The sequence below is a fragment of the Roseomonas populi genome, from assembly GCF_024594815.1.
GTDB lineage: Bacteria > Pseudomonadota > Alphaproteobacteria > Acetobacterales > Acetobacteraceae > Roseomonas > Roseomonas populi.
The window spans coordinates 1-55,449 of record NZ_JANJOU010000038.1; the positions used below are offsets into that span (position 1 = coordinate 1).

Annotated in this window: 46 protein-coding genes and 1 pseudogene; 21 read left to right on the plus strand and 26 right to left on the minus strand. The window is 70.9% G+C overall.

The features are described from left to right. The 8 genes from NRP21_RS26550 to NRP21_RS26585 all read right to left on the minus strand — a co-directional run. A partial coding sequence (locus NRP21_RS26550; RefSeq protein ID WP_456300253.1) for a hypothetical protein occupies window positions 1-181 on the minus strand: 181 nt, incomplete at its 3' end. A gap of 65 nt (window positions 182-246) precedes the next feature. Next, window positions 247-2,208, minus strand: coding sequence for an alpha/beta hydrolase domain-containing protein (locus NRP21_RS26555; RefSeq protein ID WP_257719265.1), 1,962 nt, complete (start codon window positions 2,206-2,208; stop codon window positions 247-249). 93 nt (window positions 2,209-2,301) lie between these two features. Beyond that, window positions 2,302-3,282: a Bug family tripartite tricarboxylate transporter substrate binding protein gene (locus NRP21_RS26560; RefSeq protein WP_257719266.1), complete on the minus strand. Its 981-nt coding sequence runs from the start codon at window positions 3,280-3,282 to the stop codon at window positions 2,302-2,304. Then, a complete protein-coding gene (locus NRP21_RS26565; RefSeq protein WP_257719267.1) occupies window positions 3,279-4,934 on the minus strand; it encodes an FAD-dependent monooxygenase in 1,656 nt (551 codons plus the stop codon). The genes NRP21_RS26560 and NRP21_RS26565 overlap by 4 nt, the downstream gene beginning before the upstream one ends. Further along, entirely contained in the window at window positions 4,931-5,893 is a 963-nt protein-coding gene (locus NRP21_RS26570; RefSeq protein ID WP_257719268.1) for a VOC family protein, read from the minus strand. Before NRP21_RS26570 ends, NRP21_RS26565 begins: the two co-directional genes overlap by 4 nt. Before the next feature lie 34 nt (window positions 5,894-5,927). Then, window positions 5,928-6,917: an amidohydrolase family protein gene (locus tag NRP21_RS26575; RefSeq protein ID WP_257719269.1), complete on the minus strand. Its 990-nt coding sequence runs from the start codon at window positions 6,915-6,917 to the stop codon at window positions 5,928-5,930. Then, entirely contained in the window at window positions 6,914-7,876 is a 963-nt protein-coding gene (locus NRP21_RS26580) for a tripartite tricarboxylate transporter substrate binding protein (RefSeq protein ID WP_257719270.1), read from the minus strand. Before NRP21_RS26580 ends, NRP21_RS26575 begins: the two co-directional genes overlap by 4 nt. 114 nt (window positions 7,877-7,990) lie before the next feature. Continuing rightward, complete coding sequence (locus NRP21_RS26585; RefSeq protein ID WP_257719271.1) at window positions 7,991-8,872, minus strand: fumarylacetoacetate hydrolase family protein; 882 nt, start codon at window positions 8,870-8,872, stop codon at window positions 7,991-7,993. A 117-nt stretch (window positions 8,873-8,989) separates the two neighbouring features. Here NRP21_RS26585 and NRP21_RS26590 point away from each other — a divergent pair, with 117 nt between their 5' ends. Continuing rightward, entirely contained in the window at window positions 8,990-9,673 is a 684-nt protein-coding gene (locus NRP21_RS26590) for a GntR family transcriptional regulator (RefSeq protein WP_257719272.1), read from the plus strand. Window positions 9,674-9,697: 24 nt separating this feature from the next. Here NRP21_RS26590 and NRP21_RS26595 read toward each other — a convergent pair whose 3' ends face one another. The 8 genes from NRP21_RS26595 to NRP21_RS26630 form a co-directional block, all read right to left on the minus strand. Next, a complete protein-coding gene (locus NRP21_RS26595; protein ID WP_257719273.1) occupies window positions 9,698-11,203 on the minus strand; it encodes a GH3 auxin-responsive promoter family protein in 1,506 nt (501 codons plus the stop codon). Next, the gene (locus NRP21_RS26600) at window positions 11,203-13,467 is read right to left on the minus strand and encodes a penicillin acylase family protein (protein WP_257719274.1); all 2,265 of its coding nucleotides are present in this window, start codon (window positions 13,465-13,467) and stop codon (window positions 11,203-11,205) included. Before NRP21_RS26600 ends, NRP21_RS26595 begins: the two co-directional genes overlap by 1 nt. A gap of 178 nt (window positions 13,468-13,645) precedes the next feature. Continuing rightward, the gene (gene hpxZ / locus NRP21_RS26605) at window positions 13,646-14,026 is read right to left on the minus strand and encodes an oxalurate catabolism protein HpxZ (protein WP_257719275.1); all 381 of its coding nucleotides are present in this window, start codon (window positions 14,024-14,026) and stop codon (window positions 13,646-13,648) included. Window positions 14,027-14,156: 130 nt separating this feature from the next. Further along, the gene (locus NRP21_RS26610; RefSeq protein WP_257719276.1) at window positions 14,157-15,119 is read right to left on the minus strand and encodes an SDR family oxidoreductase; all 963 of its coding nucleotides are present in this window, start codon (window positions 15,117-15,119) and stop codon (window positions 14,157-14,159) included. 346 nt (window positions 15,120-15,465) lie between these two features. Next, on the minus strand, window positions 15,466-16,431 hold the full coding sequence (gene gnd, locus NRP21_RS26615) for a phosphogluconate dehydrogenase (NAD(+)-dependent, decarboxylating) (protein WP_257719307.1): 966 nt from the start codon (window positions 16,429-16,431) through the stop codon (window positions 15,466-15,468). A 51-nt stretch (window positions 16,432-16,482) separates the two neighbouring features. Beyond that, window positions 16,483-17,799 (minus strand): NtaA/DmoA family FMN-dependent monooxygenase, encoded by a 1,317-nt coding sequence (locus NRP21_RS26620; protein ID WP_257719277.1) that lies wholly within the window; start codon window positions 17,797-17,799, stop codon window positions 16,483-16,485. A gap of 97 nt (window positions 17,800-17,896) precedes the next feature. Then, window positions 17,897-19,471 (minus strand): hydantoinase B/oxoprolinase family protein, encoded by a 1,575-nt coding sequence (locus tag NRP21_RS26625; protein WP_257719278.1) that lies wholly within the window; start codon window positions 19,469-19,471, stop codon window positions 17,897-17,899. Continuing rightward, window positions 19,468-21,468 carry a hydantoinase/oxoprolinase family protein gene (locus NRP21_RS26630; protein WP_257719279.1) on the minus strand — a complete coding sequence of 667 codons (2,001 nt, stop codon included), beginning with the start codon at window positions 21,466-21,468 and terminating at the stop codon, window positions 19,468-19,470. Before NRP21_RS26630 ends, NRP21_RS26625 begins: the two co-directional genes overlap by 4 nt. A gap of 90 nt (window positions 21,469-21,558) precedes the next feature. Here NRP21_RS26630 and NRP21_RS26635 point away from each other — a divergent pair, with 90 nt between their 5' ends. Continuing rightward, window positions 21,559-22,893, plus strand: coding sequence for an NAD(P)/FAD-dependent oxidoreductase (locus NRP21_RS26635; protein ID WP_257719280.1), 1,335 nt, complete (start codon window positions 21,559-21,561; stop codon window positions 22,891-22,893). A 278-nt stretch (window positions 22,894-23,171) separates the two neighbouring features. On the opposite strand, the gene NRP21_RS26640 is transcribed toward NRP21_RS26635, so the two are convergent. Continuing rightward, the gene (locus NRP21_RS26640) at window positions 23,172-23,639 is read right to left on the minus strand and encodes an Lrp/AsnC family transcriptional regulator (protein WP_257719281.1); all 468 of its coding nucleotides are present in this window, start codon (window positions 23,637-23,639) and stop codon (window positions 23,172-23,174) included. A 125-nt stretch (window positions 23,640-23,764) separates the two neighbouring features. Between NRP21_RS26640 and NRP21_RS26645 the strand changes: the two genes are divergently transcribed. Further along, window positions 23,765-24,004, plus strand: a complete 240-nt coding sequence (locus NRP21_RS26645; RefSeq protein ID WP_257719282.1) for a DUF6356 family protein — start codon at window positions 23,765-23,767, stop codon at window positions 24,002-24,004. A gap of 9 nt (window positions 24,005-24,013) precedes the next feature. Here NRP21_RS26645 and NRP21_RS26650 read toward each other — a convergent pair whose 3' ends face one another. After that, a complete protein-coding gene (locus NRP21_RS26650) occupies window positions 24,014-24,580 on the minus strand; it encodes a DinB family protein (protein ID WP_257719283.1) in 567 nt (188 codons plus the stop codon). 22 nt (window positions 24,581-24,602) lie between these two features. Continuing rightward, window positions 24,603-26,486, minus strand: a complete 1,884-nt coding sequence (locus tag NRP21_RS26655) for an ABC-F family ATP-binding cassette domain-containing protein (protein WP_257719284.1) — start codon at window positions 26,484-26,486, stop codon at window positions 24,603-24,605. A 137-nt stretch (window positions 26,487-26,623) separates the two neighbouring features. Between NRP21_RS26655 and nhaA the strand changes: the two genes are divergently transcribed. Both nhaA and ndk read left to right on the plus strand, forming a co-directional pair. Beyond that, entirely contained in the window at window positions 26,624-27,817 is a 1,194-nt protein-coding gene (gene nhaA, locus NRP21_RS26660; RefSeq protein WP_257719285.1) for a Na+/H+ antiporter NhaA, read from the plus strand. Between the two features lie 112 nt (window positions 27,818-27,929). Then, window positions 27,930-28,352 (plus strand): nucleoside-diphosphate kinase, encoded by a 423-nt coding sequence (ndk, locus tag NRP21_RS26665; RefSeq protein ID WP_257719286.1) that lies wholly within the window; start codon window positions 27,930-27,932, stop codon window positions 28,350-28,352. 253 nt (window positions 28,353-28,605) lie between these two features. Here ndk and NRP21_RS26670 read toward each other — a convergent pair whose 3' ends face one another. The 4 genes from NRP21_RS26670 to NRP21_RS26685 all read right to left on the minus strand — a co-directional run bounded on the left by NRP21_RS26670 (window position 28,606) and on the right by NRP21_RS26685 (window position 35,553). Further along, window positions 28,606-32,052: a hybrid sensor histidine kinase/response regulator gene (locus NRP21_RS26670; RefSeq protein WP_257719287.1), complete on the minus strand. Its 3,447-nt coding sequence runs from the start codon at window positions 32,050-32,052 to the stop codon at window positions 28,606-28,608. A gap of 142 nt (window positions 32,053-32,194) precedes the next feature. Continuing rightward, window positions 32,195-33,694: a tripartite tricarboxylate transporter permease gene (locus NRP21_RS26675; protein ID WP_257719288.1), complete on the minus strand. Its 1,500-nt coding sequence runs from the start codon at window positions 33,692-33,694 to the stop codon at window positions 32,195-32,197. After that, window positions 33,694-34,191, minus strand: a complete 498-nt coding sequence (locus tag NRP21_RS26680; protein WP_257719289.1) for a tripartite tricarboxylate transporter TctB family protein — start codon at window positions 34,189-34,191, stop codon at window positions 33,694-33,696. The genes NRP21_RS26675 and NRP21_RS26680 overlap by 1 nt, the downstream gene beginning before the upstream one ends. 375 nt (window positions 34,192-34,566) lie before the next feature. Continuing rightward, window positions 34,567-35,553 (minus strand): Bug family tripartite tricarboxylate transporter substrate binding protein, encoded by a 987-nt coding sequence (locus NRP21_RS26685; protein WP_257719290.1) that lies wholly within the window; start codon window positions 35,551-35,553, stop codon window positions 34,567-34,569. Between the two features lie 284 nt (window positions 35,554-35,837). On the opposite strand from NRP21_RS26685, the gene NRP21_RS26690 reads away from it, so the two are divergent. From NRP21_RS26690 to NRP21_RS26700, 3 genes are all read left to right on the plus strand, one after another. Next, window positions 35,838-37,334, plus strand: coding sequence for a hypothetical protein (locus NRP21_RS26690; protein ID WP_257719291.1), 1,497 nt, complete (start codon window positions 35,838-35,840; stop codon window positions 37,332-37,334). After that, the gene (locus tag NRP21_RS26695; RefSeq protein WP_257719292.1) at window positions 37,331-38,200 is read left to right on the plus strand and encodes an EF-hand domain-containing protein; all 870 of its coding nucleotides are present in this window, start codon (window positions 37,331-37,333) and stop codon (window positions 38,198-38,200) included. The genes NRP21_RS26690 and NRP21_RS26695 overlap by 4 nt, the downstream gene beginning before the upstream one ends. 181 nt (window positions 38,201-38,381) lie before the next feature. Continuing rightward, window positions 38,382-39,311, plus strand: a complete 930-nt coding sequence (locus NRP21_RS26700; protein WP_257719293.1) for a glycosyltransferase — start codon at window positions 38,382-38,384, stop codon at window positions 39,309-39,311. Between the two features lie 219 nt (window positions 39,312-39,530). Here NRP21_RS26700 and NRP21_RS26705 read toward each other — a convergent pair whose 3' ends face one another. Continuing rightward, on the minus strand, window positions 39,531-41,213 hold the full coding sequence (locus NRP21_RS26705) for a glycosyltransferase family protein (RefSeq protein WP_257719294.1): 1,683 nt from the start codon (window positions 41,211-41,213) through the stop codon (window positions 39,531-39,533). A gap of 320 nt (window positions 41,214-41,533) precedes the next feature. Continuing rightward, window positions 41,534-42,991 (minus strand): hypothetical protein, encoded by a 1,458-nt coding sequence (locus NRP21_RS26710; RefSeq protein ID WP_257719295.1) that lies wholly within the window; start codon window positions 42,989-42,991, stop codon window positions 41,534-41,536. 434 nt (window positions 42,992-43,425) lie between these two features. Here NRP21_RS26710 and NRP21_RS26715 point away from each other — a divergent pair, with 434 nt between their 5' ends. From NRP21_RS26715 to NRP21_RS26725, 3 genes are all read left to right on the plus strand, one after another. Further along, the gene (locus NRP21_RS26715; protein WP_257719296.1) at window positions 43,426-43,830 is read left to right on the plus strand and encodes a PRC-barrel domain-containing protein; all 405 of its coding nucleotides are present in this window, start codon (window positions 43,426-43,428) and stop codon (window positions 43,828-43,830) included. A 94-nt stretch (window positions 43,831-43,924) separates the two neighbouring features. Then, window positions 43,925-44,677, plus strand: coding sequence for a 4-hydroxy-tetrahydrodipicolinate reductase (gene dapB / locus NRP21_RS26720; protein WP_257719297.1), 753 nt, complete (start codon window positions 43,925-43,927; stop codon window positions 44,675-44,677). A gap of 8 nt (window positions 44,678-44,685) precedes the next feature. After that, complete coding sequence (locus NRP21_RS26725; protein ID WP_257719298.1) at window positions 44,686-45,315, plus strand: DUF7002 family protein; 630 nt, start codon at window positions 44,686-44,688, stop codon at window positions 45,313-45,315. A 40-nt stretch (window positions 45,316-45,355) separates the two neighbouring features. Here the strand turns inward: NRP21_RS26725 and NRP21_RS26730 are convergent, their stop codons facing one another. Further along, complete coding sequence (locus NRP21_RS26730; protein WP_257719299.1) at window positions 45,356-45,523, minus strand: DUF3309 family protein; 168 nt, start codon at window positions 45,521-45,523, stop codon at window positions 45,356-45,358. Between the two features lie 181 nt (window positions 45,524-45,704). Here NRP21_RS26730 and NRP21_RS26735 point away from each other — a divergent pair, with 181 nt between their 5' ends. The 10 genes and pseudogenes from NRP21_RS26735 to NRP21_RS26780 all read left to right on the plus strand — a co-directional run. After that, window positions 45,705-46,280 carry a lipid-binding SYLF domain-containing protein gene (locus NRP21_RS26735; RefSeq protein WP_257719300.1) on the plus strand — a complete coding sequence of 192 codons (576 nt, stop codon included), beginning with the start codon at window positions 45,705-45,707 and terminating at the stop codon, window positions 46,278-46,280. Window positions 46,281-46,371: 91 nt separating this feature from the next. Then, the gene (locus NRP21_RS26740; RefSeq protein ID WP_257719301.1) at window positions 46,372-47,424 is read left to right on the plus strand and encodes an Ldh family oxidoreductase; all 1,053 of its coding nucleotides are present in this window, start codon (window positions 46,372-46,374) and stop codon (window positions 47,422-47,424) included. A 126-nt stretch (window positions 47,425-47,550) separates the two neighbouring features. Then, complete coding sequence (locus NRP21_RS26745; protein ID WP_257719302.1) at window positions 47,551-48,663, plus strand: serine/threonine protein kinase; 1,113 nt, start codon at window positions 47,551-47,553, stop codon at window positions 48,661-48,663. A 49-nt stretch (window positions 48,664-48,712) separates the two neighbouring features. Further along, complete coding sequence (locus NRP21_RS26750) at window positions 48,713-49,270, plus strand: transposase (RefSeq protein WP_257719303.1); 558 nt, start codon at window positions 48,713-48,715, stop codon at window positions 49,268-49,270. A gap of 101 nt (window positions 49,271-49,371) precedes the next feature. Next, entirely contained in the window at window positions 49,372-50,559 is a 1,188-nt protein-coding gene (metK, locus tag NRP21_RS26755) for a methionine adenosyltransferase (protein ID WP_257719304.1), read from the plus strand. Window positions 50,560-50,941: 382 nt separating this feature from the next. Continuing rightward, window positions 50,942-51,616 (plus strand): annotated as a pseudogene (gene trmB, locus NRP21_RS26760) (tRNA (guanine(46)-N(7))-methyltransferase TrmB); the annotation flags it as partial. Window positions 51,617-51,720: 104 nt separating this feature from the next. Then, complete coding sequence (gene rimP / locus NRP21_RS26765) at window positions 51,721-52,302, plus strand: ribosome maturation factor RimP (protein ID WP_408639673.1); 582 nt, start codon at window positions 51,721-51,723, stop codon at window positions 52,300-52,302. Window positions 52,303-52,307: 5 nt separating this feature from the next. Further along, window positions 52,308-54,029: a transcription termination factor NusA gene (gene nusA / locus NRP21_RS26770; RefSeq protein ID WP_257719306.1), complete on the plus strand. Its 1,722-nt coding sequence runs from the start codon at window positions 52,308-52,310 to the stop codon at window positions 54,027-54,029. Between the two features lie 64 nt (window positions 54,030-54,093). Then, window positions 54,094-54,942, plus strand: a complete 849-nt coding sequence (locus tag NRP21_RS26775; protein ID WP_408639674.1) for an RNA-binding protein — start codon at window positions 54,094-54,096, stop codon at window positions 54,940-54,942. Between the two features lie 236 nt (window positions 54,943-55,178). Continuing rightward, window positions 55,179-55,449, plus strand: a 271-nt coding sequence (locus NRP21_RS26780) for an IF-2-associated domain-containing protein (RefSeq protein ID WP_257719308.1), incomplete at its 3' end; no start/stop codon positions are given.

Genomic DNA, 55,449 nt, shown 5'->3' on the forward strand with positions numbered 1-55,449 from the left:
TCGCCAGGGCGGGGCTGGGCGCAAGCGTGTTCCCGACGACCGCGCCCGTGGCGAAGACGACCGTCGCGTTCGCGCCCGCGAGCGCCTGCGCAACCGCGAGCCGAAGAATGTTGCCCCGCTCATGGCTTGGCACGGCCACGGCCCCAGCGGTTGGGGTGGCGGTGGCATCGGCTTGTGACATGGATTCCCCCTCAGGCCGTGATCAGGCCGTGCCGGCCCTTGCCCGGCCGGCCCGCATTCCCCCTCTCAGGGCGAGAGCCCCGACAGCCTGCCGCTCCTCGCCGCCGCCTTGGCCGCCTCGGCATCCGCGGGCAGCAGCAGCCGCTCCGCCACCATCCCGGCCGTCGCGGCACCTACCGCCGCCTCGTAGGAGCCGGCCTCGGGGTAGAGCTCCTCGATGCTCGGCCGCGGGTCGCGCCGCGCCTCCCTCTCCGCCCTCGTTGCGGCGAAGGGCAGCACGCCGCCGACCTGGGTGCAGAGCTCCTGCGGCCCCTCCCCATCCTTCTGCGGGTTCCAGCCGATATAGGTGGCGCGCGGCACCTCGATGATCGGCAGGCGGATGCCGGCGATCGCGTTGCCATCCAGCCCCGCGCGCGGAAGGAAGACCGGGTAGCCCCCGCGCACCACGGGCAGGGGCGCCACCTGCTCGGCCGCGTCCGCGCGCACGTACTGGCCGCGATAGGACAGGCCGGGAATGGCTGGGTAAACCAGCTCCGCCCGCACGAGGGTGCCGTGGGCGAGCATCGGGTAGCGGCTCGAAGGCGGCTCGACACCGTCGCGCACCCAGCGCTCCATCGCCACGAGAAGCGCGCGCAGGGCCGGCCCCTGGTAGACCGGGTTCAGCGGCAGGGTGCAGGCGGGCGTGTCCCGCATGACGGCATCGGCCGCGTTCCCGTGCGGGGCGCCGGCAACCATGTAGGCCCGCACATTCGGCGGCAGGTCGATGTGCCGGCCCAGCGGATCGGTCACGAGCAGGCTGGCCTGTGAGCCCCAGAACTCGAACTCGGAATCCATCTGCATGACCATCGGGCAGGTGTTGGTCAGGCGGCAGCGCAGCAGCAGGCCGTCGCGCCGCCCGGTCACCGGGTCATCCAGCACCTCGTAGGTGAAGGGGAACTGCAGCACGGGGAACAGCCGGTCGGATTGCGGGCCGGGGTTGCGCCCGGGCTGGGCGAAGCGGGCATTGGTGAAGCTGCGGCGGGCACCGGGGATGATCGGCATCATTCCCTCGAAGACGATCCGCCCCGCCTCGTCCTCGTTCATGCCGAAGTAGAGCACGTCGCGCAGCACGCGGCCGGACTGCGAGACGCCGAAGCCGATGGCACGGTCCAGACCGGACCGCTCCTCGGCGGCAAGGGGGTTCGCCGGGCCGCCCTCGCGCCGCAGGAAGCTCGTCACGTCGCGGATGGCCGCCAAGCCCATCCCCATCACCCGGGGATCCCGGGCCGTGTAGGTCAGCTCGTAGATCTCCCCGGCCGGCATCCCGTCGGGGCGGGCGATCTCCACGGTGCTGTCGTCGATGAAGCGCAGGCCCAGGCCAGGGGGCGTCGCCCGCTCCTCATCCGTCCTCGCCCGCACGGTCAGGCGTGCCGACTCGCGATCCGCCGCGGGGTAGCTGAGGCTCACGCGCTTCGGGCCGGCCGTGTCGGTGAAGCTCCACTCCTCGCGCGAAGGGCCGGTGATCCCGGGCACGACGGGAACGGTGATGCGCATGGCACCCGCCTCGCCCGGCGCATCGGCCTGCCAGGCGGCCCAGACCAGGGTGAAGCCCTGATCCAGCAGGAAGCCGTTGCCCCCGTCCTCCGCCCGATCCAGCCGGCTCGATGCCGCCGTATCCGTGTCCAGCGTCCGGCCGGTCAGCAGCTTGCGGCCGCGGTTCAGCACATCGAAGACCAGCGTCCCGTTCGGCCGGGCCGGGCGGAGGATGACCACGTCCGTCGTGGCCTCGACCCGCCCCTCCGCGTTGCGCGGCGCCCGGTCGAGATCGGCGATGACGGCGTTGCGGGGATTGGCCGGGTCCAGCGCGATGGTGGCGCGCGCCGTGATCTTCTCGGCCTGGCCCCTCGCCCCGAAGCTGCGGCCGCCAAGCGCCGGCGCCTCGCGCGAGAGGACTTCGAAGCGGGTCACCTCGGCGAGGGCTGTCCCGCTCCACAGGACCGCGGCCCCCATGGCCAGGGCACGCGCAAGGGGTAGCCTTCGCAGCAGCATTCTATCCTCCCGTTTCCGGGGACTGTGCTGGCATTGCCGGCGCAGGTCCAGCACGGGGGCGAGCCGGCCCGCGATGGGACAGGGCAGCCCCCTTCACTCCGGGACGATGCCGGCCTCCTTGATGAGCGTGCGATAGCGCGTGCGCTCCGCCCCCAGGAAGCGCGCGAAGGTCTCGGGCGAGCTGGCGATCACCTCCGCGCCGAAGTCCCGCAGCAGGCGCTCCTTGATCTCCGGCGTCTCCAGCACGGCCCGCATGTCATCGGCGATGCGCGCGACGGCCGGCTGCGGCGTGGCCTTCGGCGCGACGAGCCCGAACCACCCCACCGCCGCGAAGCCCGGCACCGTCTCCGCGACCGTCGGGATGTCCTGCAGCGTGGGAAAGCGCGTCTCGCTCGTCACGGCGATGGGCTTCAGCTGCCCGCCCCGCACCTGCGGCGTGATCACCGGCGTGCCGTCGATCACCAGGTCCGTGCGCCCCATGATCGTGTCCTGGATGGCCCCGGGCACGGAGGAGTAGGAGACGTTGTTCATCTCGATCCCCAGCGCGGCCTTCAGCATCTCGCCCGCGAAGCGCGGCAGGTTCGTCGCGCCGCTCGTCGCGAAGGTCATGCGCCCGCCGCGCTCCTTGGCCACCCGCTTCAGCTCGGCCAGGTCCTTCACCGGCAGGTTCGGCCCCGCGGCGATCATCAGTGGCGTGGACATGAGGTGGGAGACCGGCACGAAGTCCCGCTCCGTGTCGTAGGGCACGCTGCGGATCAGGAACTCGTTCAGCACGAGGATGGAGGCCTGCGCCATGAGCAGCATGTGCCCATCGGCCTCCCCGCGCGCCACGGCCTGGGCCGCGACGTTGCCGTTCCCCGCCGGGCGGTTGTCCACCACCACCGGCTGCTTCCAGCGCGCGGCCAGCCCATCCGCCATCAGCCGCGCCGCCACGTCCGGCGCGCCGCCCGGCGGCACCCCCAGCACCAGGCGCACGGGGCGCGAGGGAAAGGCATCCGCGCCGTGCGCGACGGCGGGCAGGGCCAGCGCGGCGGCGCCCGCCAGCACCGCCCGGCGAGAGGGGCTGATCCTCATATCCCTTCCTCCTCATGGGCGGGCATGGGCTCCCGCGCCGCCTTTCCCAACCCGCAGACGATGCGCAGCACGCCCTCCGCATCAGCGATCCCGTCGCCGCGCCACGCCACGTGCCCATCCGGCCGCACCAGCGCGAAACGCGCGCCGTACAGCGCCGCCAGCCGCGCATCCCCCGGCGCCACGACGTCCAGCGGCACGCCCAGCCGTTCCGCCGCGCGCCGCAGCGCCCCGCCATCCCCCGCCGCATCCGTCACCAGCAGCGTGAACCCAGCCCCGAACAGGTCGTAGAGCGAGTGCCCGTCCTCGAGCCAAAGATGCGGCGCCAGGCAACCGGGATGCGCGCTCGGCACGTACTCCGTCACCGCCGCCGGCGGCGGCGCGCTGCCATCCGGCACGGTCAGCGGCGAACCCGAGTAATGGCTTCCCAGCACCACGCCGAGCGTGCGGAACTCCCGCGGCTTGTGCGCGAGGATCAGCGCGCCCACCTCCGCCCGCGCCGCCTCGCCCTCCGCGCCGTCCGCCTCCAACCCCGGCCGCAGCAACTGAGGCGCCAGCACGGCGTAGTTCGCCACAGCCTCCTCGATTACCCGCCGGTGCACCGGCCGCCGCTCCGCCTCGTAGCCCTCGAGCAGCGCCTCCCCGCCCCAGCCCTGCAGCCGCGCCGCCAGCTTCCAGCCGAGATCCACCCCGTCCGCGATGCCGAGGTTCATCCCATACCCCCCGAAAGGCGGGTGCAGGTGGCAGGCATCCCCCGCCAGGAACACGCGCCCGTCGCGGTAGCGGTCCGCGATCAGGCTGTGCGCCGCCCAGGTATCGACCGTCAGCACTTCCGCGCCCACGTCGCGCCCGAAGGCCGCCGTCATGCGCGCCTGCAACTCCGCCTCAGTCAGCGGCGGCGTCCCGTTCGGCACGGGGAACCCGAAATACCAGGTATCCCCCAGGTCCATCGGACCCGCGATCGCCGCGCAATCGGGATTGACGAGCCAGTACATGATGGACCGCCCGCCCGCGAAGGCCTCGCGCAGAGCCGGCGCCCGGATGACGAGGTTGTAGTTCTGCGCGTAGGCGTGCTCCCCCTCCATCCGCGCCCCGATCATCCCGCGCACCGTGCTGCGCGACCCATCGGCGCCGACAAGGTAATCCGCCCGCACCCTCAGCCGCTCGCCCGCCTCGTCCAGCAGCTCCGCTTCCACGCCCTCCGCATCCTGGCGCAGCCCCTCCAGCGCCATCCCGAAGCGCAGCGACACGGAAGGCAGCGTCGCCGCGTGATCCCGCAGCACCCCTTCCACCTTGTACTGCGGGATCCACTGCGCGTGCTCGGAGTACAGCTCGTTCCTGCCCGGAGCCCCGAAGAACGCGTTCCCGATCGTCGCCAGGTCCCGCCCGAACAGCCGCGTGCGGAAGATGATATCCGTCGGAAATCCTTCCGGCAGCGGGGACGCCTCGCGGATGCGCTCCGCGATCCCCCAGCGCCGCATGTGCTCCATGGAGCGCACATTCGTCGTCTTCGCCCGCGGCTGCCGCGCGTGCCGGGAATTGCGCTCCACCAGCAGTGCGGGGATGCCGCGATGCCCCAGTTCCACCGCCAGCGCCAACCCCACCGGCCCGCCGCCGACGATGAGGACGGAGGTGCGCAGAACGCCCCCGCTCACCGCGCATCCCCCTCATAATTGTGCACGAAGTCCGCGGGCGGGTTCGGCCCCCACAGATAGAACCCGTCCTCCGGCGGATGGTCTTTCCCCTCCCAGTCCATGCTGCTGGGCACGTAGTCCATGTCGCTGGAGTACTCGCAGTAGCTGCCCCAGGGATCGCGCACGTAGTGGAAGTAGTTCGACCCCAGCACGTGCCGCCCGAACCCCCATCCCCGGTCATAACCCCGGTCCGCCATCGCCATGACGCCCAGCCCGATGTCGTTCACCGTCGGCACGTCCCAGCTCAGGTGGTGCATCCCCGGCGCGCCCGACTTGGCGAAGGCCACCACGTGGTGATCGCTGCCATGGACCGCGTGCATGAAGGCCACGATGTCCCCGGAGCGGTCCGAGAGCCTCAGACCGAGGATGCGGTGGTAGAAGTCGATCGCCTTCAGCACGTCCGGCGTGAAATGCACCACATGGCTCAGCCGCGTCGGCCCGCTGCGCCCGGCATTGCGGCGGTAAGGTGCATTCCGCGTTCCCGTCGCCGTGGGCGCCAGCTCCATCGGCGTCTTCTCATCCGGCTGCGTCTTCGCGCCCACCCGGATCTCCAGCAGCTTTCCATCCATGTCGCGGAACCAAAGCCCGTTGCTGTCGAAGCCCGGCGGCGGATCCAGCAGGCGGATCCCATTCCCCTCCAGATGCGCCCGGAAGCGCGGCAGGTCCTCCTCCCAGCAGTGGAAGGAAAGGTGGTGCGTCTCTTTCCGCGCGCCCTCCACCACGCGCCCCCACCGATACCCGTCGCCTACGGTATGCAGCGAAAGCTGATTCCCCTGCGCCCGCGCATCCAGCCCGAAGGCTCCGTAGAAGTCCTGCGCCTTCGCGACATCCGGCACGGCGAGCACGAACTCGCCCACCGAGTGGACGCCGAGCAGGCCCGGCCGCCGCGTGGCCGCCATGTATCCGCCGATGGCCGTCATTGCCGTCCTCCTCCGTGCCGCGCCCGGGCGGCGTTCAGGTCCTGAGCTTCAGCAGCCGCTCCGCATTGCCCCGCATCACCGCGTGCCGCTGCGCCGCATCCAGCGGCAGCGCCTCCAGCGCGCGCAGCGTCTCGGGGATCGGTCCCAGCGGCGCGTCGGTCGCAAACACCAGGTGTTCCGCCCCGAAGAAGGCCAGCGAGGCGGGAAGCCCTGTCCCGCTGCCGAACATCGCCGTATCGGCGTAGAACCCGCGGAAGTAGTCGAGATGCGGCCGCCTCAGCCCCGGCAGCACGCCGGAGAGGTCCTCCTCCGGCGTGCGGCTCCCCAGCACCTCCATCCCCGCGCCCACGCGCCCATCGAACTGCGGGATCATCCCCCCGCCGTGATGCGTGATCACCTTCAGCCCGGGATGCCGGTCGAACAGCCCGGAGAAGACCAGCCGCGACATCGCCACCGATGTCTCGTAGGGCCAGCCGAAGCACCACCACATCTCGAACCGGCTCCGCTCCTCGCTCGCGTAATCGGCCATCGCGGATGTCCGGGCGGGATGCAGCCAGATCGGCAGGTCATGGCCTGCCATCGCGGCGAAGAAGGGCTGGTACTCCGGCAGGTCCAGCGGCCTGCCCGCCACATTCGTGAAGATCTGCGCCCCGCGCGCTCCCAGCTCCCGAATGGCCCGGTCCGCCTCCCGCACCGCCTCCTCGGGATCGAGCATGGAAACAGTCGCGACGAATGCCGGGAACCGATCCGGATACCGTGCGCAGAGCTCCGCCAGCCCATCATTCGCCACGCGTGCCAGCGCCGCCGCCTCGGCCGCGGAGGCCACATCCTCCAGCGGCGGATTCGGCAGGGAGATCACCTGCTGGTACCCCGCCACCACGTCCATCTGCCGGAAGCGCACGTCCAGGTCGTGGATCGCCGCCACCCCGCGCAGCCGCTTCCCGATGGCGCCCAGCTTCGGCGAGGCCTTCGCCATCGCCTCCATGAAGGGCGCGGGCAGGATATGCGTGTAGATATCGATCATTCCGGCGTGATTCCCGCGTTGCGGATCACCGCGGCCCAGCGCGGCACCTCTTCCACCAGCACGTCGCGCATCCGCGCGGGCGCGCCGCCCACCGGCGTCATTCCCTGCGCCGCCAGGGCCGCCACCGTCTCCGGCGCGGCGATGATCTCGTTCGCCGTCGCGTTCAGCCGCGCCACGATCTCCGGCGGCGTGCCCGCCGGCGCGAAGATCCCGTACCACCCGCTCATGTCCACGGGCGGGAACCCCGCCTCCGCGAAGGTCGGCACATCCGGCACCGCCGCCTGCCGCTGCGGGCTCGCCACCGCGACCAGCCGCGCCCGCCGATCCCCCGCCAGTCCCTGCGCCGCCCCGATGGAGACGAACATCGCCGCCACCTGCCCCGCCAGCAGGTCCGTCACCGCGCCGGAGAGGCCGCGATACGGCACATGCGCGACCTCGATCCCCGCCTGTTGCCGGAACAGCTCCATCGCCAGGTGGTGCGGCGTGCCGATGCCGGGGGATGCGTAGTTCAGCGCCCCGGGCCGCGCCTTAGCCCGCGCCACGAACTCCTTCACGTCCGCCCCGCCCGCGTCGTTCAGCAGCAGCCCGAAACCGACGGTCGCGATCTGGGAAACGGCGACAAGGCTCGTGACGGGGTCGTAGGGCAGGCTCCGGAACAGGCTGGGATTGATCGCCAGCGTGTTCGTCTGCACCAGCAGCGTCGCCCCGTCCGGCGCCGCCCGCGCCACCGCCGCCGTCCCGATGTTCCCGCTCGCCCCGAAGCGGTTGTCCACCACGTGCGGCTGCCCGGTGCGGCGCGCGAAGCCCTCCGCCATCAGCCGCGCCACGATGTCCGGCGGCGATCCCGGGCTATAGGGCACCACCACCGTCACCGGCCGCGCCTGGGCCAGCGCGGGCCGGCCCACCAGGGCGGCACCCGCGGCGCCCAGCACGGCACGGCGCGAAAGAGACCTCATCATGGACGTCCTCCCCGTTCCTCCAGACCCGGGAGGGCCTTCCTGGCCCCTCTCGCGGGGTGGGCTCCGGCCCATCCCCGCGGCGCCGCATCCCTGGCGGCTCCCGGTCCCCTTGCGTCAGGCCGCCGCGCGCTGCCGCCCCGCCTCGTCCTCAACCGGGTTCCGCAGCAGCCCCACGCGCTCGATCTCCACCTCGCAGACATCGCCCGGCTTCATCCAGAGCGGCGGCTTGCGCGCGAGGCCCACGCCCGAAGGCGTGCCGGTCACGATGATGTCCCCCGGGGAGAGCGTGAACGCCTCGCTCAGCGTGGAGACGAGGGTCGCCACATCGAAGATCAGGTGGTCGATATTGGATTCCTGCACCACCTGCCCGTTCAGCCGCGTCTGGATCCCCAGCCCCTGGCAGCCCGGCGGCAACTCGTCGGCGGTGACGAGAACGGGCCCGAAGGCGCCCGTGCCGTCGAAGTTCTTCCCCACCGTCCACTGCGGGGCCTTCAGCTGGTAGTCGCGCACCGATCCGTCGTTGAACACCGAGTAGGCGACCACGTGATCCAGCGCGGAGGCCTTCGGGATGTGCCGCCCCCCGCGCCCGATCACCGCGACCAGCTCGCCCTCGTAGTCCAGCTGGTCGGAAACGCGCGGCCGCAGGATCGGCGCGCCATGGCCGATGAGGCTGGAGGCGAAGCGCGCGAAGATCGTCGGATAGGTAGGAACCGCGAAGCCGCTCTCCGCCGAATGGTCCGCGTAGTTCAGCCCCACGCAGATGATCTTGCCGGGGTTCGGCAGGGGCGGCAGCAGCTCCACCGCATCCAGATCCACCGGCGCGCCGCCCTCCAGCGCGCGCCCGGCCCCGGCCAGCGCCTCGGCCCCGCCAGTCACCAGCGCGGTCAGGTCGCCGGGATACCCCGCCTCGCCCTGCATCAGCCCGCGATAATCGCCACCCGCTCCCGCCACGGCCAGGCCCATGGCGCCGTCCTTCCGGAATGCCGCGAAGCGCATCCGCCGTCCTCCCTCTCGTTGCCGGGAAGCGTGAGGCCGGAACGATCGATCTGTCAAAGGAAAATATATTATCGTCTGGAAAGTTTATGTCGTGTAGAGAGGCGGCAGGAGGTGCCGATGCCCCGCGACACGCCCGGCCCAAGTCTGACCCAGTCCGCCTACGAGAACCTCCGGGCCGACCTGCTGGCCTGCCGCCTCCGCCCGGGGGAGCGGCTGAAGATCAACGAGCTCTGCGCCGCCCTCTCCGTCAGCCTTGGCGCCGTGCGGGAGGCCCTGTCGCGCCTGACGAGCGAGGGGCTGGTGATCGCGGAGCCGCAACGCGGCTTCCGCGTGGCCCCCATCTCCGCCACCGAGTTGCGCGACCTGACGGAGGTGCGGATCGAGGTGGAAGCCCGCTGCCTGCGCCGCGCGATCGAGGCGGGCAGCGTGGAATGGGAAACCGCCATCGTCGGCGCCCACCACCTGATGACCCGCCTGCCCGAGCGGGAGCCGGACGACCCCGGCCGGGTGAACGAGGACTGGGCCAGCGCCCACACCGCCTTCCACCGCGCCCTGGTGGCGGGCTGCGGCAGCCCCTGGCTGCTCCGGCTGCGCGAAACCCTCTACGCTCAGAGCGAGCGCTACCGCCGCCTCTCCGTGCCGCTCTCCGGCGGCGGGCGGGATGTGGGCGGGGAACACCGCGCGATCATGGAAGCGACCCTGGCGCGCGACGCCGACCGCGCCTGCGCCCTCCTCGCCCGCCACTTCGAGGTGACGACCCTCATCCTGCTCGAAGCCCCCACGCTGGACGGGGAGGACTGACCGCGGCGGCCGGCAATCCCCCGCCTATCCGCCGCCCAGCGCGCGCGACACCTCGGCGAAGCGGCCGGGATCGGCGATCACCCGCGGTACCTTGTGCTGCCCGCCGGCCTTGCCCTGCGCGCGCATCCACCCCGCGAAGGCCCCCGGGGGCAGCACCACGACCTCGGGCGGGTCCAGCTGGGCCCCGCGCCTATGGGCCGCGTAGTCGTCGTTCGCGGCCATCAACGCCGCATCCATCCTTTCCGCCAACCGTGCCGCCGCGCCGGGGGGCAAAGCGCGATCCGGTTCGACGAGGTAGCGGTGGCGCCCGCGCGCGCCCTCCAGCACAGAGCCGCAGACGTACTCCGCGACCCCCGCCCCCTCCTCCGAGAGGGCCGAGAGGAGCGCGCGCTCGATCTCCTCCCCATCCAGGTGTTCCCCGAAGGTGGAGAGGCTGTAGGAGGTGCGCCCGGTGACGAGCAGCCTCGGCGGATCGCGCGACACGAAGCGCACGATGTCGCCCAGCACATAGGACCACAGCCCGGCGCAGGAGGTGACGACGACGGCATAGTCCACCCCCGTCTCGATCGTCGCGGCCCAGTGCCGGGTGGGTGCCGCGGCCTCCAGCTCGCCCACCGGCACGAACTCCGCGAAGACGCCGCCATCCGCAACCAGCCGCATCCCCTCGCCGTCGCCACGGTCGGCCATCGCGAGGAATCCCTCGCTCGCGGCATAGACCTCCCGCGTCGCGCAGCCCGGCGGCAGGAAGGGCCTCAGCCGGTCGCGGTACGGCGCCCAGGCCACCCCCCCGTGGATCAGCAGCTCCAGCGCGGGCAGCGGCGGCCGCCCGTGCCGCTCCGCCAGCCGCTCCAGCAGCACGAGGAGCCAGGACGGCGTGCCGCTGAGGACGCGAACGCGCGCGGCGGGCGTCTCCTCCGCGAGAGTCGTGAGCTTCGCGTCCCAGTCCGCCATCAGCGCGATCCGCTCCGGCGGCCATCCCCAGGGCCGCAGGAGCCGCGGCACCTCCGCCGCCGCGATGCCGGAGAGATCCCCCTGCCGGATCCCCGGCGCCACCTCCACCAGGTCCGTGGAGCCGCCGAGCAGGAAGGATGGCCCGGCGAAGGGGCGGGAGCGCGGGTGCGCCGCCAGGTGCCAGGCCAGCACGTCGAGCGCCGCCGCCCGGTTCGCCGCCACCATCTCCCGCGACACGGGGATGTACTTCGTGCGGCCGGATGTCGTGCCCGAACTCAGCGCGAGATAGGGGACCGGCCCCGGCCAGGTCACGTCCCGCAGGTCCGGGTAGGCGGGCTTCCACCAATCCTCCCAGAACGCCTCGTAGCGGCGCAGCGGAACCCGCGCCTGATACGCCGCGACATCCGGGATCGCCGCGAAGCCGTGCGCGCGGCCGAAGCGCGTCTCCGCGGCGCGCGCGAGCAGCCGGCGCAGCACCGCCTCCTGGGCCGCCACCGCGTCCTGCGCCCGCAGCCGCGCCGCCCGCCGCCCGGTCCACAGCCGGAGCAACGGGGTGGCGTCGAAAGGCGGGGAGCGCATCACCGCCCCGCCTTCAGCACCGTAACGATCGGGAACTCCGCGGCGACGGTGGCGGGCCGCAGCGGCACGCGAAGGTGGCGGCGCTCCCGCCACAGGGGGATCTGGTCCGCGAAGGCCGCCGATCCCAGCCACCCATCCTGCCCGCCGAACAGCACGAAGCGGCTGCTGTCCGGATCCGCCATGTCCGTCACGAAGCGCGCCATGGAGCCGAAGCTGGTGTTGTGGCGCCCCTCGATCAGCCCGTGCGAGGTCTTCATCGGCGTTTCGCGCGAACCGCCGACGGGATAGTCGCCATAGACGAAGCGGTCGCCGACGACGGGCAGGTTGACAAGCCAGTGGGCGGCGCGGAGGCGATGCACCTCCCCCCAGCCACGGACGTCCCGCACGAGGGCCGCCGCCTCCCGCGCCGCATCCCGCAGCGCCGCCTCACGCCGCGCGGGCGGCAGGGCGTCGAGGTCGCGAAGCGTGTGCGCGGTGAGCGTCGTCCAGTTCCCCTCGGGCGAGCGCCCCTCCAGCTCCCGCCCGTCCCTCGTCCGCCGGACGAGGCGGGCGAGGAGGAACTCGAAGACGACCGGCGCCCGGCCATCCTCCCGGTAGTCCCCGTCCCAGCCCCGGAGCGGCGCGAGGAAGGCGGGCTCCGGCGCGCCGCCGGGCAGTGCGTCCATCCGCGCCAGCAGCCCGCGCGCCATCTCCGCCGCGCGGGGGGAGAGCGTGTCCGTCTGGATCGCCGCCAGCCCATCGAGCGTCATCCGCGGGTTCGCCTCCAGCAGCGCCCTCAGCCGCGCCACGCGGTCCACGTCGGAGAAGGCGTAGCCGATCGCGGGCGGGTCGCGCGTCCAGGTCGCCGGGTTCTCGTTGGCCGAGGCGACGAAGCCCTCCGCCGGCCGCTCCAGCCGCGGGAGGGAGGCCGCGTCGCGCAGCCGCCCCCAGGGTGCCGCCGCCTCCGGCGTCGCGGGCAGTACCAGGTCATCCCGGGGGAAGCCCGCGCGGTCCGGCAGCACCGCGGCCGTCAGCCGCCCCACGGCGCCGCGATCGGCCCAGATCATGTTCTGCGCGGAGACGCCGAAATTCCGGAACGATGCCGCGAAGGAAGCGCCGTCCCTGGCCCGCGCCCCGCGCAGCAGGGCCGTGATCTCGTCCGTCGGCTCGTGCCCCGCCCAGCGCAGCGCGAGCGGGCCAGAGGCACCGGCGGGAACGATGCTGGCATCGGTCAGGACCGGCCCGTACTCCGTGTCCCGCGCCCGCCGCCGCGCGGTGAACCACAGGCGCTGGCGCAGCTCCACCTCCCGCTCCCGGAAGGCCTCCGGCGGCAGGCGCGACACGTCGAACAGGTCGGAGGACGCCGCGCGCAGGTTCGTGCCGCCCCAGGCGACGTCTGGGTTCCGCCCCAGGCCGACGAAGGGCAGCCCCGGCACCATCAGCCCGACCACGTGATAAGAGGGCGAGCGCATTCCCGCGATGAGCCAGAGATTCGGCAGGTTCAGCCCGAGATGCGGGTCGCTCGCGAGCATGGAGGCCCCGCCCACCGCCCGCTCCGGCGCGACCGCCACGGCATTGCTCCCGTTCCTCGACAGCCCCGAAAAAAGCCGGCCCAGGACCGCCGCCGTCCCACCGCCCTCGACCGGCAGCGTGCCCTGCCCGGCCTCCAGCGTACGCCGGTATAGCTCCGCGAAGCCCGGCCGCCCGCGCTCAGCCAGCAGCGCGAAGTAGCCGAGCCAGTTGACGTCGGTCCCGGCCAGGCGCCCGACCGCGAGCATGTCCGCGACCGTGAATGGCTCCCGCGGCAGGTTGAGCAGCCCGGCCTCCGGCGGCCGCGGGCCGTGCAGGATGGCCTGGTTCAGCCCGGCGACGAAGCGCTCCGCGAAAAGCCGCGTCTCCGGGGGGAAGTTCCGCTCGATCTCCGGCGCGGCGCGCCCGAAATCGAGGATGCGGAGCGCGTGATCCACGTCCAGCCCAAGGAACCCGCCCGCCTCCGAGAGCCGGCCCCGCGCGACGAGGCGGAGCAACTGGACCTGCGCGCCCCGCAGGTGCCCGTGCACCAGCCCGAGCGAGTAGGCGAGGTCGCCATCGGTCTCCGCCTCGATCCAGGGGACGAGGTGGGCATTCCAGCGGATCGTGACCGGCCTCTCCAGCGCCAGGCCCTCGCGCGGCAGGGCGGCAAGGCGCCGTTCCGCCGTGACCTCGGGCGGGAACAGGGCGTTGCAGCCAGGCAGCAGGCCCATGACGGTGAGCAGGAGCGCGGTACCGAGCCGCCGTCCCATCATGCTTCACCCCTTCCCGTCCGGTTCGAGGCAAAAATGGGGATGAAGGACCGATACGCCACCGGGCCGTCACGTTCACCGGCCCTTCCAAGCCCCTGTCCCGCGATCCAGCAGATCCGTCATCCGCCCTCCCGCAGTGCCGGCCGCGGGGCCCGGCCCAGGCGCCAGCCGCGGGCCGCCCCTACTCCGCCACCACGCTCACATGCGCCGCCACGACCCGCCAGCCCTCTGGGAAGCGCGCCCAGGCCTGGCTCTGCCGCCCCACCTTCCCCGGCTGTCCCTCGCGCCGGAACATCGTGTTCGCCGTGGCGAAGTCCCGGCCATAGGTTGTGATCACCGTCCGCTCCAGTGTGCGGGCCAACCCCACGGAGGGCCGGGCACGGCGAAACGCACGGATCTCCTCCATCCCGTACAGGTTCTCCGCCGCGCCGTAGCGGATGGTTTCCGGCCCGTCGCGGAACAACTCCTCCAGCACGGGCACGTCGTTCGTCACCAGGGCCCGTTCGTAACGGGAGAAGGCGGCTTCCACCTCCGCCTTCACCTCGGGAATATCGATCTCCAAGCGCGCTCTCCTCGGGTTCCAGGCGCGGATCCAAGCGCCCGGGCGCCCCCGCCCCAGGGCAGGTCGCCCCAGGGCAGACCAGCGCAGGGCAACATCGCCCAGCGAGCGAATCCGCCCCGCGAACGATGCCCTAGCGGCGGCGGGCCAGCCAGAACCCGATGATCCCCGCCGCCGCCATCCAGGCCTTGGTGGGGATCTTGATCGCCGGCTCCGTCCGGAAGCCGCCATACACCGCATGATCCTCGGGCGCCGTGAAAAGATTCCCCGCAGACCCCTCCGCCTTCGCCCCGCCGCCACCGGAAAGGCCGCGCTTCATCACCACCCCCACCGCCCAGCGCAGCGGCTTCGGCGCCACCGTGGCTGCCAGGCGGGAAGCCCAGGCCGCCACCCCCACCACCGCCGAATCCCGCGGCCGGCGAATGAGAGAGGCCACCGCCTCCGCCACCTCGAAGGGGGAGGTGATCGGCCCGCCCACCTCGATCTTCTGCCCGGTGCGGTTCGCCCCGTGCCGCAGGCCCGGCGTGTCCACCACGCTGGGGAACACGTCGCACACATGGATGCTCGGCTGGTCCTGCAGCTCCGCCCGCAGCGATTCCGTGAAGCCCCGCAGCCCCGCCTTGGAGGCGGCGTAGGAGGCCGCGAAAGGCGTTGGCACCCAGCTCCCGATGGAAAGCAGGTTGATCAGCACCCCGCTCCCCTGCCGCTTGAACACCGGCAGCGCCGCATACGCCCCGTTCACCTGCCCCAGAAGGTTGGTGCGGATCGTCTGCTCGTGCTCCTCGATGGGAACTTCGTCGAAGGGCCCCACGACGCCCACGCCGGCATTGTTGATCCACACGTCGATTCGCCCGAAGCGCGCCCGCGCCGCATCCGCCAGGGCCCGCACCGCCGCCGCGTCCGTCACGTCCGTCGGCACGGCGATCGCCTCCGCCCCCAGCCGCTCGCACTCGCCCCGCACCACCTCCAGCGTATCCGCCCGGCGGGAAGCAAGAACGAGATGCGCGCCCTGCCGCGCCAGATGCTGCGCCGTCGCGCGCCCGATGCCGCTGGACGCGCCCGCGATCACCACCACCGAACCCTGGATCCGGGGCATGGCCCTCTCCTCCGCCTGACCGGGCCCTTAACCGGGCGGAAGGCCAAGGGTTCCCGCCGGGGGCGTCCGGCGGCCCCAGGGGGAGAGAAAGAATTCTCTCCCCCTGGACCCCCACTCATCTTTTTCTATCGGGCTGCCGCGGAATGCGGCGCTAGCGCACAGCGAAAACTCTAATCCAGCGGCTACACAGGCCGCCCTGTCCCGCGCCGGGCGGTCACGCCGCCCGGCGAACCGCAAGCCAGTCCTCCCGCGGCAGCCCGCTAGAAAAAGATGAGGGCGAGGGGTCCGGGGAGAGGGAGAGGGAGAGGGAGAATTCCTTCTCCCTCTCCCCGGAGCCACCCGCGCCTCAGCCTGCCTTGGGCGGCTCCACATGTCCGCCGAAGCCGTGCCGCATCGCCGACAGCATCCGGTCCGCGTAGGACGCCTCCTGCCGAGACCGGAAGCGCGCGTAGAGGGCCGCCGTCAGCACCGGCGCCGGGGTCGCGGTGGCCACCGCCTCCTGCACCGTCCAGCGCCCCTCGCCGCTGTCGCCCACGCGCCCGGCGTAGTGGGAAAGCTCCGGATCCCCCGCCAGCGCCTGCGCCGTCAGGTCCAGCAGCCAGGAGGCGACGACGGAACCCCGCCGCCAGGCCTCCGCGATATCCGGCAGCGGCATGTCCAGCCCGTGCACCGTATTGGCCGCGCGCATCAGGTCGAAGCCCTCCGCGAAGGCCTGCATCATCCCGTACTCGATGCCGTTATGGACCATCTTCGAATAGTGCCCGGCCCCGTTCGGCCCGGCATGGACATAGCCCTTCGGCGGCCGCGGATCGCCAGTCCGGTTCGGGGTGGGCAGCGCCGTCCCCTCGCCCGGTGCCAGCGCGGCGAAGATCGGGTCCAGCCGCTCCACCTGCGCGGCGGGCCCGCCGATCATCAGGCAGTAGCCCCGCTCCAGCCCCCAAACACCGCCGGAGGTGCCGACATCCAGGTAGTCGATCCCCTTCTCCCGCATGGCGCTGGCGCGGCGCACGCTGTCCTGCCAGTTGGAATTCCCGCCCTCGATCACGCAATCCCCGGGGGAGAGCAGCCCCGCCAGGGTCTCCAGCGTCGCCTCGGTCGGGGTGCCGGCCGGCAGCATCACCCAAACCGTACGCGGCGCCTCCAGCCCCGCCACCAGCCCGGCCAGGTCGGCGGCACCCTGCGCCCCCTCGCCGGCCAGGGCCGAGACGGACTCCGCGTTCAGGTCCCATACCGTCGCCGCGTGCCCGGCCCGCATCAGCCGCCGCGCGATATTCGCGCCCATGCGGCCGAGGCCGACGATTCCGATCCGCATCATGGCGCAGGCCCTCCGTTGCGGGCCTGTCTTACCGGAAACCCCGTCCCCTCAGAAGGCCAGCAGGTTCTCCCGCAAGGTCGCGTGATCGTAGCCGCGCCGCACCAGGCCCCGCGCCTGCAGCGCCGGCACCAGCCCGTCCGCCACCTCCGCCACCACCCGGCGGGAGACATCGCCCATGGAGAAGAGGAAGCCGTCTCCCCCCACCTCCTGCATCGCCTCCGCCATCTGCCCGGCGATCGTGTCCACCGTGCCGCAGAGATCCACGGAAAGCCCCGTGCCGCTGTAGTCCGTGAAGGCCTGCCGCAGCGTCTTCCCGCCCGCCCCCAGCCGCTTCAGCGTGTCCAGGTTCTGCTGGTGCCCGTTGGTCCGCAGGCTGTCGTCGATCGGCTTGTCCAGGTCCATGCTGCCGAAATCGATGTTCGTCACCTTGCTGAAGTGTGCCAGCCGCTGGACGATCTTGCGGTCCGCATTCGCGATCCGCTCCAGCCGCCGCATCTCCGCATGCTCCGCGCTCTCGCCGATGATGGGGTTCACCAGGAACAGCACCTTGATGCTGTCGGGATCGCGCCCCACCCCCGCCGCCCGCGCCCGCACGTCGTCCCGGTACGCCTTCATCGCCGCGATGCCCTTGGGGTTCGCCACGATCGTCTCGCCATGGGTGGCCGCGAACTGCCGCCCGCGCGGAGACCCACCGGCCTGCGCGATCACCGGCCGCCCCTGCACGCAGGGCCCCGAATTCAGCGGCCCGCGGGATGAGTACCACTTGCCCTTGAAGTCCACCGTGTGGACCTTCGTGTGATCCACCAGCACGCCGCTCTCGCGGTCCGCCACGATCGCCCCCGGCTCCCAGGAATCCCATAGCGCGTTCACGCAGGCCATGTACTCGTCGGCCATGTCGTAGCGCAGGTCGTGCTCGGGCAGCCCGTCCAGCCCGTAGTTCCGGGCCGCCATGTCGCTGCTGCCCGTCACCATGTTCCACCCCGCACGCCCGGCGGAGACCTGATCGAGCGAGGCGATGATCCGCGCCAGCAGGTAGGGGTGGTGCGTGAAGGTGGCGAGCGTGGTGCAGACCCCGATCCGCTTCGTCGCCGCGAAGAGCAGCGTGGCGACGACCGAAGGGTCCTGCCGCGGCACGGAGAGGCCGTTCTTCAGGTAGATCTCGCGCGAGCCGCCATAGGCCTCGCCGACATAGGAGCTGTCCTCCAGCAGGATATAGTCGAAGCAGGCCCGCTCCAGCGCCCGCGCCATGTCCACGAACAGGTCGGGCTGCATCCACTCCTGCCCGATATTCCCCGTCCAGGGCTCGCCCCAGGCCTGCACGCTCGATCCCTGCAGGAACCAGCCGAGATGGAAGGGGTGGGGCAAGGGAGCGTCTCCGTTCAGCCGCGTCGTGGAACCGCGGGGAAAACTGCAAGGATCATGCCTGCATTCCAGAACCCGCGCGATCGGGAACGAGGGGAATTCATGCCGCGCCGAACCCGCCGCCGCCGCACCCTTCCAGCGTTACCACGTCGCCGCGCTTCAGCAGCAGGTTCGCCTTCCCCTGCAGCTCCGTCTGCACGCCCGCGCGCTCCAGCACGATGCGGAAGGGCTGCCCCGCCTCCCCGCCCCCCATGCCGTAGGGCCGGATCTTCGTCCGCTCCACGCAGGTGGTCAGCCACATCTCGTCGCAGAGGATGCGGTAGCTGCGCACGATCCCATCCCCGCCCCGATGCGCGCCCGCACCGCCCGAACCCCGCCGGATCGCCTGCCGCTCCAGCCGGATCGCGTAATTCGCCTCGATCATCTCCGCCGGCGTATTCGACGTATTGGTCAGGTGCACGCGCGTGGCCGGCGAACCGTCGCGGTCGTGCCGCGCCCCCTCGCCCCCGCCATGCACCTCGTAGAGCATCCGCCACCCGCCATCCGGCATCGGCTCCGCGAAGGAAAGCAGCCCCGAGGTCGTCGGCCCACCCGCCGAGAGCCGCTCCGGGATCACCCGCTCCATCGCGCGGAACATCGCGTCCACGATCCGTGCGGCCGTCTCGTGATTCCCCGCCGCGACGGCCGCGTTCCACCCCGGCTCCAGCATGGAACCCGGCCGTGTCACGATCGTCAGCGGCCGCAGCGCCCCCGCATTCTGCTGCATCTCCCGCCCGCTCATCACCCGCATGGCATAGGCCACGGCGGAGCGCGCGATATAGGGCGTGGTATTGCAGAAGTTCTGCATCCGGTCGTCGCTGCCGGAGAGATCGATCACCGCCTCGTCGCCGTTGATAAGAATGCGCGCGTGAACCCGCGCCGGGCTCCCATCCGGCCGCCCGTCATCCAGGAAGTCCTCGCCCTCGTAAGCGCCATCCGGGATCTCGCGAATCGCTTCCCGCATCTCCGCTTCCGAAAGGTCATGCAGCCGCGCCATCACGTCCACGAAGGCCTGCGTGCCGTGCACCGCGCAGAGCTCGCGGATACGCCGCTCCGCCGCCTGCGTCGCCGCGATCTGCGCCATCAGGTCGCCCTCGCAGGAAACAGGATCGCGCACGTTGTGCAGCACCATGTCCAGCACCGCCCGGTTCACGCCCGCAGCACTGGTAATCGGCACCGGCGGAATCCGCATCGCCTCCTGGAACGTATCCACCGCCTTCGCGTAGTAGCTCCCCGGCCAGGTTCCCCCCACATCCGGCCAATGCGCCAGAGACAACCCCCAGGCCACCAGCCGCCCCTCGACGAAGATCGGCCGTGCCACCTTCACGTCGTTCAGGTGGTTCCCCCCGAGAATCCCGAGATTGTAGATGAGAGAATCACCCTCCTTCAGCGTCTCCGCCGGGCAGACCTTCAGCAGCTCCTTCACCGTATAGGCCATGGCGCCGAGATGGACGGGAATGTCCCGCCCCTGCCCCACCAGCCCGCCCTCCGCATCCGTGATGGCGGAGGAAAGATCCCCCGCCTCGCGCAGGAGCGGCGAGCGCGCGGAGCGCACGACGACAAGGCTCATCTCCTCCGCCGCCGCGGAGAGCCCGTGGCGGATCACCTCCACCGCGAAAGGATCGAGCGCGCTCATGCTACGGCTCCCGTCAGGAACAGATTGCCCGCCGCATCCCCCCGCGCCCGCCATCCCGGCGGCACCACGGTGGTAGACCAGGCATCCTCGATGATCGCCGGCCCCGCCACGGCGCCCGACATCGTCTCGCGCGGAAGAATCACCGTGGACACCTTCCCAAGCCCGGGGAAGACGCAGTCCCGCACGCGGGAAGGCCGCACCGGCCGCCCCACATCCGGCCGCGCCAGCGCCACCGTCGAAGGCTTCCGCGCCTGCACCCGCAACGCCTCGATCACGCAAGGCTCGTTCGTCGCGTAGCCATAGAGCTGCCGGTGCCGCGCATGGAAATTCGCCTCCAGCACCGCCGATTCCAGCGGCACGGAGAACGGCACCGGCGTCGCCTCGCTCTGCGCCGCGTAGCGCATCAGCGCCACGTGCTCCATCGCGATCCCCTCCGGTTCCACCCCATTGGCGATCAGCGGCCCGCGTGCCTCCGCTTCCATCTCCTCCACGCGCGCCGCGAACCCCGCCGCATCCAGCCCCGCCAGCGCCAGCCGCAGCGTGCGCTGCTGCAGGAAGGAAAAATCCGCCGTCAGGCACCCCAGCGCGGAGAACGCGGAAGAAGCGGCTGGCACGATCACCTCGCGCAGCCCGTACATCTCCGCCAGCCCCGCTGCGTGCATCGGCCCGCCGCCGCCGAAGGCCAGCAGCGCGCAATCCCGCCCGTCCACGCCGCGCTCCACCGTCACCCGCCGCAGCGCCCGCGCCATGGCCGCATTCGCCACGCGCAGGATCCCCAGCGCCGCCTCCTCAACACCCATCCCCAGAGCCTCGCCGATCGGCGCAACAACCCGCCGCGCCGCCTCCACGTCCAGCTGGATCGTGTCCCCCAGCCGCGCCTCGGGATCGAGATAGCCCAGCACTGCATTGGCGTCCGTGATCGTCGCCCGCGCCCCGCCCCGCCCATAACAGGCCGGCCCCGGCTCCGACCCCGCGCTCTCCGGCCCCACCGAAAGCCCACCCGCCCCCAGCTTCACGATGGACCCACCGCCCGCGCCGATCGAATGCACCGCCAGCATCGGCTGCCGCAGAGGCCGCCCGCCGATCATGCGCGTGTCCGTCATCTCCGCCTGCCCATCGACGATGAGGCAGACATCCGTCGTCGTCCCCCCCATGTCGAAGGTCAGCACCCGGTCCCGCCCCAGCTCCCGCGCCAGCCGCGCCGATGCCGAAACCCCCGCCGCCGGCCCGGATGCCGCCATCACCAGCGGCCGCTTCTTCACCGCGGGCACCGGCACCATCGCCCCGGCCGAATGGAACACCTGCAGCCCCGCCCCGATCGGCAGCCGCTCCTCCAGCTCCGTCAAGTAATCCACCGCCACCGGCATCGCCGCCGCGTTGAACGCCGTGGAGGAGGCCCGCTCATACTCCCGCGCCTCCGGGTTCACCTCGTGCGAGACGCAGAGATGCGGCACCACCTCCCGCAACCGCTCCGCCACCATCCGCTCATGCACGGGATTGGCGTAGGCGTGCAGCAGGGAAACCGCCACGCTCTCCACCCCGCTCCCCTTCAGCCAGGCCGCCAGCCGGTCCAGCTCCGCCCCGTCCAGCGGCCGCAGCACCTTCCCCGTGTGGTCCAGCCTCTCCCGCAGCCCGAAGCACAGGATGGGCGGCACCAGCGGCGGCGCCTTCGGGGCCACGTCCAGCCGGTACAGCTCCCGCCGCCGGTAGCGGCCGATCTCCAGCACGTCCTCGAAGCCCTCGGTGGCCACCAGCGCCACCTTCGGAAGACGCTCCTCCACCAGCGCGTTCGTCACCCGCGTCGTGCCGTGCACGAAGCGCCGCACGTCACCGGCCGAGAGCCCCACCGCCCCCAGCGCCTCCAGCATCGCCCGCACCGGCCCAGCGGGTCGGGACGGCACCTTGGCGATCCGAGTCTCCCCGCCATCCGGCCGAACCGCGATGATGTCGGTGAAGGTCCCGCCAATATCGGTGCCGATGTCCCACTCGCCCCGCAATGCCTATCCCCCGGTTGCCGCAACGCAGCACGAAGCCTAGACCCGGGAAAACGGCGGGCACACCCCCGCCAGACGCGACAGGACGTCCCCATGCCCCCCATCGCCCGCGTGCAGAGCGACGCCACACTCCCGTCCCAGGTGGACGTCGCGATCATCGGCGGCGGCATCGCCGGCACCATGGCCGCCTACTACCTCGCCACCGCCGGCCGCTCCGTCGCGCTGCTGGAGAAGGGCGCCATCGCCGGCGAACAGTCCAGCCGCAACTGGGGCTGGTGCCGCGTGCAGAACCGGGACGAGCGCGAGATCCCGCTGATGCAGCGCAGCCTGGAGCTCTGGTCCAACCTCCCCGCCGAGACCGGCGCCGACCTCGGCTTCCGCCGCGACGGCCTGACCTACGTCACCCGCAGCGAGGCCGAACTCGCCAAGTGGGACCGCTGGACCACCATGGCGCGGGGATATCAGCAGCACAGCACGATGCTCTCCGCCGCCGAGGCCCGCGCCGCCACCCCCGGCAACGACGGCGCCTGGATCGGCGGCGTCTCCTCCCCCCGCGACGGCATGGCCGAGCCCTTCATCGCCGTCCCCCGCCTCGCCGAGGCCGCCCGCGCCCGCGGCGCCACCCTGCACCAGCGCTGCGCCGTGCGCGGCCTGGACATCACCGCCGGCCGCGTCACCGGCGTCGTCACCGAACACGGCCGCATCAAGGCCGATGCCGTCCTCGTCGCCGGCGGCGCCTGGTCCGCCATGATGCTCCGCCGCCACGGCGTCTTCCTGCCCCAGGCCAGCATCCTCTCCACCGTCTTCCTCACGAAGCCCGCGCCGGAGGTGACGAAGGGCGGCATCTACACCCCCGACATCACCATCAGCCGCCGCAGCAACGGCGGCTACATCGTTGCCGCCAACAACCGCGGCCGGATCGAGCTCACCCCCGCCGGCATCCGCCAGGCCCGCCTCTTCTGGCCCACTCTCCGCAGCCGCTGGAACAGCGTCTCCTTCGGCGTCGGCTCCTCCTTCCTCCGCGGCCCCGACGCCTGGCACGGCAAGTGGTCCCTCGACCGCCCCTCCCCCTTCGAGGAGGAGGCCATGCGAACCCTGGACCCCACCCCCGCCGCCAACGTCGCCGCCCCCGCCCTCGCCCAGCTCGCCAAGTCCTGGCCCACCCTCGCCGGCACGGAAGCCGACTCCACCTGGGCCGGCTGGATCGAATCCACGCCGGACGCCGTGCCGGTCATCGCCCCCATCGACGCCATCCCCGGCCTCTTCGTCTCCACCGGCTACAGCGGCCACGGCTTCGGCATCGGCCCCGGGGCGGGCCACCTCGCCGCCGACCTCATCCTCGGCCGCACCCCGCTCGTGGACCCCGCCCCCTTCCGCCTAGACCGCCTCGTGGACGGCTCGCCCATCCGCGAGCCCGGGATGATCTGATTCTGCGCTGAAGGTCCGTGGCCAGGGAGAGGAAGAAAGAATTCTTCCTCTCCCCGGACCCCTCACCATCATCTTTTTCTAGGAGTTGGAGTCACTCGGCTGACGGTGCGCCTGAGGTCGATGACCTCAGGCGACGGCAAGGGCCGGATCAAACCACCAAACAAAAACGCCGTCTCAGGACAGCGCCGCGGCAGCCAGAGGGGGGTCCAGGGGCCTCAGGCCCCTGGCGGAGGTCCAGGAGGCGGAGCCTCCTGGGGCCGGAAAGACCAACCCCCGGATCACCCCGCATACCCCGTCGGCAGCGCCGTCGTGTACTTGATCTGCTCCATCGAGAAGCTGGACGACACGTCGAACAGGTCCGCCATCTCGATCAGCCGCTTGTACACCCCGTCATAGGCCGCGATGTCCGGCACCACCACGCGCAGCAGGTAGTCCACGCTGCCGCTCATCCGGTGGAACTCCAGCACCTCCGGAATTTCGCTCACCGCCCGGCAGAAGCGCTCCGCCCATTCCATGGAATGGCGGTTGGTGCGGATGGTCACGAAGACCGTCACGCCCACCCGCATCCTCGCCGCGTCCAGCAGCGCCACGCGCCGCCGGATCACCCCCTCCTCCTCCAGCCGCCGGATGCGCCGCCAGCACGGGGAGGGCGAAAGCCCCACCCGCTCCGCGATCTCCGCCACGGCAAGCGTCGAATCCGCCTGCAGCAGGTCGAGGATCTTCCGGTCGAAGCTATCGAGAGGCATGGCATTCCAGAACTGGCCCGATCGCGGGCATGGCGCACCACCATCCTGGAAAACCAGGCAATCGAATGCAAGAAATTACCCCACCGGCGCCCCTACCATGTCTCCACCATCACAGGGGATTGGACATGGCGCTGCCCTCTTTCACCAACCACCCGGCCGCCGTCGGTGAGAGCTACGCGGAGCACATGCAAACCGCATCATGGTTCGGCTGGCAGATGCTGCTGGGCGCCGGCGCCTGCTTCGTCCACGCCCTGCTGCCCTTCCTCTTCACGAAGACCGGCTCCGCCAAGATCGCCCTGCTGCACGACCGCATGGTGGCCAACCGCGTGAAGGCCGCAAACCGCCACCTCGTCCCGGCGGAGTAGGCGCGGGGATCAGGCCATCCCGCGCCAAACCTCCTCTTCCGTCCAGCCCAGCGCCGCAAATTCACCGGCGCGCAGAGGCGCCTCTTCCGAGGCATAGAACTCGTCCAGCTGCGGCGGCGCTACGCCCGTGCCGCTCAGCATGGCATGCGCCTGCCCGCGATGATGGATATCGTGCTGGAACAGGTGAAGCAGCAGCCGGTCCATGCGCTCGTGCTGGATGCGGCTGCCGCGATGGACAGACACGATCCGGGCCAGCCCCGCAGCGTGCAGCCCATCCACCACCGCCATCAGCCGCGCATCCACCGCCGCCTGCGCCGCCCTCAGCGCGGCCACCGTCGCGCAGGGCTCCGGATCCGCGAAGGCCGCCGGCCCAAGCGTCCCGCCCTCCATCGCGTCCACGTAGAAGCGGTCGATGACAAGGATGTGGTTCAGCGTCGCCCGCAGGCTCGGAAAGAACCCCGTCCGCGGCGCGGTGAACTCCGCCTGGGACAGCCCCTCGCAGGCCGTCAGCAGCCTGTGGTTCGCCCAGGCATTGTTCCGGGCCATGGCGCGATAGGGCAGAAGCTGGGCGTCCATGCGCCCAGCCTGCCACGCCGGATCAGGCGGCTTCCAGCTTCTCGCTCAGTTCCAGCCACTCCTCCTCCAGCTTTGCCACGGTGGCGGCGATCGCCGCGCGCCGCGTATTCGCCCAGGCGATATCGGCCGGCTTGAAGCGCGAATAGGTCTCGGTGTCGGAGAGCTTCCTCTCCAGCAGCCCGTCCTCCAGCCGCAGCTTCTCCAGCCGCGCCTCGATCTCCTTCACCCGCTCCCGGATCGGCGCCAGGGCCGCCCGCGCCGCCGCCCGGCTGGCCGCCGTCGGCTTGGCCGGCGCCGCGGAATCACCCTTGGCCGCCCGCGCCTCGCTGCGCGCCTCCCGCGCGCGGTTCGCCAGCCAGGCCCGGTAGTCGTCCAGGTCCCCGTCGAAGGGCGAGACCTTCCCGTCTGCCACCAGCCACAGCCGGTCCGCCGCCAGCTCCACCATGTGCGGGTCGTGGGTGATCAGCACCACCGCGCCCTTGTAGTCCGCCAGCGCCCGGACCATCGCCTCGCGCGCATCGATGTCCAGGTGGTTCGTCGGCTCGTCCAGGATCAGCAGCTGCGGCGCGTCCCGCGTGGTGATGGCCAGCATCAGCCGCGCCTTCTCCCCGCCCGAGCAGTTGCGGATCAGGGTCGTCGCCCGGTCCTCGTCCAGCCCGAACCGCGCCAGCTGGGACCGCGCCTGCGTCACCGTCGCCTGCGGCGGCATCGCCGCCTGCATGTGGGACAGCGGCGTCCCCTCCGGGTCCAGCGCCTCCGCCTGATGCTGGTCGAAATAGCCGATCTTCAGCCGCGGCGTGCGCTTCACCTCGCCGGAGCGCGCCTCCAGCTTCCCCGCAATCAGCTTCGCCAGGGTGGACTTGCCGTTGCCGTTCGCGCCCAGCAGCGCGATCCGGTCATCCTGGTCCAGCCGCAGCCCGAGGCCGGAGAGGATGGTCCGGTTCCCGTAGCCTACGCTCGCGTCGTACATCGTCAGAATCGGCGGCGGCACCTCCGGCGGGTCCGGGAACTCGAACCGCGTCGATCCGTCCTCCGCCACCTCGATCACCGGCGGCAGCTTCTCGATCGCCTTGAGGCGCGACTGCGCCTGCCGCGCCTTCGTCGCCTTGGCGCGGAACCGGTCCACGAAGGCCTGCATATGCGCGCGCTGCGCCAGCACCTTCTCGTTCAGCGCCGCCTGCTGCGCCATCCGCTCCCCGCGGATCCGCACGAACTCGGAATACCCACCCGGGTAGGTCGTGATCTTCCCGCGATCCAGATGCGCGATGCTGTCCACGCACTCGTCCAGCACCTCCCGGTCGTGCGAGATGATGATCGCCGCCCCGGGGAAGCGCCGCAGCCACCCCTCCAGCCAGATGGTGGCCTCCAGGTCCAGGTGGTTCGTCGGCTCGTCCAGCAGCAGCAGGTCCGGCTCCAGCGAAAGGGCGCAGGCCAGCGCCACGCGCATCCGCCACCCGCCGGAGAACTCCTTCACCGTCCGCTGCTGCGCCTCGGCATCGAAGCCCAGCCCCGCCAGAACGGTGGCCGCCCGCGCCGGCGCCGCATCCGCCCCGATCGCGATCAGCCGCTCCTGCACCTCGGCCAGCCGCGTCGGATCGCCGTTCTCCATTTCCGCCAGAAGCTCGGACCGCTCCGTATCCGCCGCCAGCACCGTCTCCAGCAGGGACACGTCCGTCCCCGGCTGCTCCTGCGCCACATGGGCCATGCGGGCGCGGGCCGCGATCCGCACCTCGCCCCCATCCGGCTGCAAGGCGCCGGTCAGCACCCGGAACAGGGTGGATTTCCCCGTCCCGTTCCGCCCCACCAGCCCCAGCTTGCGCCCGGGGTCCAGCTGCAGGTTCGCGCCGTCGAGAAGGGTGCGCCCGGCCATGCGGATGGTCAGGTCGCGAAGGGCAAGCACCGTCATGCCCGGCTTCTACCGCGCCGCCCCGGGCAACGGAACGCCGATGATGCGCCGCATCATTCCAGGAGGAACCCTCGAATATCCCTTCCCGCCGCCGCCCCCCGTGCTAGGGGCATCCCCCGCCACGAAACGGAGTCCCGATGGCCCAGGCCGCCCACCACGACACCCGCCCCAGCGCCCTGCGCCGCTTCCTCGAAGGGCAGTCCTCCGCCGGGCTGGTGCTGATGGCGGCCGCGGCCCTGGCCCTGGTCATCGCGAACACCCCGCTCAACGCCGCCTACCAGGCCGTCCTCCACGCCCCCCTCGGCCCACTCTCGGTGGAACTCTGGATCAATGATGGCCTGATGGCCGTCTTCTTCCTGCTCGTCGGCCTGGAGATCAAACGCGAAGCCCTGGACGGCCAGCTCTCCACCTGGCCCCGCCGCGCCCTGCCCGGCATCGCCGCCGCCGGCGGCATGGCCGTCCCCGCCCTCGTCTACCTCCTGCTCAACCCCGGGGAATCCGCCCATGGCTGGGCCATCCCCTCGGCCACCGACATCGCCTTCGCCCTCGGCGTCATCTCGCTCCTCGGCAAGCGCGTCCCCGCCTCGCTCCGCGTCTTCCTCGCGGCGCTGGCCATCATCGACGACCTCGGCGCCGTCGTGATCATCGCCCTCTTCTACACCTCCGGCCTCTCCCTGCCGGACCTCGCCGGCGCCGCCCTGGTGCTCGCCCTCCTCTTCGCCCTCAACCGCGCCGGCGTCCTCAACCTCATCCCCTACCTGCTCCTCGGCGCGGTCCTCTGGGTCCTCGTCCTCCGCTCCGGCGTGCACGCCACCCTCGCCGGCGTCTTCCTGGCCCTCGCTATCCCGCTGCGCGCCCGGCAGGCCGCGCCGGACGACGACGCGATCAGCCCCCTCCACCGGCTGGAGCACGCCCTCCACCTCCCCGTAGGCTTCCTCATCGTGCCGATCTTCGGCCTCGCCAATGCCGGCGTGCCCTTCCTCGGCCTGCCCGCCTCCGCCTTCGCCGCCCCCGTCACCCTCGGCGTCGCCCTCGGCCTCCTGGTCGGCAAGGCCGTCGGCGTCTTCGGCGCCGCCGCCCTCACCATCAAGCTCGGCCTCGCCGACCTCCCCCCCTATGCCAGCCGCACCCAGCTTTTCGGCACCGCCCTCCTCTGCGGCATCGGGTTCACCATGAGCCTCTTCATCACCCTTCTCGCCTTCCCGGGAGACCCCATCCTCCAGGCCGAGGCCAAGATCGGCATCCTCGCCGGCTCCCTCGTCTCCGGCCTGCTCGGCTACGCCCTGCTCCGCGTGGCCCCGAACGACTGGCCCGGATCGCCCTCCCGATAAGGCGGCCCGGCACCCTTTTTCCGGCCCCGCCCCCGTCCCCCTTGCCGAACAGCCCGGGCAAGGCTACCCGCCCCCCGAGTCCAGACGCTTCTCCAGACAGGGAACAGCCACCATGGCCACCGAGCGCACCTTCTCCATCCTCAAGCCCGACGCGACCCGCCGTAACCTCACCGGCAAGATCAACGCCGTCTTCGAGGAGAAGGGCCTCCGCATCGTCGCCCAGAAGCGCATCCTGATGTCCCAGGCGATGGCCGAGACCTTCTACGGCGTCCACAAGGAGCGCCCTTTCTTCAAGGACCTCGTCTCCTTCATGACCTCCGGCCCGGTCGTCGTGCAGGTCCTCGAGGGTGAGAACGCGGTCCTCGCCAACCGCGAGATCATGGGCGCCACCAACCCCGCCAACGCGGCCGAGGGCACCATCCGCAAGCTCTTCGCCGAGAGCATCGAGGCGAACTCCGTCCACGGCTCCGACAGCCCGGAGAACGCGGCCACCGAGATCGCCTTCTTCTTCGCCGGCTCCGAGATCGTCGGCTGAGGCAACTCCAGGGGGCTCTGCCCCCTGGACCCCCGCCAGGAACCTGAGGTTCTTGGACCTCCCGTCTGGCTGCCGCCGCGCCGTCCTGACACGGGGTTTCGGTATGAGAGGGCTCTTTTCTGCCCTTGCAGTCGCCTCGAGTCATGGACCCGAGGCGCACCGCCAGCAAAGTGATCCCAACTCCTAAAAGAAGATGATGGTGAGGGGTCCGGGGAGAGGAAGAATTCCTTCTTCCTCTCCCCGGGACATCCCGTCACCCGGCGTTCATTCCCGCCTTCCGCACCGCCTCGACCAGCCCCGCCGCGTCATAGGGCTTGCGCAGAACCACCGCCCCGTCCGGCGCATCCTCCGGCGCCTCGTCCCGGCCCGTGGCGAAGACAACCCCGATCCCCGGCCGCAGCGCCCGCGCCTCCCGGGCGAAGGCATCGCCCGAGAGCCCGGGCAGCCCGAGATCGGTGACCACCACATCCACCTCGGCCTCCCGCAGCCGGTCGAGCGCGGCCTCCGCGCTCCCCGCTTCCGCCACCTCGTGCCCCGCGTCGCGCAGCATCTCCGCCGTGCCGGCGCGGATCATCGGGTCGTCCTCCACCAGCAGCACGCGCGCAGGGCCCGCAGGCTCGGGCGCCGGCTCCGGGACGGGTGCCGCAACCCCGCGCCCGGCGCTGCTCGCCAGCACGTGGCGCAGCTTCCGCGCCAGCGCCTCCCGCGTATAGGGCTTGGAGAGGAGCTCCACCCCTTCGTCGAGCCGCCCGCCATGGACGATGGAGTTCTCCGTGTAGCCGGAGGTGAACAGCACGGAGAGGCCGGGCAGCCGCTCCCGCGCGCGCCGGGCCAGTTCCGTGCTCTTCATCGGCCCGGGCATCACCACGTCGGTGAAGAGCAGGTCGATAGGAACGCCACTCTCCACCACGCTCAGTGCGCTCGCCGCGTCCCGGGCCTTCAGCACGCGGTAGCCCAGCTCCGTCAGCAGCTCCACCACGGTGGCCCGCACGGCGTCGTCGTCCTCGGCCACGAGAATCGTCTCGGTGCCGCCCGTCACCGGCCCGCCCTCGACGGAGACCACCACGTCCTCCGCCTTCCGCGCGCGCGGCAGATAGAGCTTCACCGTCGTGCCCTGCCCGACCTCCGAGTAGATCTTCACGTGCCCGCCGGACTGCTTGACGAAGCCATAGACCATGGAGAGGCCAAGCCCCGATCCCTTCCCCTCCGCCTTGGTGGAGAAGAAGGGCTCGAACACCATCGCCTGCACCTCGGGCGGCATGCCGCAGCCCGTGTCGGTGACAGCGAGCATGACGTACTGCCCGGGATTCACCTCCGGATGCGCGCGGGCATAGGCGTCGTCGATGAAGGCGTTGCCCACCTCGATCGTCAGCTTCCCCGCGCCCTCCATCGCGTCCCGCGCGTTGATCGCCAGGTTCAGCAGCGCATTCTCGATCTGCACGGGATCGATCAGCGTGTTCCACAGCCCGCCGGAGACGACCGTCTCGATCTCCACCGCCTCGCCGATGGAACGCCGCAGCAGGTCCTCCATCCCCGCCAGCAGCCGGCCGATATTCACCACCTTCGGCTCCAGCGCCTGCCGCCGCCCGAAGGCCAGCAGCTGCGCCGCCAGCTTCGCCCCGCGCGATACCCCCGCCATGGCGTTGGTCAGCCGCCGCTCCGCCCGCTCATTCCCCGCCACGTCGCGCAGAAGAAGCTGGAGATTACCCGAGACGACCTGCAGCAGATTGTTGAAGTCGTGCGCCACGCCCCCGGTCAGCTTGCCGATGGATTCCATCTTCTGTGCCTGGGCCAGCGCCGCCTCCGCCTGCCGCCGCTCCGCGATCTCGGTCGCGACGCGCGCTTCCAGGGTTTCGTTCAGCTGCCGAAGCTGCTCCTCCGCGCGCCGTCGGTGCCGGATGTCGCGCTGGGCGGACTGGTAGAGCCGCGCATTGTCGATCGCCACCGCCGCCTGCCCGGCCACGCCCCGCAGCAGCGCCTCGTGCTCCGCCTTGAACCGCCCGGGCTGGGGATGCCCGAAGAACAATCCACCCAGCACCTCGCCGGAGCGGGACGTGACGGGCACCGCCAGGTAGCTCCGCACGGGCAGGTGCCCCGGCGGCATCCCGCCATAGGGCACCGTCCTCCCATAGCGGGGATCGGCGGTGATGTCGTCGGAACGGATAACGCCCTCGCCCTGGAAGGTGGGCTGGAACACCGCGGTCGCGCGCGGCATCGGGAAGTTCTCGAAGGCGGAGCGCTCGACGCCGGACAAGGCGTACAGCATGTAGCTCGCGCCCTTGTCGTCCAGCACGTTGTAGAAGAAGGCCCCGAACTTCGCGCCGGAGAGCTCCACCCCGGCATCCGTCACCATCTGCACCACGCGGTCCAGGTCCAGCTCCGCCGCGATGGCGGTGCCCGTGCCGTTCAGCACCTCCAGCACGCGCTTCTCCCGGCGCAGCGCGTCCTCCACCTCGTGCATCTCGGTGATGTCCACGTTCACGCCGATCAGCCCGAGGAAGGCGCCGTCCGGCGCGAAGCGCGCCTGCGCCTCCGTCCGCAGCGTCCGCCAGGCCCCGTCATGCCGGCGGAACCGGGCGACGGAGGTGAAGCCCGTGCGGTCGCGCAGCGAGAGATCGTGGGCGGTCCGGAAGACGCCCTGATCCTCGGGATGCACGGCCCCGAGCAGGTCGAACCCCGCCACCGCCTCCTCCGGCAGGCCCCAGAAGATCCGGTGCGCGCGGTTGAGGTAGACGCAGTTTCCGTCCGGCCCGCTCATCCACAACTTTACCGGCGCGCTGTCCGCCACCAGCCGGAAGCGGCCTTCGCTCTCGCGCAGCGCGTCCTCCGCGCGCTTCGTCTCCGTCACGTCGTGGCCCTGGACGAAGATGCCGGTCACCGCCCCATCCTCCAGGATGGGCTGGTAGATGAAGTCGATGAACCGCTCTTCCAGCTCCGCGCCCGGGCTCTGCGCCAGCCGCACGGGATACTGCCGGCCAACGAAGGGCTCCCGGCTCTCCCGCACCCGGTCCAGCAGGTCCACGAAGCCCTGCCCCACCACCTCCGGCAACGCCTCGGCCACGGGCAGCCCCACCACCTCGCGCCCACCGATCAGCCCCTGGTAGGCGGCGTTGGTCATGGCGAAGCGGTGCTCCGGCCCCTCCAGCACGGCCATGAAGCCCGGCGCCTGCTCGAACAGGCTCTCCAGCCAGCGCCGCTCCTCCTCCAGCGCGGAGTTCGCCTCCTGCACCGCCTCGGCGCGCCGGATCACGTCGCTCTCGATCTGCGCCACGGCCCCGGAAGGCCCGATGCGGCGGGCCATTTCCCGCAGCCCGTGCAGCTCCGTCACGTCCACCGTGTGCTGCAGGATCAGGGCCACCGCCCCGTCCGGGCCCCGCAGCGGCGTATGGGTCGCGCTCCAGAAGCGCTGGTCGAGCCCAGACCCGTCCGGCCGGGGGATGTCGTAGCGGATCATCGGCAGGTGATCCCGCTCGCCCGTCCGCACCGCCCGCTCCAGCGAGGTGCGGAGAAGGCGGTGACCCTCGGAGTTCGGGTCGCTCGGGAAGGCCTCGAACATGTTGCGCCCGACCAGCGATGCCCGGTCCCGCATCGTCACCCGGAGATAGGCTTCGTTCGCGGCGACGATGGCGAAGCCGGGATCGACGAGCACGTAGGGATTCGGGGAGGCGCCGAACAGCGCCTCGAAGTCGATCGGGATCAAGCGGCTCCGCCGGCCGGGCGGCCGGCGCTCTCAGTGGTGAAGGAGGGCAAGGCAGGAACCAGGAAGGGGCCGCCCCGATATAGGACAGCCCCCCCGCCTCCGCCACCGCCGCTCTCGGCTCGCCCCTCTCAGGCCGCCCCTCTCAGGCCACCCGCCGCGCCTGCCACGCGCCCCACAGCCGCGGCCCCACCAGCGCCAGCACCGCCAGCAGCAGAATGAACAGAGAGATCGGCCGCGTCAGGAAGGTGGTCCAGTCCCCTTGGCTGATCGTCAGCGCCTGCCGCAGGTTCTGCTCCGCCATCGGCCCGAGGATCATCCCGATCACCACCGGCGCGGTGGGGAAGTCGAAGCGCCGCATGAACATCGCGATGATCCCGATCCCGTAGAGCAGCACGAGATCGATCACCGAGTTGCTGATCCCGTAGGTCCCGATCGTCGCGAAGACCAGGATGCCCGCGTAGAGCTGCGGCGTCGGGATCTTCAGGATCCGCGCCCAGAGCCCCACCAGCGGCAGGTTCAGCACCACCAGCATCACGTTGGCGATGTAGAGGCTGGCGATCAGCGTCCACACCAGCGCCGCCTGCTGCGTGAACAGCATCGGCCCGGGCTGGATGCCGTAGGACTGGAAGGCCGAGAGCATGATCGCGGCCGTCGCCGAGGTCGGCAGCCCCAGCGTCAGCATCGGCACCAGGATGCCCGCCGCCGCCGCGTTGTTCGCCGCCTCCGGCCCCGCCACGCCCTCGATCGCGCCGGTGGTGCCGAACTCCTCCCGGAACTCCGGCTTCACCATCTTCCGCTCGGCATAATAGCTCAGCATCGTCGGCATCTCCGTGCCGCCCGCCGGCAGCGCGCCGAAGGGGAAGCCCAGCAGAGACCCGCGGATCCACGGCCCGATGCTGCGCCGCCAGTCGGAGGCGCTCATCCAGAGCTTGCCGATCGGCCGCACGACCTGCCCGCCCTCGACGTGCCGCCAGGCCAGGTACATCGTTTCGCCCACGGCAAACAGCGCGACCGCGACGAGCACCACGTTCACCCCGTCCAGCAATTCCGGGATGCCGAAGGTCAGCCGCGGCTGCCCCGTCTGCAGGTCGATCCCCACCAGCCCCAGCATCAGCCCGAAGCCCAGCGAGGTCAGCCCGCGCAGCGCCGAACCGCCGAGAACGGCGGAGACGGTCACGAAGCACAGCATCATCAGCGAGAAGTACTCGGCCGGCCCGAGCTTCAGCGCCACTTCCACCACCAGCGGCCCGACGAAAGAGATCCCCAGCGTCCCCACCGTCCCCGCCACGAAGGACCCCACGGCGGCGGTGACGAGCGCGGGCCCCGCCCGCCCGTTCCGCGCCATCTTCGCCCCTTCGAGCGCCGTGATGATGGAGCCGGACTCGCCCGGCGTGTTCAGCAGGATCGAGGTCGTCGATCCCCCGTACATCGCCCCGTAGAACACGCCGCAGAACAGGATGAAGGCCCCCGTCGCCTCTACCTTGAAGGTCACGGGCAGCAGCAGCGCGATCGTCAGCGCCGGCCCGATCCCCGGCAGCACTCCGATCGCGGTGCCGAGGAAGCACCCCAGCAGCGCCCAGGCCAGGTTGATCGGCGTCAGCGCATGGCCGAACCCGGCGGCCAGATTGGCGAAGGTATCCATCACAGAATCCCCTCCAGCACGCCCGCCCCGATATTCACCCCCAGCAGCCGCGAGAAGCCGAGGAAGGCACCGAGCGTGACGAGAATCCCGATCACCAGGTCCCGCAGCGGCCGGCGGGACCCGAAGGCCGCGCACACCAGCACGTACTGGATCGTCGCCGCGATCACGAAGCCCAGCCAATCGATCAGCGCCAGCTGCACCGCCAGCCCCGCCCCCAGCAGCCCCAGCGCCCGCCAGTTCGTCGGCGGCGCCGCCATCTCCTCCTCCAGCCCCCCGCTCCACCCGCCGCGCAGGGCGAATGCGGAAAGGCAGGCCCCCAGCAGCACCAGCACGGCGCCCACCAGATAGGGCACGGCCTTCGCCCCCACCTGCGCGTAGATCGGCGATTCCGGAATGGCCCAGGATGCGTAAAGGGTCAGCAGGCCAAGGAGGACGACGAAGAGCCCGACGCCCAGATCGGCCCCCGGCGTCCCCGCCCGTTGCGGTGTTGCGTTCATGGCGACTTCGTTCCCATTCCCCGCCGAGGGCGGTTATCCCAGCGTTGAATGGCACGCGTCGCCGGGCGGCGGAAGCATGTTGAAGGTGAAGCCCATGTTAGGCCGCCCCGCTCCCCAAGGGGCTCCGCCCCTTGGATCCCCGCCAGGAGGCTGGTTGGACCTATAGGTCCAACCCTGGCCCTGCATCGGGCTGCCGCGGGACTGACTTGAGACGTGGCGCTGACGCCAGGGGCCTCATCCTGCCCTTGCAGTCGCCCCGGCCCCACGAGCCGAGGCGCACCGTCAGCCGGGTAAAACCAACTCGTAGAAAAAGATGATGGAGAGGGGGCCGGGGAGAGGAAGATTTCCTTCTTCCTCTCCCCGGGACAGACCGCCTCAAGCCAGCCCGATATCCTTCAGCACCGCCGTGGTGGACTCCACGTCCTTCTTCAGGAACTCCTCGAAGGCCGGCCCGTCGACATAGGCGTCGTCCCACTCCCGCGTCTTCAGCAGCTCCTTCCAGGCCGGCAGGTTGTGCAGGTCCGCCGCGAAGCGCTGGTGCGTCTCCCGCACCTGCTGGCTGATGCCCGGCGGCGCGAAGAGCCCGCGCCAGTTGCCCAGCACGATGTCGATCCCGCTCTCCTTCAGGGTCGGGATGTTCGGGTCGATCCGCTGCTCGCTGGTGGTGGCCAGGGCGCGCATCCGCCCCGCCTTGATCTGCTCGGCGAACTCGGAGAGGCCGGAGATGCCCGCCTTCACCTGCCCGCCCAGGATCGCCGCCTGGGCCGGCCCGCCGCCCGCGAAGCCGACATAGGACGCCTCGCGCGCGTTCCCGCCCACGGTCTTGATCAGCAGCCCCAGCAGGATGTGGTCGATCCCGCCCGCCGAGCCGCCTCCCACGGAAACCGCCCGCGGCCCCGCCTTCAGCGCGTCCATCAGGCCCTTGATATCCTTGATGTCGGAATTGGCGGGCACCACGATCACGCTCGCCTCGTCCGTCAACTTGGCGATCGGCGTCACGTCCTTCACGCCAACGGGGCTCTTGTTGGTGATGGTGGAGCCCACCATCACGGCCCCGGCCACCATCAGCGCGTCCGGCCGCCCGCGGCGCTGCCCGACGAAGCGGGGCAGGCCCACCGCCCCGCCCGCGCCGCCCACGTTCTCGAACTGCATGGAGCCGACGAGGCCGTTGGCGCGCGCCACCTGCTCGATGGCCCGCCCCAGCCCGTCCCAGCCGCCGCCGGGCGCCGCGGGGATGAACATGCTCAGGTTGCCGTAGCGCGGCGCACCCTGGGCGCGCGCCCCGGCGCCGGGCAGGGCGGCAAGGGCAGGCAGGGCGGCGGCCCCGGCCAGAAAGCCGCGGCGGTTGGTCGTGTGGATCATCGCGTCGGTCCTCCCATGGACTCGTAACCCTCATCCTAGCCCGGCGCCGCGCCGCGCAGAATCCGCCCCCCCCCCGGGAATTCCGCCCCGCGCGTCCCGCTCGCGGCGGCTTGAAGCCGCCGGGCCTGCGGTTGGCCATCGGGCATGCCACCTGTGTCCTTCCTGCAATTGCGCCGTGGCTTTCGGGCGACGATCCTGCGGTGCAGCGGAACGGAACGGGGTTGCGGATGCGGGGGAACTTGGCGGGGCCCGGGGTTGGGTTCGCGGCTGGCCTCTCGGCCGCCATGGGGATCGCCCGTCTGGCCGCGGTTTCGGCCGCGGTTTCGGCCGCCCTCCGGGCGGCGCCGCTGGCCGGGCTGGCCCTGGCGTTCCTTCTTCCCGCCGCCCCGGCCACAGCCCAGAACCGCCCCGCGGCCGAGCGGGAGGCGCTGATAGCCAACGAGACCGGCCTCGCCGTGCGCGAGCTCTACCTCGTCCCCATGACGGAAACCGACCCCGGCGCGGACCGGCTGGGCGCGGACACCCTGCCCGCCGGCGGCAGCCTGCGCCTCCGCCTCGGCCGCAATCAGCCCTGCGCCTGGCAGCTCCGCGCCGTCCTCGCCGATGAGAGCGTGGAGGATCGGCGCAACGTCGACCTCTGTCGCTCCCCCCGCATCCTCCTCGGCGACGCCTCCGCCCCGGCGCGGGAGGTGACGATCAACAACGACACGGATCTCGACCTGCGCGAGGTCTACGCCGCCCCGCCCGGCGCCGCCTCGCGCGGGCCGGACCGGCTGGGGGCGGAGCTCGTCCCGGCAGGCCGCACCCACCGCCTGCGCCTGGGCCGGCGGCGGGACTGCCTGTTCGACATCACGGCCGTCATGGCGGACGGCTCCACCGTTTTCCGCCCCCGCGTGGATGCCTGCCGCAACGCGCGCGTCACCCTCTCGGACCCCAACCTCGTCTGGCGCGACATCACCGTGGCCAACCGCTCCGGCCGCGTGATGCACGCGCTGCACGTCGTCCCCGCCGGCCGTAGCGGCGAACTCGGCACCGACGAGGGCTGGAGCGTGGACCGCATGGGCAGCGAGACGGCGCCCGACGGCAGCACCTTCCGCCTGCGCCTCCGCCTGCCCGGCTGCGAGGCCGACCTGCGCGCCACCTACGAGGACGGCGCGGCGGAGGCGAAGCGCGGCGTGAACGTCTGCACGGGCACCGTCACCTTCGACGGCAGCGGCATCCCCCGCCCGCCGGAGCGCCAACTCACCCTCGTGAACCGCCACCTCGCCAAGATCGACGAGATCTACGTCTCCTCCTCATCGGAGGGCGACTGGGGCCCGGAGCGCCTGCCGGACGGCCTCGCCCGCGGCGACCGCCAGACCCTCTCCGTGCCCGTGGACTGCGTGGCCGATCTCCGCATCGTCTTCCCCTCCGGCGGCGCGGAGGAGCGGCGCGAGGTGAACATCTGCGAGAACCCCTCCATCACCCTCCGCCCGGGCTGGGCCGCCACCGCCCGGCTGGAGGACGCCGAGGAGGCGGACGCCGCCCCCCGCCCCGGCAGCGTGCGTCTGCGCAACACCGCCCGGATGCCGATCGTGGAGCTCTACATCGACGCCCCCGGCGCCCCGCGCGGCGAGGACCGCCTCGGCGCCACCGTCCTCGGCGCCAACGAGACGCTGGACGTCGCCCCGCCCGAGGGCGAAGCCTGCCCCGCCCGCCTGACCGCCGTGTTCCGTGACGGGCGGGAGGCGACGCGCGACCCGATCGACCTCTGCGCCGGGATCGAGGTGCCCCTGCCATGACCTTCCGCCCCTTCCTCGCCGCCCTCGCCCTGCTGGCAGCCCTCCCCGCCGCCTCGCCCGCCCGGGCGCAGGAAGCCCCCGTCGCCACCGCCCTCCGCGGCGCCTGGTTCCAGGGCGAGTGCGTGGCACCCACCGCCATGCTCGCCCTCTCCGCACGCGGCGCCGCCCGCATCCCGGCCGGCGAGGCCGGACGCCTGCTCCGCTTCACCGAGGCCCAGACCCTCCCCTCCGGCTGGACCGTGGCCACCGCCCGCGGTCCCGAGGCGCCGCGCCTGATGCTCCGCGCCGCGGGCAACGGCCTGGAGACCGCCGAACCCAACAACAAGACACGCGACGACCGCCTGCCCGGCGACGCGCCCGTCGCCGCCTGGCACCGCTGCCCCGCCACCCCCCTGTCCTTCGCCGCCCAGGCCGAGGGCGTCGCCTTCCTCGGCGCGATCGAGGTGCTGGAGGCCGCCTGCGGCCCCGGCACCGGCGGCGTGGCCGATTGCGGCGCCGCCCTCATCCGCGTCGGCGACGTCTCCGGCGACAACCTCCTCGGCCCCGCGGAGCTGGCGCGCCTCTTCCGCGGCGCCTCCTGGCTCCTCTCCCTCCAGGCCGAGGTCTCCCCGGACCTCTCCGGCCTCGCCAGCGCCGCCGGCACGCTCGGCGCGGTGGCCGGCGCGCGATTGATGGTGGAAAGCCTGGACTATGACGGGGACGGCCGCCTCTCCGTCCGCGAGCTCGTGCAGGACCGCGCCGTCCTCGCCCCCGGGGGCCCGAACGGGGGCGACGCCCGGGGCCGCCCCCTGGCGCTGGAACGCCTTTCCGAGGGCGTGGCCCTGATGCGCGGCATCGTCGAGGGTCTGCTCGGAAGCGAGGAGTAGGCGCCCGCAGGGGGGGTTCCCCCTCCCCAATCCCCCGCCCCAAGCCGGCCATCACCGCCAGTTCCCAGCCTCGAGCCGCTGGAATCCTGCCGGGTCAAATAAAGGAACCTCGGCCGCGGTGACCGCTTCACGCCCCTTTGTGGGTGAGATAAGGGGGACGCATGTCCGTTGCGCGCCGCCGATGACCTATTCCGAGATCGCCGTTCTGATCCCCTGCCACAACGAAGAGGTGGCAATCGGAGGCGTTGTCGCCGGCTTCCGCGAGGCGCTGCCCGGAGCGACGATCTACGTCTACGACAACAACTCCACCGACAACACGCGGCAGGCCGCGGCCGCCGCAGGGGCCGTGGTGCGGGGCGAATCCCTGCAGGGCAAGGGGAACGTCGTCCGGCGCATGTTCGCCGATGTCGAGGCCGAGGTTTACCTGCTCGTCGATGGCGACGGCACCTACGACCCCCTCGTCGCCCCCGCCATGGTCAAGCTCCTCCTCGAGGACTGCTTGGACATGGTCACGGGGGTGCGCGTCACCGACGCCCAGGCCGCGTACCGCCCGGGCCACCGCCTCGGCAACCAGGTCCTGACCGGCGTGGTGCGGCAGGTCTTCGGCAACCGTGTCACCGACATGCTGTCCGGCTACCGCTGCTTCTCCCGCCGCTTCATCAAGTCCTTCCCGGCACTCGCCCAGGGCTTCGAGACCGAGACGGAGTTCACGGTCCACGCCCTCGAGCTGCGCATGCCGGTCGCCGAGCTCCGCACGGCCTACAGCGAGCGCCCGGCCGGCTCCACCTCGAAGCTGCGGACCTACCACGACGGGTTCCGGATCCTGCGCATGATCCTCGCCCTCGTGCAGCGAGAGCGCCCGCGGCTCTTCTTCGGCGTCGTCGCAGCGCTTCTCGCTCTTGTCTCCGCCATCCTCTTCGTGCCGGTCCTGGAAACCTACGTCGAGACGGGCCTCGTGCCGCGCCTGCCGACCTTCGTCGCGTCCACGCTCGCGATCATCCTCTCCTTCCTCTCCCTCGTCTGCGGCCTCATCCTCGATACCGTGACCCGCGGCCGGATCGAGGCGAAGCGCATCGCCTATCTGGCCTTCCCGGCCCCGGGGAGAGGGTAGGGCGCGACCGCTTCGGGCCTGACGCAAGGTCTGGAGATCAGGCCAGGCTCGCACGGACCTCGCGCCGCCCACCCAGCGCCCGGGGCGCGCTCCGCATAAGTCCACTATCCAAGAGCAGCACCAGGGCGGCAGCGCCGCCCGGCCGCATGGCCTGATTCCCGTGCGGGGGGGCGGGCGGGAAACCCGCTCCGGCCCCTCAACCCCGCCCGCGACGCCCCGTCAGAACCCCGCAGGCGACCACTGCAGCGTCTCCAGGTCCAGCTGGCACAATCCCTGGATGCCCCGCGCCTGGGCATAGGCCCTGACCCGGTCCAGGTAATCCGGCCGCAGCGGATCCTCGAAGTCCCAGCCAGGCGGATTGAAGGTGGAGTACCCATTGATCGTCGGGATACTGCGCAGCTCCGCGATCAGCATCGCCTCCACGTTGTGCGGATAGCGCTTCATCAGGTCCGAACCGGAATCCTGCCCTCGCGCCTTCGTCACGTAGAAGGCCCGGCACTCCGCTGGCGGCCGCGGCGCCGCGATGCGCGCCAACTCCTCCGCCCGGCTGTTCACCCCCGGCGAGGTGCCGACCTGCTCCACCACCAGCAGCACGCCCAGCAGGACGAAGATCGAGGGCACCCGCGTCATCGCCCGCTGCAGGAACAGCGTGACCACCACCGCCACGGGAAAGGCGAGGAAGATCTGGTAGCGTGAGACCACGCGGAGGCCTTTCGCACCCGGCACGTAGTTGAAGACAAGCTCCCACCCGCTCCCGAACTTGAAGCGGAACAGCATCAGCCAGGTCACCACCGCCGCCGCAGCCACCGCGCGCAGCAGCCCCGCATGCTCGCCCCGGTACTTCCAGAGCGCCCAGGCAGCGGCGCACACGAACAGGTACACGAGGATGGGCGGCATCCCCATCAGCAGCTCGTAGTTGCCCTTCGTGCAGCTCCTGCACAGCTGCTCGTACATCCCGCCGAAGAGGAGATTGCCCGGCCCCAGATTGATCGCGTCGCTCAGCCGGGGCGAGAAGGCCAGCGCGTCCCGCCAGCCATGCATCCCCGTCTCCGACGCCTTCGGCAGGTACACCGAGAGGAAGGGCAGCAGCGTCACGACGAAGACCGCGACGATCAGCAGGCTATGCCACCGGAACCGCCAGGCCTCCGCCAGCAGCCGCCGGTACGGCCCCTGCCCTTCGATAAGGAGCATGGCCAGCGCGCAGCAGAGCGCGAAGAACCCGAAGAACCACGACATATAGAAGGCGGTGAGCAGCCAGGCGGAATAGAGCGCCGCGGCCCCGCAGCCGAAGGCGGCATAGCCCCGCCCCCATCCGGCGGACAGCGCCTCGCGCGCCCGGAGCAGCAGGTAGCCCATCACGGGAGCGAAGCTGACCGAGAGGAGCTGCTGGTGGAAGGCGTGGATGAACAGCGCGTGGCAGAGCGAGAAGACCGTCGCGCCCAGCAACGCGGGCAATGCGCGCGCCGCGAAGGCACGGCGAACGAAGAGATAGAAGAAAACGAAGCCGATCGACTTCACCACCATGTCCACGAGCGCGGAGGACAGGAAGATATCGACGCGGAAGGCCCGGAAGATCGAGTGGATCAGGCCGTAGAGGAAGAAGCCGTCATTGTACCCGAGCGTCCCGGGGTTGGGGTAGAAGTAGTTGGTCTGCGAGAACCAGGACCGGCCGCGGAGGACGTTGTACCAGTGCTCCAGGATGCTCGCCTCGATCCCGCCGTCGAAGCGGTCGCCCCAGAGGCCGCTGAAGCGGTTGGAGATCGGCACCCGGTAGAAGATCAGCAGCGTGAGCGCCAGGAACAGCACCACGCCGGCCGCGCGAAGCCAGGCTTCCCCGCGCGCCGTCCGGAACACCGACAGGAGCCGCGTCATCGCCGGCGCGGGAAGGCTCGATTCACTCATTGTGGGAGATTCGCCTCGTTCTCGGCTACCGCATCCGGCGTGCTGTTTCCGCCCGCCCTCTCCTGCATGCGGCCACGTCCGCCGGCCTGCGCCGGAGACGTCCGGCAATCATCGGCCGAAATGTCCAGGCCAGGGGAAGGCAAGCCGGTGCCGCGAAGATCGAATGCCGTCAGCATGAGCAGGAGAGGCGCCCTGGACGGCGCGTGGCGGCGGCAATTCGGTGCATGAGTGGCCTATATCAAGGATCACCCGTTGCGACTACTCGCGCCGCCCGCACGCGGATCGGCTGGGAATCCTGCCCAGCCGTCCCGCTCTCCGCGTCAGGCGCCGCCCAGGCGCCGGCACGCCGCGGGCTTGCCCGGCAACCAGCAGGGCCATGCCAGCACGGCGCGCGAAACGATCGGCCGTGCCCCTTCCGGCAGTGCTTCCACGGGGGGAACGAAGTCGCGCCGCAGGCCGAAGGCCCGCATCCCCTGCGGCACGGGATAAAGCCGCATATCCGGGATGTTGCGCATCTCGCCCGCCGCGTCGCGCAGCACCGCATCGCCCTTGAAATAGCTCTGGTCGAAGCCGGGCGTGGGGCCCGGCATCTGCACCGCGCGCCAGCGATCCGCATTCCCGGCCGGCACCGGCACGATCCGAACGCAGAGCAGGAGCAGGATGGCGGCAGAAACGGCGGCGGGCACCGGCCAGCCCCTCTGCCGCGCCGCCGCCTGCACGAGGCCAAGCCAGGCCAGCAGCGCGAAGGCCGGGCCGACCCACTTGAAGTAGTGGACGTTGTGGAACAGCCATAGGCCGGTCGGCAGCAGGTCCACATAGGCGATGTAGAACGCGACATGCACGACCGCGGCGACGGCCAGCACCGCCACAGCCGGGCCCCGCCGCACGGCGAAGGGCAGCAGGACCAGCGCCAGCCCGATCCAGGGATGGCGGCTGATCAGCCCCTGCCCCGTTCCCCACCATGGCTGCGGCGCCACCAGGAGGTTGAAGGCCTTCCAGCCATAGGCGTGGAGGGAGAAGCCGATATTGGTGGAGAGAAGCATGTAGGGCGATTTCGCGAAGCCGTAGATCGCGACATGCAGCGCAAGGCCGGCCAATCCCACCACCGCCCCGCCGAGCGCCACCCGCCAGATGGTCCCCCACGCCGCCGCGCGCCGATGCCAGATCTCGTGCAGGCCCAGGCCGCCGAGGATGATCCCCGCGGAGAGCAGGTCGGTCGGCCGCATGAGCGCCACCGCCGAAACGAGCGCACCGAGCAGCACCGGCCGCCGCTGCCCGGCCATGTGGTCCGCCACGAGCCACAGCATCACCCAGAGCAGGGCGGTCGTGGGTGTGGTGTTCCAGGGTATGGCCCATTGCTGCGCCAGGGCCTTGTCAACCGCGACGCTTCCCAGGAACAGGGCCGTTGCCGTCCAGTCCCCGACGCCGGTGCGGCGCGCGAAGCGCAGGAAGGCCCAGGCCGTCAGGAGCAGCGCGGCCAGACCCACGAGAAAGTACGGATGGGCCGGCCAGAAGGAGGTGAACGGCGCGCCGAGCAAGGCATAGCCCATGGGATACCAGTGCTTCGCAACCGAAAGGTCCCCCTGCGCCAGCGCGCGGGCCGAACCGATGTACTGTGACTGGTCCCACCAGCCCCACCAGCCCGCCGGATACTGCAGATTATTCCCGGGCAGCGCCGGATCGGCGAAGTAGAGCCCGATATAGCGCAGCGTCAGCACAGCCATCAGCACGACCAATGGCGCGCCCGGATGGCGAAGGAAGGTGGGGACTCGAAGCATTCCGGCTGCTTGCCATAAACCGGGTTCCCTCACCATGCAGGGCTCCCGCCCCTGGATCAGGGGGCGGTCGGCCTCGTCGTTCGGGAACTGCCAAGGCCGACCTCCGCGTGGCCCCAGCCTCCGATCGCCGGGTGGTGTCCAAGTCGCTTCCCACCACTCCCTTTCGGTCGGCCCGGTCGTGACGACGTTCGCCGCCCGTGAATTCCTTCCCGGTAACTCCGGTCCGGTTGCATCCCGCCCGGGCTGCCCGCCGCTCTCCGGGAGGATCCTTCCTTGCCCCGCCAGCGCAGCCGCACCACCGCCCGGCCCGCGAGCCGCCCGCAGGCACGCCGCTGGATAACGGTCCGGGCCGCCCGGTAGATCCCTCTCACAGGGCTCCTGAACCCAAACCTTCTCCCGGGCGTTTCCCCCTCACAGCACGGGAGAACCCGCAAATGTCCGACGTCTTCCCCACCGGCACCGACAACACCATCCGCCCGGAAAGCCCGCACCGCCTCATCTCCGCCGACAAGGTGGAGGGCACCGCCGTCTACAACCGCACCGGCGAACGCCTCGGCACGGTCGAGGACCTGATGATCGACAAGGTCTCCGGCCGCGTCGCCTTCGCCGTCATGTCCTTCGGCGGCTTCCTCGGCCTCGGCGAGAACCACCACCCCCTCCCCTGGTCCGTCCTCACCTACGACACCACTAAGGGCGGCTACGTCGTGGACCTCACCCGCGAGCAGCTCGAGGGCGCACCCGCCTACGCCTCCACGGAGCCCATGGACGTCTCCGACACCAACAGCCGCCGCGTTTACGACTACTACAAGGCCCAGCCCTTCTGGCTGGAAGTGTCGTAGCCCCGGCGCGTTCCGAAGGAACGTCGCCCGCCCCTTCCCCCCGCCCGCATTCCCCCCCAAAACGCGGGAACCACGGGCGGAAAGGAAGGGGCACATGCCCAGCATCGGCATTCTCGGCATCACCGGCCGCATGGGCCGCCTCCTGGTCGAGGAGGTGGCCGCCGCCGGCGCCACCCTCGCCGGCGGCACCGCACGCCGCGGCGATCAATGGCCCGCCAACCCCGCCGCCCTCGCCCGCACCGCCGACGTCATCATCGACTTCACCACCGCCGAGGCCGCCGAACCCCACATCGCCGCCGCCGAGGCCGCCCGCAAGCCGCTCATCCTCGGCACCTCCGGCCTCAACGCCGCGCAGGAAGCACGCCTGGAACAGGCCGCCCACCACATCGCCATCGTCTACGCCGCCAACTTCTCCCCCGGCGTGAACCTCCTCCTCGCCGCCGCCGAGCGCCTCGCCTCCGCCCTCCCGCCCGAGGCCTACGACGCCGAGATCGTCGAAACCCACCATCGCCAGAAGATCGACGCCCCCTCCGGCACCGCCCTCGCCCTCGGCCACGCCGTCGCAAGGGGCCGCGGCACCACCCTGGAACAGGCCGGCATCGAATCCGGCCGCCACGGCCACACCGGCGCTCGCAAGACCGGCGCCATCGGCTTCGCCGCCCTCCGCGCCGGCCAGGTGGTGGGCGAACACACCCTCCTCTTCGCCGCGGGCACGGAGCACATCGCCCTCACCCACCGCTCCTTCGACCGCCGCGTCTACGCCACCGGCGCCGTCCGCGCCGCCCTCTGGGCCATCGGCAAGCCCCCAGGGCTCTACGGCATGAACCACGTCCTCGGCATGGCCTGACCCACGGCATGACGGAACCCGCGGAAGCGGCGGCCCGCTTCGCCGCCCGCTTCCCGGTCCTCTTCCACGTCACGGACCCGGAGGCCCTGCCCGGCATCGCGGCGAACGGCCTCCTCTCCACGGAAGCCCTCGTCGCCCTCTACGACGTCCCGCCCGAAGACCGCCCCGCCCTGCTCGACCACAACCGCGGCCGCGGCAACTTCACCCGCCTGCACCGCGAAGGCCTCCCCGGCGCCACCCTCCGCGACCAATGGATGCCCGACGTCCCCCTCACCCAAACCTTACGCGGCGCCTACGCGAACGACCCCATCGCCTGGCGCCGCCACATCAACGCCCACGTCTTCTTCTGGCTGAACAAACCCCAGGCCGAACGCCTCGCCCGCGTGAACCGCGCCCGCGCACAGACCGTCCTCGCCTTCGACACGGCCCGCCTCCTGGCAGCCCATGCCAGCCACGCCTTCACAACCCCCATCAACACCGGCATCGCCCAGGGCCTCTACGGCCGCCCCGGCTCCCCGCGCGACGAGCACACCTTCCAGCCCGTCACCGCCTACCCCCGCCCGGACCGCCGCCCGCCGAAGGAGCTCGCCATCCGGCACGGCGTCCCGGACGCCACGGCCTACCTCATCCAGCCCTGAAAGGACCGGGGAGCCACCGCCCCCCGGCCCCACCCTCACCTCAGAGCCCGCCGCCCCGCCCGAACAGCAGGTAAACAATCAGCACGATCACCAGCAGCCCCAGGATCCCCCCGAAGCCACCACCCCCGTAATACCCGCTCCGGTACCCGTAGTACCCGCCACCACCGAACAGCAGCAGCAAGATCACGATGATCAGCAGCAGGGTCATCGGCCCATCTCCTCCGGGCGGCGCGGGATGCACCGCCTCGCCCAAAGGCAACGCAGGAACTCACCTTTCGTACCGCGAACCACCAAAACACGCCCCGCGCCACCGCCAGGCATCCAAACCCCACCCCACGCGTTCCGCAGCCGCCAAGCCGCAACAAACCCCGGCCGAACGGAGAAAACCCATGACCGCGCCCACCCGCCGCGCCCTGACGGCCCGCATCCTCCCCGCCGCCGCCGCGGCCCTCGCCGCCCCCGCCCTCCTGCGCCCCACACCCGCCCAGGCCGCCACCGCCGCCGAAATCAGCGCCGAGGTCAACGCCGCCCTCGTCTCCCTCCGCCAGCGCGCCGAAACCCGCAACCTCTTCGCCCAGGCCCGCGCCACCCTCATCTTCCCCCGCATCATCCAGGGCGGCTTCGTCGTCGGCGGCCAGTACGGCGAAGGCGCGGCACTGCGCGGCAACACCATCCAGGGCTACTACAACATCGCCGGCGCCTCCTTCGGCCTCCTCATCGGCGCCCAGGCCGCCGGCCTCGCCATGTTCTTCATGACCGACGAAGCCCTCGGCGCCCTCATGCGCGCCGACGGCTGGGAAATCGGCACCGGCCCCTCCGTCGTGGTGCTGGACCGCGGAGACCAGGTGAACCTCACCGCCACAACCCTCCGCGAACCCGTCTACGCCATCACCTTCAACCAGCAGGGCCTCATGGCCTCCATCTCCCTCAACGGCACCAAGATCTCCCGTATCAACCCGTCCTAAGTCCTGACAGGTCCGGCCTAGGGGGCTCCGCCCCCTAGATCCCCCGCCGGGGGGTGGACGCACCCCCCGGACCCCGCGATCTAATAGCGGGATGCCCGACACGATCCTCGTCCCCGCCGAAACCCTCCACCGCCAGCTCACCGCGGTCTTCACCACCTGGGGCATGTCGGCGGAACACGCCAACACCGCCGCCACAGTCATGGTGGACACCGACCTCACGGGCATCGACTCACACGGCGTCGGCATGCTCCCCCACTACCAGCGCCTCTTCCGCGAAGGCCGCCTGGACCCGAAGGCCACCCCCACCATCGCGAGGGACCACGGCCCCGGCGTCCTCATCGACGGCAACAAGGCCATCGGCCACGTCCCCGCCCACCTCGCCATCACCACCGCGATCGAGAAGGCCCGGGAATTCGGCATCGGCGTCGCCGCCGTCACCAACTCCAACCACTACGGCGCCGCCGGCTGGTACGCCCGCCTCGCCGCCGAACAGGGGATGATCGCCCTCTCCCTCACCAACTCCTCCCACCTTATGGTCCCCCTCCGCGGCACCCAACCCGCGCTCGGCACCAACCCCATCGCCTTCTCCGCCCCCACGCGCGACCCCGCCCGCCCCGTCCTGCTGGACATGGCCACCACCACCGTCGCCTACGGCAAAATTTCCATCGCCCGCCGCGCCGGAAAACCACTCCCCCCCGGCTGGGCCCTGGACGAGAACGGCGAGCCGGAACTGGACAGCGCCCGCGCCTCGGACGCCCGCCGCCTCGCCCCCCTCGGCGGCACCCGCGAACAGGGCGCCCACAAGGGCTACGGCCTGGCCCTGATGGTTGAGATCCTCTGCGCCACCCTCACCGGCGCCGGCTCCGCCCAACTCCGCACCGGCCACTTCTTCCTCGTCCTGAACCCCACCGCCTTCCGGGACCGGGAAGGCTTCCAGGCCGACCTGGACGACCTCCTCGCCCGCCTGCGCGACAACCCGCCCGCCGACCCCGCCGCCCCCGTCCTCATCCCCGGCGACCCCGAGCACGACACCACGGTCGAGCGGGGGCGCGACGGGATTCCGATGGTGCAGACGCTGGTGGAGGAGGTGCGGGCGGTGTGCGAGGAGAGTGGGGCGGCGTTTTTGCTTCCGCATCTGAAATAGGCAACAAGCGCCAAGAATACTTGCTCAAATGCGAATTTAATCAAACCTCAAGCAAGCCGGAGATTTGATCCATTTCGGGACGGCAAGTTGTGCCAATCACCGCGCGCCAGCCAAGGGGGAATTCACTTGAGACTGTACGATGTTCCCGAGGAGTTAAAGCGTCGAATCATATCCATGCACTTGCAACGGTATGGCGAACTCGAAGGCGAACCTGAGATGGGGGCCTTTGGTGAAATTTACAAGCTCAAAGCAACGTTACCGCTTGTTGCAAAATGCCCTCAGCTGAAAAAATTCGGCACTGACGAAGGTTATGAAAGGGCGATCGGAAAACTGTTAGTAGAGTTTGAAAAGGTTGGCCTTTATTGGAGGCACCATGGAGTCCAGAGATATAACGGCATTGAAATCATATATGGCTGGCCATTTCTTCTGTCTCGGCTTAGGCATGAGACGCTTGCCGACCGGATAGCGGATGCCGCAAGCTGGACAATGACTGACAAATTGTTGTGCCTAGTTCAAGTCTGTCGCGCACTTTCCTATTGCCAGCGTCAGGGCTTAACTGCCCATCAAGATCTTAAGCCCGCAAACATTTTCGTCGATGATCTATCGCGCCATTTTCGAAATTCAGGTTCCTCTGCCGTAATTGTAAGATATAAGACATACGTAGCTGATTTCGGCCTTGCTGACGCCTTCCGTGAATTTGGAAAAAACTCGGGAAGCCGTCCCTATATGGCTCCGGAACAGTACCATTCGGGTTCCATTGACAATGGAAGCGCGATTGACATCTTTGCCCTTGCAGTGATGAGTTTCGAATGCTTGAGTGACGGCACACATCCTATTGGTGAGAAAACTAGCGAAGTCTGGCCTGTCCAGCTATCGGGAAAGTCAAGCAAGTGGAAGCGGGAGAATGTTTGGAAAGATTGGGCTCGCCGTTCAGAGAAAGCCTTTCCCGATGCGTCGATCGCGGCAAAAATCCCAGCCGCAGTGTTGTACGAAATAAAAAAAGCACTTTCTCCGAACCCCGATGATAGACCAACTATCGAACAATTCGAATACAGTCTTTGGTGTGCCTTAGAGAGGGAGGCGGGCGATCTCGCTCAAAGCTACCGAACGCTGATTGACGTCATGGATGAACATTATACAGCATCGGACGACTCGGACTGGCCTTATTTGACCGACTGCATTTCCCGGCTGCGTCGATTGTACAGCATAAGGGACCAAAATCCCCAGAAAGCCCAATAATAGGTAAATTTTCCTTGACGCGGACCAGGGTCCGGCTTACGATGACTACATGTCCCGCCCCTGGTCCCCCCTCACCGACGCCGAGTGGTCCGCCCTCTCCCCCCACCTCCCCCTCACCGGCGCGGGCCGCCCCATCCCCAACCCCCGCGCCCGGCTGGACGCCATCTTCCAGCTCGTCACCACAACCCTCCCCTGGTGCCACTCCGGCTCCACCGCCGCCCCGGCCGATACCCTCCATCGCCAGTTCCGCCGCTGGGCCCGCGCGGGCGTCTGGTCCCGCCTCCTCCGCCTCGCCGCCCGCAAGCGCGCGCCCAAACCCCTCCGCGCCCTGCTGGATTGGCTCTGCGCCGCCCACCGCCGCACCTACCGCCTGCTCGGCATCCCCGTCCTCACCCTCGCCCGCCGCCTGAACCTCCCCCGCGCCCTCCCCGGCCCCTCCTGGCTCCTGCCGGATCCCGCCCTGGCCGCCCTCGTCCACCGCGCCGTGCGCCACTTTCTCACCACGCCACTCACCCGCGCGGCCGTCCCCTACCTCCGCAACCTCCGCGTCCTCCTCCGCACGGCGGAAGGCCGCCGCCGCATCCCTGCCTGCCTCCAACCGTCATAGCCCCACTTCTTGACCCCCCCTCTCGCGCCTGCGAAACCCGCGCGCCGCCGGAATTCCCCGGAATCGGCTTCCACTCACGCGACAAGAGGCCGAACCAAGCCATGCGCGACACGGGCGAATACCTTTTCACATCCGAATCGGTCTCCGAAGGCCACCCAGACAAGGTGGCGGACCGCATCTCGGACACGGTGCTCGACACCTTCCTGGAAGCCGATCCCTACGCCCGCGTGGCCTGTGAGACGCTGGTCACCACCAACCGCATCGTCATCGCCGGCGAAACCCGCGGCCCCGGCGACATCACGGCCGAGCTCCTGGCCCACAAGGCCCGCCTCGCCGTGCACGACATCGGCTACGACCAGGAAGGCTTCTCCTGGAAGAACGCGGACGTCTCCGTCTACCTCCACGCCCAGTCCGCCCACATCGCCCAGGGCGTGGACGCCGCCGGCAACAAGGACGAAGGCGCCGGCGACCAGGGCATCATGTTCGGCTACGCCTGCCGCGAAACGCCCGATCTCATGCCGGCCCCCCTCTACTACTCCCACCTGATCCTCCGCCGGATCAGCGAGGCGCGGCGCAACAGCGACATCACCGCGAAGGGCCTCCAGCCCGACGCCAAGTCCCAGGTCACGCTCCGCTACGTCGATGGCAAGCCCGTCGGCGCCACCTCCGTCGTCGTCTCCACCCAGCACGATGAGGGCATGAGCCAGGATGAGGTCCGCGCCCTCGTCCTCCCCTTCATCGAGACCTCCCTCCCCCCCGGCTGGATGCCGAAGGCGGAGGAGATCTACGTCAACCCCACCGGCACCTTCGTCATCGGCGGGCCGGACGGCGATTGCGGCCTCACCGGCCGCAAGATCATCGTGGACACCTACGGCGGCGCGGCCCCCCACGGCGGCGGCGCCTTCTCCGGCAAGGACCCCACGAAGGTGGACCGCTCGGCCGCCTACGCCGCCCGCTACGTCGCCAAGAACGTCGTCGCCGCCGGCCTGGCCGATCGCTGCACCATGCAGGTCAGCTACGCCATCGGCGTCGCCAAGCCCCTCTCGGTGTACTTCGACCTCCACGGCACCGGTAAGGACGTGGACGAGACGAAGCTGGTGAAGGTCATCTCCGACCTGGTGAACCTCTCCCCCCGCGGCATCCGCGAACACCTGCACCTCAACCGCCCGATCTACGTCCCCACCTCCAGCTACGGCCACTTCGGCCGCACGCCGGATACGGAAAAGGGCACCTTCACCTGGGAACGCACCGATCTCGCCGCCGAGCTGAAGCGCGCCTTCGGCCGCTGAGCGGGAATCGGTTGCCAATTTGTTCTCACTAGCCTAGATTAACTCCCACGGGCTCCCCCGCCCGTCCGGCCATCCCGGCCGGCACAAAGGGCCCGCCTCGAACCCCCTTCGAGGCGGGCCCTTTCTCTTTGAACCGCGAATCGGCCCCTCGCCCCCCTCCCCGCCACCGCACCCCGGCCATTTGTCCGAAACCCGAATTCCCCCCGGCCCCGTTCTGCCCTAACTCCCGCCCCAGAATGGCCTACGACACCAACCGCCCCGCGCCCCCCGCCGAAGGCATCCCGGACCGTCTCTACGGCCGCCGCCGCGGGCCCCCCCCCCCCCCCCCCCCCCCACCCCCGCGGGCGGGGGCCCGCCCCCCCCGCCCCCCCCCCGCCCCCCCCCCCCCCCCCCCCGTCTCTACGGCCGCCGCCGCGGCCACCCCCTCCGCCCCCGCCAGCAACGCCTGCTGGAGGAAACCCTCCCCCGCATCACCCTCGCATCGCCCGAAGCCCCCCGCGAAGCCTTCCCCGGCATCACCGGCCCCCTCTGGCTCGAAGTCGGCTTTGGCGGCGGCGAACACGCCCTCCAGCTCGCCCGCACCAATCCCGGCACGGCCCTCATCGCCTCGGAGGTCTTCGAGAACGGCCTCTGCTCCCTCCTCACCCACCTCGTCCCGGAAGGTGAGGAAGCCACCGCCCCCCTCCCCGCGAATCTGCGCCTCTGGCCGAAGGACGCCCGCCACCTCCTCCAGGCGCTCCCCGATGGCGCGCTGGACCGCCTCTTCCTGATGTTCCCCGACCCCTGGCCCAAGGCCCGCCACAGCAAGCGCCGCTTCGTCCACCCGGCCCTGCTCCCCCTGCTGGCCCAGAAGCTGAAGCCCGGCGCCGAGTGGCGCATCGCCAGCGACGACCCCACCTACCAGGCCTGGGTGGACGAAGTGATGGCCGACCAGCCCCACTTCACCCTCGCCACTCACCACGATTCCCCGCCCGAGGACTGGCCCCGCACCCGCTACGAGGCCAAGGCCCTCCGCGAAGGCCGCCACCCCCGCTACTGGATCTGGCAGCGCCGCTGAGAACGCGGAATCCTCTTGCCCCGCCCCCGGCGGGGCACTACATCCTGGGAACAAGACAATCCGCCTGTTTGGGGGGTGGCCTTAACGGGCCGCCTTTTTTGTTTTTGAGCGACGACACACCGCAGCACGAAGGGCTCGAAGCCCGGATCGCTACCGCGATCACCCCCGCCCTGACCCAGATGGGCTACGAGATCGTGCGCGTCATGGTCCAGGGCAAGGAACGCCCGACCGTGCAGATCATGGCCGACCGCGCCGATGGCAGCCTCATCAACGTCGAGGACTGCGAGGCCATCTCCCACACCGTCAGCGCCGTGCTGGACGTGGATGACCCCTTCCCCGGCGAGTGGAACCTCGAGGTCTCCTCCGCCGGCATCGACCGCCCGCTGACCCGCACGAAGGACTGGGTCCGCTTCGCCAGCCAGGTCGCGACGGTGGAGCTGAACATGCCGCAGGAGGGCCGGCGCCGCTTCCGCGGCCGCATCCTCTCCGCGGACGAGAACGAGGTGTGCCTGAAGCTCGATGAGGGCGGAGAGGTCACCCTGCCGCGCGGCAACATCCGCCGCGCCAAGCTGGTGCTGACGGACGAGCTGATCGCCGCCACCGCCCAGCCCGAACCCGAGGACGACGGCGAGGGAGCCCCGAAGAAGGCTCCGAAGCGCTGGCGTCCCCCTTCCGAGAGGAACTGAGATCCATGGCCGTCGATGTCGCGATCGCCCGCCCCGAGCTTCTCCAGGTGGCCGATGCCGTCGCCCGGGAGAAGATGATCGAGCGCGAAGAGGTGCTCGAGGCGATGGAGCAGGCCATGTCCAAGGCCGGCCGCGCCAAGTACGGCCAGGAAAAGGACATCCGCGCCACCATCGACCGCCGCAACGGCGAGGTGCGCCTCTCCCGCTGGACCGAGGTGGTGGAGCAGGAGCCGGTCGAGAACGAGGACACGCAGATCCCCCACCGGATCGCGGAGAAGATCAAGCCCGGCATCTCCGTCGGTGAGTTCATCGTCGATCCCCTCCCCCCGATCGACTTCGGCCGCATCGCAGCGCAGACCGCCAAGCAGGTCATCGTGCAGCGCGTGCGCGAGGTGGAGCGCAAGAAGCAGTTCGACGAGTACAAGGACCGCGTCGGCGAGATCATCAACGGCGTCGTCAAGCGCACCGAGTACGGGAACCTCATGGTCGATCTCGGCCGGGCCGAGGCCCTGCTGCGCCGCGACGAGACCATCCCGCGCGAGGCCTTCCGCAACGGCGACCGCGTGCGCGCCTATATCTACGACGTGCGCGAGGAGCAGCGCGGGCCGCAGATCTTCCTCTCCCGCACCCATCCCGGCTTCCTGGCGAAGCTCTTTGCCCAGGAGGTGCCGGAAATCTACGACGGCATCATCGAGATCAAGGCGGTGGCCCGCGACCCCGGCAGCCGCGCCAAGATGGCCGTGATCTCCCGCGACAGCTCCATCGACCCGGTCGGTGCCTGCGTCGGCATGCGCGGCTCGCGCGTGCAGGCGGTGGTGGCCGAGCTGCAGGGCGAGAAGATCGATATCATTCCCTGGTCCAACGACCAGCCGACCTTCATCGTGAACTCGCTGGCGCCCGCCGAGGTGACGAAGGTGGTGCTGGACGACGAGGGCCGCCGCGTCGAGGTGGTGGTGCCGGACGACCAGCTCAGCCTCGCCATCGGCCGCCGCGGCCAGAACGTGCGCCTCGCCTCCCAGCTCACCCGCTACGACGTAGACATCCTGACGGAGGCCGAGGAGAGCGAGCGGCGCCAGGCTGACTTCAGCAAGCGCACCTCCCTCTTCGTCGAGGGGCTGGACGTGGACGACATGATCGCCAGCCTGCTGGTGACCGAGGGCTTCTCCACGCTCGAGGAGATCCTGGAGACGGATGACGAGGAGCTCGCGGAGATCGAGGGCTTCGACGAGAACGTGGCCGCCGAGCTGAAGCGCCGTGCTCAGGCCAGCCTGGACCGCCGCGACGAGGAGCTGGACACGAAGCGCCGCGAGATGGGCGTGGACGACAAGGTCGGCGAGACCGGCGGCTTCACCCCCGCCATGATGGTCGCGCTCGGCGAGAAGGGCGTGAAGACGCTCGACGACCTGGGCGACCTTGCTGCCGACGAGCTGATCGAGATCCTCGGCACGGACAGCGTGGACGAGGAAACCGCCAACGCCATCATCATGGCCGCGCGCCAGCGCGCCGGCTGGTTCGGCGAGGAGGAGCAGGCCGCGGCCGAGGCCGCCGCCGCCGAAGCGGCCGCCGAGGCCGCCGCGGCCCAGGCCGCCTATGACGAAGCGGGCGAGGAGCAGCCCGGGGACGACGGCGAAGAGCCGGCGGCCGAGGACGGCTCCGAGGAGAGCCCCGCGGAGAGCCCCGAGGGCACCGCCGAGGACGAGGGGGAGAACGGCGACGCCCGCGCCTGATCCCGAAACGCCCGGCAGGGCCGGCGAGGCCGACCCTGCCGCCGCGCAGGTCCCGGAAGCCGGCCTGCCCGACCCTGAGGAGAAGGGCCCGCGACGCCGCTGCGTGGTGACGCGGGAGTCCCTCCCGAAGGAGGCGATGATCCGCTTCGTGCTCGGCCCGGACCGCGTCCTGGTGCCGGACCTCTCCGGGCGCATGCCCGGGCGGGGAATGTGGTTGAGCGCGCGCGGCGATGTGCTAGAACGCGCCCTGACCCGCGGGGCCTTCATGAAGGCGGCCCGCGGCCCGGTTCACCCCATCCCCGACCTTCGTGACACGATCGTCGATGGACTTCGGCGGCGCATCCGGGACCAGGTGGGGCTTGCGCGCCGCGCGGGCCAGGCCGTGGTGGGCTTCCAGCAGGCGCGCGAATGGCTGCAAACCGGCCGCGCCGCCCTGCTGGTGGAGGCGTCGGATGGAAGCGCCCCCGAGCGGGCGAGGCTGGTCGGGAGCTACGGCGTCCCGGTCGTCTCGGTGCTGGCGGCGACGGAGCTGGGTGCGGTGTTCGGTCGCGATCACGCGGTGCACGTGGCGATAGCGCCGGGCCGGCTGGCCGAGGCCATCATGGCCGAGGCCGGGCGGCTCTCCGGCATGCTGTCCGCCTCGCCGGCCGCGGAGGCGCCCGCCGGGCGGCGCGGCAAGGCGCAGGGCAGGGATGCGGGCCGGAAGGCTGGCGCCGGCGCCCCGGCGTCGCCACATTCCGCGGAACAGGTTGGCCCCCACGGGGCCGGCCAGGATGAGGCGCCCCGACGGGGTGCCCAGAGGAAGGCGCCCCAGGGGGGCGCCGGAGGCCCGGCGTCCCGGAAGGGCGGCAGGCAGGGAACGCGCCCTCGGCGCGGAGGGGAGCCGGCCGTGCCAGTGACGCAAGAGCGATGAGCCGCTAGGCGGCCGGATGGCGAAGGGGCGAGAGGGAGTGATCCCCGCCGCCCCGGGGGACGCGCGAACAGCGCGGCCCGGGATCTCGTGCCCCTCAGGCGCGATATGGACATGATGGGTCGCCCAAGGCGGCCGGCACCTTTGGCCGGAAGGGTTGATACCCCTCGGCAGGTGCGCTGGAGATCAGTGTGGCGGACAGCAAGCTGGATACGGAAGGCTCGAACTCGGGCGGACGCATGAGCGACGACAACGGACAGGATCAGAACAAGGGGCGCCTCTCCCTGCGCCCCGGCGGACGGATGGAACTCGGCAAGACCGAGCAGGCTGGCAGCGTGCGCCAGTCCTTCAGCCATGGCCGCAGCAAGACCGTGCAGGTCGAGGTTGTGAAGAAGCGGGCCGGCGGCCCGGGCGGCGCCCCCGCCCCGGCCGCTGCTGGCCCTGCCAAGCCGGCCGGCCCGCAGGCCGGTGGCCCCCGTGCCGGCGGCCCGCCGCGCGCGGGCGGCCCCC

Excerpts from the sequence above, each read along its gene's own strand:
- NRP21_RS26655 (WP_257719284.1), bottom strand. The coding sequence starts at position 26,486 with ATGACGGTGCTTGCCCTTCGCGACCTGACCATCCGCATGGCCGGGCGC.
- NRP21_RS26750 (WP_257719303.1), top strand. The coding sequence starts at position 48,713 with ATGTCCCGCCCCTGGTCCCCCCTCACCGACGCCGAGTGGTCCGCCCTC.
- metK (WP_257719304.1), top strand. The coding sequence starts at position 49,372 with ATGCGCGACACGGGCGAATACCTTTTCACATCCGAATCGGTCTCCGAA.
- NRP21_RS26600 (WP_257719274.1), bottom strand. The coding sequence starts at position 13,467 with ATGATGGGACGGCGGCTCGGTACCGCGCTCCTGCTCACCGTCATGGGC.
- NRP21_RS26595 (WP_257719273.1), bottom strand. The coding sequence starts at position 11,203 with ATGCGCTCCCCGCCTTTCGACGCCACCCCGTTGCTCCGGCTGTGGACC.
- NRP21_RS26700 (WP_257719293.1), top strand. The coding sequence starts at position 38,382 with ATGACCTATTCCGAGATCGCCGTTCTGATCCCCTGCCACAACGAAGAG.
- NRP21_RS26635 (WP_257719280.1), top strand. The coding sequence starts at position 21,559 with ATGCCCCCCATCGCCCGCGTGCAGAGCGACGCCACACTCCCGTCCCAG.
- NRP21_RS26610 (WP_257719276.1), bottom strand. The coding sequence starts at position 15,119 with ATGCCCCGGATCCAGGGTTCGGTGGTGGTGATCGCGGGCGCGTCCAGC.
- NRP21_RS26735 (WP_257719300.1), top strand. The coding sequence starts at position 45,705 with ATGACCGCGCCCACCCGCCGCGCCCTGACGGCCCGCATCCTCCCCGCC.
- NRP21_RS26685 (WP_257719290.1), bottom strand. The coding sequence starts at position 35,553 with ATGATCCACACGACCAACCGCCGCGGCTTTCTGGCCGGGGCCGCCGCC.
- NRP21_RS26580 (WP_257719270.1), bottom strand. The coding sequence starts at position 7,876 with ATGATGAGGTCTCTTTCGCGCCGTGCCGTGCTGGGCGCCGCGGGTGCC.
- NRP21_RS26625 (WP_257719278.1), bottom strand. The coding sequence starts at position 19,471 with ATGAGCGCGCTCGATCCTTTCGCGGTGGAGGTGATCCGCCACGGGCTC.
- NRP21_RS26575 (WP_257719269.1), bottom strand. The coding sequence starts at position 6,917 with ATGATCGATATCTACACGCATATCCTGCCCGCGCCCTTCATGGAGGCG.
- gnd (WP_257719307.1), bottom strand. The coding sequence starts at position 16,431 with ATGCGGATCGGAATCGTCGGCCTCGGCCGCATGGGCGCGAATATCGCG.
- NRP21_RS26725 (WP_257719298.1), top strand. The coding sequence starts at position 44,686 with ATGACGGAACCCGCGGAAGCGGCGGCCCGCTTCGCCGCCCGCTTCCCG.
- NRP21_RS26740 (WP_257719301.1), top strand. The coding sequence starts at position 46,372 with ATGCCCGACACGATCCTCGTCCCCGCCGAAACCCTCCACCGCCAGCTC.
- NRP21_RS26645 (WP_257719282.1), top strand. The coding sequence starts at position 23,765 with ATGGCGCTGCCCTCTTTCACCAACCACCCGGCCGCCGTCGGTGAGAGC.
- ndk (WP_257719286.1), top strand. The coding sequence starts at position 27,930 with ATGGCCACCGAGCGCACCTTCTCCATCCTCAAGCCCGACGCGACCCGC.
- NRP21_RS26640 (WP_257719281.1), bottom strand. The coding sequence starts at position 23,639 with ATGCCTCTCGATAGCTTCGACCGGAAGATCCTCGACCTGCTGCAGGCG.
- NRP21_RS26705 (WP_257719294.1), bottom strand. The coding sequence starts at position 41,213 with ATGAGTGAATCGAGCCTTCCCGCGCCGGCGATGACGCGGCTCCTGTCG.
- NRP21_RS26680 (WP_257719289.1), bottom strand. The coding sequence starts at position 34,191 with ATGAACGCAACACCGCAACGGGCGGGGACGCCGGGGGCCGATCTGGGC.
- nhaA (WP_257719285.1), top strand. The coding sequence starts at position 26,624 with ATGGCCCAGGCCGCCCACCACGACACCCGCCCCAGCGCCCTGCGCCGC.
- NRP21_RS26560 (WP_257719266.1), bottom strand. The coding sequence starts at position 3,282 with ATGAGGATCAGCCCCTCTCGCCGGGCGGTGCTGGCGGGCGCCGCCGCG.
- nusA (WP_257719306.1), top strand. The coding sequence starts at position 52,308 with ATGGCCGTCGATGTCGCGATCGCCCGCCCCGAGCTTCTCCAGGTGGCC.
- NRP21_RS26675 (WP_257719288.1), bottom strand. The coding sequence starts at position 33,694 with ATGGATACCTTCGCCAATCTGGCCGCCGGGTTCGGCCATGCGCTGACG.
- NRP21_RS26715 (WP_257719296.1), top strand. The coding sequence starts at position 43,426 with ATGTCCGACGTCTTCCCCACCGGCACCGACAACACCATCCGCCCGGAA.
- dapB (WP_257719297.1), top strand. The coding sequence starts at position 43,925 with ATGCCCAGCATCGGCATTCTCGGCATCACCGGCCGCATGGGCCGCCTC.
- NRP21_RS26590 (WP_257719272.1), top strand. The coding sequence starts at position 8,990 with ATGCCCCGCGACACGCCCGGCCCAAGTCTGACCCAGTCCGCCTACGAG.
- NRP21_RS26585 (WP_257719271.1), bottom strand. The coding sequence starts at position 8,872 with ATGCGCTTCGCGGCATTCCGGAAGGACGGCGCCATGGGCCTGGCCGTG.
- NRP21_RS26650 (WP_257719283.1), bottom strand. The coding sequence starts at position 24,580 with ATGGACGCCCAGCTTCTGCCCTATCGCGCCATGGCCCGGAACAATGCC.
- NRP21_RS26690 (WP_257719291.1), top strand. The coding sequence starts at position 35,838 with ATGGGGATCGCCCGTCTGGCCGCGGTTTCGGCCGCGGTTTCGGCCGCC.
- NRP21_RS26570 (WP_257719268.1), bottom strand. The coding sequence starts at position 5,893 with ATGACGGCCATCGGCGGATACATGGCGGCCACGCGGCGGCCGGGCCTG.
- NRP21_RS26730 (WP_257719299.1), bottom strand. The coding sequence starts at position 45,523 with ATGACCCTGCTGCTGATCATCGTGATCTTGCTGCTGCTGTTCGGTGGT.
- NRP21_RS26710 (WP_257719295.1), bottom strand. The coding sequence starts at position 42,991 with ATGCTTCGAGTCCCCACCTTCCTTCGCCATCCGGGCGCGCCATTGGTC.
- NRP21_RS26695 (WP_257719292.1), top strand. The coding sequence starts at position 37,331 with ATGACCTTCCGCCCCTTCCTCGCCGCCCTCGCCCTGCTGGCAGCCCTC.
- NRP21_RS26555 (WP_257719265.1), bottom strand. The coding sequence starts at position 2,208 with ATGCTGCTGCGAAGGCTACCCCTTGCGCGTGCCCTGGCCATGGGGGCC.